This is a genomic window from Paenibacillus sp. FSL M7-1455 (assembly GCF_038004655.1).
Lineage (GTDB): Bacteria > Bacillota > Bacilli > Paenibacillales > Paenibacillaceae > Paenibacillus_AQ > Paenibacillus_AQ cookii.
Genome location: NZ_JBBORO010000001.1, coordinates 258,015 through 315,685 on the forward strand (window position 1 = coordinate 258,015; position 57,671 = coordinate 315,685).

The window sequence follows — 57,671 nt, forward strand, 5'->3', positions numbered from 1 at the left end:
GGTCCGTTTTGTTGTATGTGTGCATATTTCGCCTATTCACGAAGGGCTAGAAAATCCGCATCCTATACGTCGATGTTTTTGATCACTCTTGCCGGATTGCCGCCGACGATCGTGTTGTCCGGAACGTCTTTCGTGACCACGGCTTCGGAGGCCACCACGACGTTATTGCCGATCGTGACGCCCGGATTAATGACGGCTCGTCCGCCGATCCATACGTTGTTGCCGATCGTGACCGGTTTGCCGTACTCGGGCCCTTTTTCCTTTTCTTGTCGTATAATATTTGATGTTTTTTTCCGTATGTTATGTGAACTCATTTCACAGAAGCAGGATATGAAGAAATAATAGTTTTACCGTCTTTGTATTCTAAAAAGTAGGCAACTTTTAAATTTGAATTATAGCTAATAAATTTACTTCCCATCGCCCACTTCTGATTTTTCAGTATTGACTCTCCAGTTGATGAATACAATGACCATGTTTGTTTGGCCAGATCACCTACAAAAAGTTGACTATTGTTAAAAACAGTTACCCAACCCGATTCTTTATCTTTATCCTCATTAAAGAATGATTGCAATGATTTAATCTTATTATTTGTACTAACATTGATGATCCTATAGAATACTTGAGAATCTGTTGGTTTTGGTCGATTAGCACTAGCCAAGACTGATTGATATGTGTAAGAATTGAAAATTGAAAGTTTGTTACCCAAAAATTTGAATTGGAAATCTGTATTGAAATCTTTGAAAAAAGATTCCTTCTTTGTATATAGATTTATAGTCTTAAGAAAATAATCATCGATACCGATACCTTGTCCAACATATTTAATAGCTAAATTTGGGTATTTTTCAAAATCCCAATCCATGACACTCACACTTTCATATCCCTTATCTACAACTTGGGCATTATAGGTGACAGTTGGCTTTTTCCAAGGGTATTCATACAAATTAAAAACATTTTTGGTTTGCACCATAATTCTCTCATTCACTTTTCCTGTTGGAGCAACCCATTTTAATTTATCACCCGTATCTTTCATGGGGATTTCAGTTTTTGAAAGTAAATTTCCCTTAAAGGAGAACACACTTTTTGTGATCTTTGTAGGACTAATTTTTTTTAAAAGAATAAATTTTTCCGGGTTTTTAATAACTCCTAAATCCAAAATGGGATTTGAGTCACTTGATAAATTGATCGAATTATTTGTTTTAACGTCTACTAGATCGACTTTATTAGAAACGCGGTCCAACAAAACTACTGTACTCTCGTTGAGTACAAAAATATCAGTCGTATCAATTTGTGGCAACATGACATTTGAGTTAGCGAAAGATTGATTCGAAAATAAAACAATTCCTAATATCATAGAAATTAAAATAGCCATTTTTTTTGTGAACATCATGAACATTTAGTATCCTCCACTTCTTATAAGTTGTTTTATACTATAAACACAAAAACAATGACAATAGTTGCTGATTATTAAAAAAAATTCCGCAACTATTGTCATGAATTAGTAATTGAGTGTTTTGCATAATTCCGTTTCAGAGAAGAAGCGATAGCATATTCACTGTCGTTAAGGGGGAATTTTCGAAAATGGTATTATATGGATGAAGAAAAGGGCAGACTTGCAGAATTTTAGAACAGCTCGTTTTTTAAGCGGCAGCCCGTTTTGAATGATGAGAAACGGCGAGCGCAGATGCAAGCAGAACAATGGCATTCAAATACTGGTGAGTTGTGACTTTCTGAATGCCCCGGACATGTGCGGCGTCTGCCGTCAAATAGGTTTTCAATCGGGAGTTGCAGCGTTCTACGCTGGTTCGTTCATTGTAAAGTTCCTTCCAACGCTTTGTATCCCGATGAGGGATGCTGTATCGCCGGAGATCATCCTTCGCATTTACTTTGACGACCATTCCATAGTTTGAAGACGAGCAGGCAGCCATGCCAAGCGGACAGTCGACTTTACCCGTGGCATGCGGGCAGCGAAATTTATGCATATCGCCGTCAACTCCCCAGTATGTCATCGCATAACCCATGGAACAGCACGGTGTTCCGTTCGAGGTCATGCCAGCAGGCGGTTCCTTCTCCCCCCGAAGATTAAGGGGAATGATGGCTTGTGCCTTGACGTTGCGGGCGGCCTCATAAACTTTCATTTGGTCGTAGCCCGCATCGAGTATGAAAAATCGTGTGCTCGTCCTGGACGCTGTTTTCTCGATCAGGCCCGGCGCCATTTCTCCATCATTGACATGCGCCGGCGTTACTTCCAAGGCGATCGGCAATTCACTTTTCGTATCGACCGCCAGATGAATTTTGTAACCAAACCATGTGATTTTATTGCCGAAGGAATCAATTTTTGCGCCCCAGTTCGCATTACCCGTTTGCTCGCTTTTGCGTTTGGGCTGCTTTTTCTCGTAAGCGCGGAGAGCGGCGCTGTCTATGGCGACGTTACTGCCTTCTATGATACCTTCCTGCTGACAGCGTGTGACCAAATCCTCAAAAAGCCGTTTTGCCAAGTCCTTTCTCGTCAGTTCTGAGAAAACTCGGCTTAATGTGGATATGGAAGGAGCTTCTCGATCCAGCGGAAGACCACACTGATAACGAAACCGGAGATCCGTATCCAAACGCTTATGCAACCCTGAAAAGGTACTTATTCCTTCAAGCGGCGCAGCCAAGAGTGCTCGTAGAATACCTTGTCTGCAGTATCCCTCAGCGCCTCGGGGTGAACGGCTTCTCAGTTCCTTGGCATACGGTCTCAGATCGAGAGAGCTGAAGAAGATCGGCAATCTCTCCTTGGGTTGAATTTTTAAAAGTTCTTCGAAGGAAAACAGACATTCTTGGAGAATATACAAAGTGACTTCCTCCATCCTTGAGGTTTTTGGGTTTGGTCACTTGAAAACTTCTCCAAGTTGGGGTGAAGTCCCTTTTTTATGTCCGAAAATCCTTACGGCTCAAGGCCTCAGATTACTGCAAAACGCTCAATTAATATATTTTATATTGTTCATCCCTATCTGTAGAGCTAATAACATTTTTTATATAGTCTATTGATCCGCCATGACTCCAAGTATTTTCAATCAAGCCACTAACATTTCCTGGATATACTGTTGAAGCACCATTTTGAGTAAGAAAACGGTAATTACCCCAATTCGCGTATGATGTAAAAGGGTTTTTGAACTTTCCTGAGGTTCCCTTTGGCATTGCTATTGCAGTAACGCGCTTTACTGATTTATTTGAAGCCTTGTAATCAGGGAACTGAATAACGTATAAGGTACTATAGCCAATCTGATATGTTATAGTCAAAATAGGGTCAGGATCTTCATCTTTCTCTGCTAATTTGTAGAAGACCTTATAACCATTTATTGTTTTATTTCCACTACCGTAATTCTTTGTATAATCCTGAATTTCGAAAGTAACATCGTCTGAAAAACAAGAAAAGGGCTCCAATTCTTTGGTAGAATGGTGTTTGTCCAGAACATCACCTACAAAGAAAGGAGCACCTTTTAGATGAAGTCTACCACACCCGTCAGCAAAATCAAGACCGAATTTACCTTGCAAAACGCCTCAAATGTTGGAGGAAGCAAAATCTTTCTGGAATATCTCGAAAAAATCAAGCTCGGTAAGGCTTTGCAGAATTTAAATTGTACCAAGCAAGGCAATTCCCTGTTCCCTGTTTTCCGCATCCTGCTCTATCTCATTGTCGGCTGGATACTCGGATGCGAACGCCTCTTTCATTTCCGCAGGCTGCAACATGACGCGCTCATCCGGCGGTTTCTCGGCGGGCGCTGTCCGCATCACACCCTGCTGTATAAGGAACTGGATCGACTCAGCAAGACCCGCCCAACCTTAACGCTGGATTTGCGAAAGCTGAATCAGCAGATTATTGCACCCTGTCTGCCTTCTGAACTCATCGTGGACCTAGACTCCACGGTAGAAACGGTATACGGTCACCAAGAGGGGGCGGCAGTCGGCACGAATCCCCACAAACCCGGACGTAAAAGTTACCATCCGCTGATGGCGTTTGAGGGCCAGTCGCGCCTGTGCCTGAATGCAGTACTGCGTGCTGGGAATACGCACGCTTCCACCGATGCAGCCGCCTTCCTCCGTCAGATCTTTGAGTTGCTTGGTGACCGTCCGGTAAAGTACGCCCGGTTTGACAAGGGATTTGGCGGCGAAGACTTCTACAGCCTATGGGAAGCCAAGCGAATCGGGTATGTCGGGAAATTGAAATGGACGCAGCGACTTCAGGCCGAAGTAGGGCGATGCCGCTACTGGAAGCGGTTTGTCGATGAGGATTGGGTCATCGAGGGGATCACCCTGATCTACCAAGCCACCTCATGGAAGAAACCGCGCCGCGTTGTGGTGATTCGTAAAGCGCAGGTGTTTGACGGCGATCAAGCTCGGCTTCTCCTCGATACGGACTGGCATTACGAAGCGATCGTCACCAATCTCGAGTGGGAGCCGATCGACCTTTGGCGCTTTTACAACCAGCGTTGCTGCATGGAGAACTATATCAAAGAAGCCAAACGCGGCTTTTCCATCGATCGAATCGCTACCGGTGACTTTACCGCTAATGAAATCGACCTGCTCATCAAGCTGCTCGCCTACAATCTCTACGAGAGATTCAAGCGAGACTGTTGCGAACCGGTCCATCAAGGGTATACGATTGCCCGGTTCCGTCTAGAGTTTTTCCACTGTGCAGCTACGATGATTCAGCATAGCCGACAAGTCGTTCTGAAACTGGCTAAAGATTTCGCGAACCGCTGCGCCTGGCAACGTATCGCCGCCAAAGTCGCTGCCTTAGAATGACGTTTACCACAAATTAACATGGAAACCGTTTAGCCCTGTCTTATGGGGAGGGGGAAAGACTACCCTCTTTTCAGAATCGTCGCGTAATCCACTGGGTATTTCCCTGTTTATTACAGTTGTTGCCTACTAATCCTGCTACAAACTGGCCACCATTATGGGCTTTCGAAATTCAGGATAATCAAAATAATACTCTTCACTGTCTTTTTCGTTTCCAGGTTGGGTTATAACTTTGTGAGATGCTCTTGCATGAAATAGGGGGAACCAGCCTTTTCCTTTTGAACCATTATATGTACCAAAGCCAACTTCTGCAATTCCTGTCTCTCCATTATCTATACCAGTGTATAAATACGCTGATTCTCCATCAGTATTTGCAAAGTTATAGCCTGGCAAAGTCACATCATCGGCAACACCGCCTGTAAAATTTAAACTTCTTGTACTTGTAGGAGTTTTTAATCGATGAAAGGCTCCAGTATCCGCACCAGCAGGTGTCGGAATGGTATCTTTCAAAACTGACTGAATCGAAACATCTGATTTAGTTGCCATTGAAGGAGAAGCAATTTCATTTGAAACAGTAAAAATATACTCGACGTCTCGTGTTTCTTTTACAAAATTATTAATTACATTACCTTTTTCAGAACTTTCAGCAGTGGATAATTGCCCCGAATCATCAAACTTCATAAATACAATTTCTGCGTTTTTCAAATCCTCAACATTATTTCTTGTCTCCTCGTCAAGTGCGTGTGTGATTCCAAAGGATTGCAAATTAGAATAGCCTCGTAGAAGAAGTTCTTGGTTGATTGCTTCAATTCGGTACTGTTCAAAGTCAATTTTTGATTCGTCTGCATAAACATTTATTGGTGAGATAGAAACCAACAATGTTGCCGCCAAAGAAAGTTTAATAAATTTCCCTTTCAAAATAAAATCCCCCTTATATGTTATAAATTACATTTATCATAATAGTATATATTTGTAAAATATTCAATATGTTTCTGTTTATTTTCCTAAAAGTCAATATGGAAGATTTATAGTGTCGACTTTGGTGTGTTATAAACGGCACTTTATTATAAATTAGGAATATGATTCACTAGTTCATGCCACTTCAATGGACTTATTAGATCTGCATTTACTAATGAGCCGTGAGGAAGACGAGGTGCGGACGAAGGCCGATTTGCGGCCCGTCCTTTCCTTAAGGTCGGTTGTGACTCAAGTGAAAGAGGTAAAAGCCGGCGATCCGGTGGGATACGGACGGAACTTTATTCCTTCCTGCGACCTTCGGATCGCGACCGTGTCCATCGGTTATGCCGACGGGATTCCGAGGTCGCTTTCCGAACATGGCGGGTACGTGCTCATTCGCGGGCAGCGGGCACGCATCGTCGGCAGCATCTGCATGGATCAGCTGACCGTCAACGTGACCTCCATCGCCGGCGTCCGGCAGGGTGATCCGGTCACGCTCATCGGACAAGACGGGGCGGAGACGATCACGGCCGGACAAATCGCCGCGCGGTGCGGCACCGTGGCGAACGAGATTCTAAGCCGCTTGGGCAGCCGGTTGGAGCGGGTCTATCGATACGATTAAGAGGGCTGATAAGTTTCCTTTTAGGGTTCGATATGAAAACAAAAACGGATCTTTCCTTGTCGCATCCGGCAGGGGAAAGGTCCGTTTTGTTGTATGTGTGCATATTTCGCCTATTCACGAAGGGCTAGAAAATCCGCATCCTATACGTCGATGTTTTTGATCGCTCTTGCCATGGAACCTTTTTGTCTACCTTTAATTCCATGAAGTTCGGCCTAAACGTTGCCCTATGAAAGGAGACGAAAGATCGGTTAGAGGTTTTGCTGAATGAAAGATCGAAGTAATTAGCAATCGCTTGAATGCAAGGGGTCATATAAATCGGTTTTTTGGAATGAAATGATTAGTGGTTTAATCGACCTAAAGAAAGGAGAGGGCTTAAGATTTTTAAGATCGGTACATTTTCTAAACTAAGCCGGGTATCTGTCAAAACATTGCGTTATTACGATCAGCGGGGATTGTTGCAGCCGGACACGATCGATCCGTCTTCCGGTTATCGATATTATTCAGCGGAACAACTGTTAGTCGTGCAACGAATCATCGATTTAAAGAACCGGGGGTTTACGCTGGAAGAGATCAAGTCCCTATTGGCTGAAGATGTCTCTCCGGCGGAAGTGAAAAAATCTTTGACGGCCAAGCAGCTGGAACTGCAGCAATTCATCGAGGAGGCACAAAGCCGGTTGAAGGAGATCAGCTCGGGGCTGGAGCGTATTCGGGATTTAGACGACCCTTCACCGGCCGCCCCGATCGTCATTCGAAACGTAAAATCCCAGCTTGTCGCATCCATTCGCGATACGATCCCGCGCTCGCACTTATGTCTCCTTTTGGATGAAATTAAACAATATGTGCGTGAGCATCAGGAGGATGACAACCGCTCTTTAAACGTTCAATGGCATAACAACGACGACGAAGAGGATTTGATCGATGTAGAAGTCGCTTTGCCCGTTGCAAAGCCTATTCCGGGCAGTGACAGGGTGAACGTTCACTTTTGGCCGGAATTAAAGCAAGCTGCCTCGCTGGTTCATTGGTGCGACCCGTATCATTCCTCCTGTTCGGCATTGGCTGAGCTTGCGACATGGATATCGTCCAACGGATATCGGCCAAGCGATGCCAAACCGATCCGGGAAATTTATTTGACGGCAGATCAAGATCTGTATGGGAAACTCCGGAGGGCTGAATTGCTCATTCCGATTGAAAAAATATAAAAAGCCGAATCTTTCATTGTTCCGTGCAAAAGGAATGATGAAAGATTTTTTTTTGGACGTGTTGACTCTCCCCTATGGTGGAGGGTGTAGAGTGTCATTAATCAAACAATAAGGAGTGGTACAAATGAAACGTTTGGAAGGAAAAGCAGCATTAGTAACCGGGGGAAGCCGGGGCATTGGCCGGGGCATCGCGCTGCGGCTGGCAGAAGAAGGGGCTCTGGTTGCGGTCCATTACGGCAATCGTTTTGCTGCAGCGGAGGAAGTGGTTAGTACCATCGAAGCAAACGGGGGGCAAGCATTTGCTGTGGGCGCAAACCTGAACTCCGTTGCGGGTGTTGAAGCATTGCTTCAATCGCTAGATGGGCAGCTTGTAGAGCGAACAGGCAGTCATCATTTTGATATTTTGGTCAACAATGCCGGCATCGGTACTTCAAAAAATCTTGAAGAAACAACGGAAGAATCTTTTGACGAAGTATTTGCCGTTAACGTCAAAGCCCCGTTTTTTCTCGTACAGAAATCGTTGTCTCGTCTGCGTGATCAAGGACGGATCATTAACATATCCTCTGGAGTGACTAAAATTGCTATGCCGGAATTGATGGCTTATAACCTTACCAAAGGAGCGATCAATACGTTCACCTTTCAACTGGCAAAGCAGCTTGGACCACGAGGCATCACAGTCAATGCGGTTCTTCCCGGTATCGTCGATACGGATGTGAACGCATCCTGGCTGTATACTCCGGAAGGGCAACGGTATGCAACGGAAATATCTGCACTGGGGCGCATTGGGGAGCCCTCGGACATTGCCGACATCGTTGCGTTCCTTGCATCCGTCGACGGGCGATGGGTTACGGGCCAGATGATCGATGCTACGGGCGGATCCCATTTATGATCCATCCCTTTGTCTGGAGTCATAATCCCTACTAAATAATACAAAAATCCGATTCCTTCGTTGCGTCTAAGCGGAATCGGATTTTGCCTTTTTCGCCGTGAAGGCTCCACTATATGGGTTCCATACCTCAGGCAGCATGTTCCGTTCAGTCCGCAATGACCAGGTTCGTCCCCGTTTTTTTGAATTTGGACAGGTAGCTGCGATCCAGATGCGCATCCGTCACGATCGTGTCGATCCGCTCCAGGGGCGCGATGGCAACCGTGACGTCTTTGCCGAATTTGGTGCTGTCGGCCGCGACGATGACCTCTTTGGACAGCTCGATCATTTTTTTGCGCGTGACGGCCTCCTCCAGATTATAATCCGAAATGCCCCTTTCGATCGTGATCCCGCTGCAGCAGATAAAAGCTTTCCGCACGTTAAGCTCGTGAAAATTGAAAATATAATCGAATGCGACGACGGACTGCTCTTCCTTCCGGATTTTGCCCCCGATGATGATCAGCTCGGCATCGGTGTCCATCAGCTCCTGGATGACCGGTATGGAGCAGGTAATGACCGTCAGGTTCTTTTTATCCTTGATGTATTTGGCAATTTGATAGGTCGTCGACCCGCTGTCGATATAAATGCAGTCGCCGTCCTGAATCCACTCGCTGCATTTGCGGGCGATGTGCTCTTTTTCTTCCAAATGGTTGACCATCCGCTCGTCCATCGACGATTCCCCGAACCGGTCCGCAAGTTTGATGCCCCCGTAGATTTTTTCGATTTTCCCCCGGCCGGCAAGCAGGTTGATATCCCTTCGGAGCGTATCGACGGAAATGCCCAGCTCCTCGGTCAGCTCCGTTATTTTAAGCACTTTTTTGACGGTTAATAGGTCGAGAATTTTCTTTTGCCTCTCCAATGGCAGCATCGCTTTCACCCGCTCATCTATGACGTTGGCGTTTCGAACCGAAACAATTCCAGTGTACGTTCAGCCTCCCTGGGATTCAATAGATTTTACATAGATCACCATGTTTTATCGTTAGAGTAGGGATAGAGTTAGTCAAGAGTTATGAAATAGTTATGCATAATTTACGCAAAATTTACAAGCTCGCGCATCTCGGTTGACATACGGTTTTTATACTGGGGTTGTGTTTAAGGAGGTGGGCGGCTTGCTGAAGCTGCAGCATATTGGCAAACAATTCGACGGTAAAACCGTTTTGGACGACATCAGCTTCGAGATCGGCACGGGGGAAATCATGTCGCTCCTCGGCCCGAGCGGAAGCGGGAAAACGACGCTGCTTCACCTGATTCTAGGCCTGACCGGGGCGGACCGCGGCAGCATTCGTTTCGGCGACGAGGACTTGACCCGCGTCCCGATGAAAAAGCGCGGCTTCAACATCGTGTTTCAGGATTACGCCCTGTTTCCGAACCTGAATGCCTACGACAACATCCTATACGGATTGCGCAATAAAAAAGGACGCGTGAACGCTGCGGAGGTTCAGGAATATATCGATTTTTTGGAGCTGGCCCCGCATTTGAACAAAAACATCGGCGAGCTGTCCGGCGGGCAAAAACAGCGGGTGGCGCTGGCGAGAACGCTTGTCACGAAACCGAGGCTGCTGCTGCTCGACGAGCCGCTGAGCGCGCTGGACGGGGTGATCAAGGAATCGATCAAGCAGCGGATCCAATCGATCGCGAGGGAGTTCCGGCTGACGACGGTAATCGTGACCCATGATCCTGAGGAAGCCTTAACGATGTCCGACAAGATCCTGATCATCAACCAGGGCCGAATCGCCCAGTTCGGCACGCCCCAGGACATCATCGACCGGCCGGCCGACGACTTCGTCGAGCAGTTCATCATTAAGCAGCTGAGCATCAAACGGCAAAACATTTTGAACCTGTTCGGTGAGATGTATGCATAAAGTCAAACCGGAAATGCGCGTCGTTTTTACGCTGCTTATGCTCTTTTTCGCCGGGTTTTTGTTCCTGCCGCTGCTCGTTTTGCTGATTCGTTCCCTGGAAACGGGCGAAGGGTTTTCGTTTGCGAACTACGCGGCGGTCTGGGAAGGGAGGGGTCTGATCGAGGCGGTCTCGAACAGCGTCAAGGTGTCGGCGGCTGCGGCCGTCATCGCCACGGTGCTCGGATTCGTTTTGGCGTACTCCATTCATTGCACCCGGATCTTTCGCCCGGTCAAAGGCGTTCTGAAAACGGCGGTCCTCGTGCCGATGCTGCTGCCGACGATCACCTACGGGTTCGCCATTATGTATTCGTTGGGCAACCAAGGGCTGATCACGAAGCTGATCGGGCGCAATCTGTTTGAAATATACGGCTTTAACGGCCTGCTGACGGGATATGTCATCTACACGCTGCCGCCGGCTTTTCTGCTGATCCATAACGCTTTCGGTTATATCGACAAAAAGTTCATCATCGTGTCCAAGCTGATGGGCGACGGGACGGCAAGAAGCTTTTTTCATGCGGTGCTGCGGCCGCTCGCGGGCGCGCTGGGCGGGGCGTTCGTGCTCGCTTTTATCCTCAGCTTCACGGATTTCGGCATTCCTGCTTCGGTGGGCGGAACGTATCCGGTCATCGCGGCGCAGCTGTACCAGGTGATGCTCGGCTCCATCCCGGATTTCAACCAGGGGGCGGTCATCGCCGTCGTGATGCTGGTTCCGGCCGCGTTCGGGATCTGGCTGCTGCGGTATCTGGACAAGCTCAATTTCCATTACGACAAAATCTCGGCCGTCGAGCTGCCGAAGCACCGGGTCCGGGATACGGGACTGGGCGTTCTGTCGTCCGTGATCGTGACCGGCATGCTTTCCGTTTTTGCGGTCATGTTCGCGGCGCCGTTCATGAACGGCTTTCCTTACGATACGGCTTTTACGCTTAAGCATGTCACCGGCGTATTCGCGTCCGGCGATTTGACGGGCGTGTACAAAAATTCGCTTTGGGTCGCGCTGCTGACGTCGCCGCTGGGGACGCTGGCCGCATACGGAGCCGCGCTGCTGAACGTGCGCACCAAGCTTAAGGCGAAAGGCGCGACCGATGTCGTGTCGATGATCACCAATACGGTGCCGGGAATGGTGCTGGGGATCGCGTACCTGCTTTTGTTTAACGGGAGCAGCCTGAAGGGGACGTTCGCCATCCTCGTGCTGTGCAACATCGTGCATCTGTTCACGACGCCGTATTTAATGGCCAAAAACGCCCTTTCCAAAATGAATCCGTCCTGGGAAACGACGGGCGAGCTGCTCGGGGACAGCTGGTTCAAGACGGTGTACCGGGTGGTGCTGCCGAATTCGGCGTCCGCGATCATCGAAATGTTCGCTTATTATTTCGTCAATTCGATGGTGACGATCAGCGGGATCATCTTCCTGGTGTCGGCGCAAACCTCGGTTGTGGCGAGCAAAATCAAGGAGCTGCAGCATTTCGCCAAGTTCAACGAGATTTTCGTGCTGTCGCTGCTGATCTTTTTCACCAACCTGTTGATCAAAGCGGCGTGCGATTGGATGCAGCGGAGGAGGGCGGTGCGCTAGTACATTTCAGCACCATATACTCACCATTAAAAATAAAAAGCGAGGGATTTACGACATGTCCAAAACATTCAAAAGTTTGCTGCTTACGTTATTCGCCATCGGCTTCGTGCTTGCCATGACGGGCTGCGGCAGCGGCAAAGCGGAGGAAGCGAATAAGGTCGTCATTTACACGAACGCGGACGAAGAGGCCGTCGCCTCCATGGAAACCGCGCTGAAAAACGCCGGGTATGACGGCAAATACGTGCTGCAATCGCTCGGCACCTCGGAGCTCGGCGGCAAACTGATGGCCGAAGGCGGCAAGATCGAAGCTGATCTCATCACGATGAGCTCTTATTTTATCGAAAGCTCGCAAAGCCAGTATGCCATGTACAAGGATCTGTCGTTTACGACGGATGCGCTGGAATCATACCCGTCCTATTATACGCCGATATTGGCCAACACCGGTTCGATTTTCGTCAATACCGAAGTGCTGAAGCAAAAAGGTTTGCCGATGCCGGCGTCGATCAAAGACCTGACGAAGCCCGAATTCAAAGGCCTTGTCTCGATCCCGAACATTATGGACTCCTCGACCGGCTGGCTGCTCGTTCAAGCGGTCATTAGCCAATACGGCCAGGAAGAAGGCAAAACCGTGCTCCATGACCTGATCGCAAATGTTGGCCCGCACCTGGAAAGCTCCGGCTCCGGTCCGATCAAAAAGGTGCAGGCGGGAGAGGTCGCTGCAGGCTTCGGCTTGCGCCACCAGGCCGTCAAAGCGAAAGCGTCCGGCGCGCCGATCGACTACTTGGACCCTGCTGAGGGCAACTTTTCGCTCACCGAATCCGTGGCGGTCGTGGACAAGAAAAATGCCGTGACGGACCTGGCGATGAAAATGGCGGAAACGATCATCAAAGACGCCCGGAAGGATCTGATCACCAATTATCCGGTGGCGCTGTACAAAGGCGAGACGGTGGAAAACGCCAATCAGCCTGCGCATCCGATGAAATTCGTCGAACCGCTGACCGTCGAGCTGCTCAAGAAACATCAGCAATTTTTTGAGGCAGCCCAATAGGCTGCAACCGATGCCTGAAATTCAAACCGAACAAGGGAGCCAAGCAAAATGAACAATTACAAGCTGTTAACCCCGGGACCGCTCACCACGACCGCCGCGGTGAAGGAAGAGATGCTGTTTGACCGCTGCACGTGGGACGACGACTATAAATCGATTACGCAAAAAATCCGGTCGCAGCTGCTGTCGCTTGCGGGAGCAGGCCCGGACGAATATACCGCCGTGCTGATGCAGGGCAGCGGCACGTTTGCGGTAGAGTCCGTGATGACCTCGGCCGTGTCCGACGACGACAAGGTGCTGATCGTGGCCAACGGGGCGTATGGCGAGCGGATCGTCCAGATGGCCGAATATATCGGCCTGAACTACACGCCGTACCGGGTCCGTTATGATGCGCAGCCGGAGGAAGCGGAGCTTCGGGCGGTGCTGGCGGCGGATCCGGACATCACGCATATCGCGATGGTCCACTGCGAGACGACGACGGGCATTTTGAACCCGCTGGAGACGGTGGCGAAGCTGTCCAAGGAATACGGAAAAACCCTCATCATCGACGCGATGAGCAGCTTCGGCGGCATCGGCATCGACGTGGCGGGGCTGGGCATCGACTATCTGATCAGCAGCGCCAACAAATGCATTCAAGGCGTGCCGGGCTTCGGATTCGTCATCGCCAAGCTGAATAAATTGAAAGGCTGCCAAGGCGTCGCGAGGAGTTTGTCCCTGGATTTATACGATCAATGGAAAGGAATGGACAAGGACGGTAAGTGGCGGTTTACGTCGCCTACCCATGTCGTGGCGGCTTTTTCGAAAGCGCTGGATGAGCTCATGGAAGAAGGCGGGGTATCGGCAAGGCATGCGCGGTATCTGCAAAATAACCGTTTGCTGCGCCAAAAGCTTGCGGAAATCGGCATTCCGGCCTATATTTCGGAAGAGAAGCAGTCGCCGATCATCACGACCTTTTTATTCCCGGACGAACGTTTTCGCTTTGGAGACTTTTATGCTTACGTGAAGGAACGGGGATACGTGATTTATCCCGGCAAGCTAACGGACGCCGATACGTTCCGGATCGGCAATATCGGCGAGATTTATCCGGATGACATCGAGCGGTTATGCGGCATTATTAGCGATTACATGGGAGGAACGGGACGATGAACAAGATCGAAGGCGTTATTTTGGACTGGGCCGGAACGGCGGTGGATTTTGGTTGTTTCGCGCCGGTGAACGTATTTGTGGACATATTCAAAAAGGCGGGCATCGAAGTGACGATGGAAGAAGCGCGCGGCCCGATGGGAATGCTGAAAATAGATCATATCCGCGCCATGCTGTCCATGCCGAGGGTGTCGGCGCTGTGGGAAGAGGCTTACGGCAGGGCTTTTAACGAAGAAGACGTCAACCGGCTGTACGCCGAATTCGAACCTGCATTGATGGTGTCCTTATCCGAGTATACGAATCCGATTCCGGGCGTCATTGACACGGTGGACGTACTGCGCGCCCAAGGGCTGAAGATCGGTTCGACGACCGGCTACACGAGTTCCATGATGGAGGTGGTCGTCACGGGCGCCCGCGAAAAAGGATACGGGCCGGATCACGTCGTGACGCCGGACGATACCGGGTCGTACGGAAGGCCGTACCCTTACATGATCTACCGCAATATGGAGCATCTCAAATTGTCTGCGGCTTGGAAGGTCGTCAAGGTAGGCGACACCACTTCCGATATCAAGGAAGGCGTGCAGGCCGGCGTATGGTCGGTCGGGGTGGCCGTCGGCAGCTCCGAAATGGGACTGGGCGAAGAGGCGTACCACGGCTTGGCGGACTCGGAAAAAGAAGCGGCGATCGAAAAAACGCAAAAGGTATTCATGCGGCATGGGGCGGATTTTACGATCCGTACGTTGGCTGAGCTGCCGGCATTGATTGAACGCATCAATGGTCTGCTCGCGGAAGGGAAAAGACCGGGCTGCATGATACCATAAATAACGGCAAAGCCCTGGCCTCCTAATGACGGTCAGGGCTTTGTCCTTTATTTTTTCAGAACGCATTCATTTATCAAACTTCTCCTTATACTTATTGTTCTTATAATAGAGCGCATCATTTTTTGATTGCATTCATTTAAGGAGCTGAACACGAAATGAATGATAAAGGGAAGAACCGGATTCACGAAGGTCAGGCAACGGGGGATCCTGTATTTGCTCATCAAGCAGCGGAAGAGACGAGATACGTTGACGATCCATTGCTGCCCATGCAGCGGATCGAAGGCGGGGGCGGGCCGAAAAGGGTGCATTTCGACAGCATGCCTGCGCCCGTAAGGTATTTGGGGTACTTTTTCGTTTTTATCGTGCCTGTTTTATTCGTCATCCTGATTATCATCAGTTTTATCAAGTAGGATCCTTCCGAGGCTCGCAGCCCCGCGAAAATACAGTGAACAACCCGCCGTACGCCGGTGCCCGGCGCGGCGGGTTGTGGTTTGTCCCGTTTCATCTATTCGAGGATTAGAACGTGTAAGCCGGAAAATATAGATCGATCATGCCGTCCCATTGGTTATCGCGAATTGGGTTTCGTATACAGCCCGATATGTTTTCCGTAATTGTTTTTCGCTTTCTTGTTCAGGCCGAGATTGGAGTATAAGGCTTCCATCGCCTGCGTTAAATCCTCTTTGTTCCAATACACGAACGGGCTTTTCCAGTCGCCTTCCACGTTTAGCATACGGGTCGTGTCGGGTTTCATTTGTTTGAAATTGAAGAGCCACCGCTTCAGCTTTTCCTCCGGAATATCCGTTTTGACGTTATCGCCGATAATATCCAACATGTCTCCCCACTGGCCGATGCCGTTCAGGGAAGTCAGTTTGTCCAGCATTTGGTTCAGGACCTGCTGCTGGCGTCTGTTGCGGTCAAAATCGGAAGAAGGCCCGGTGCCGTCATTGGATTTGCGGTATCGGACGAAGTCGAGCGTTTGCTGTCCGTCGAGATGCTGCAGCCCTTTGGTCAGGTTGATATGCGTCCCGTCCGCGTTATCGATATACCGCATATCCATGTCGACGTCGATCTCGAGTCCGCCAACGGCGTCCACCGCCTGACGGAACCCGTCAAAATTGATGAGCACCATATAATCGATCGGGATCTGCAGCAGCTCCCCGAATAATTGCTTGGTTTCGGCCATCGCGGTCGTTTTGTCCTGGATGTAGTGGTGGGCGTAAAAGTAGTTTGCTTTATGGCTTGTTTGTCCGGCAGGCGTGATTTTTAAGTCGCGCGGGATCGAGAGCAGGCTGGCCGATTTGGTCTTCGGGTTCAGCGTCGCGATCATCATGACGTCGGTGTTCATCGTTCCGCCGCTGCCCTCGCGGTTGTCGACGCCCGCAAGCAGAAACGTCACCGGCTTCATGTCTTCTTCGCCGATGCTTTCGATTTCGGCGTCCGCTTTGGGTACCTGATGCGCAACTTCCTGCTGCTGCGGAGCCTGGTATTCGGCGGCGGAAATTTTATGTAAGGCTGACATGGCTTTATGGTGCAATACCCCCGCATAAGCTCCGGCGATCACAATCAACAGTCCGATAACGCTGATACAGCTAAGTATGACAGTGCGATAAATGCTTCTTTTTTTCTTGGAACGGGTCATAAATCCTCCAGAATATAGTTGTGGCATGAACGCCCCATCGCCTCCATGGCAGCGCGTAATTCACTCCTTTCGAAAAATGTTCGCTTGTCATATGTATACTACAAAATATACAATCGATCAAATTTAGGACCGAATCTCCAGCCAATGTATATTACCACGAAGGATAACGCCCCTAAATCAAGCAGCCGCCTTCCAGGGGAAGACGGCCATCGTCAAGTGTTCTGCTCAGTCCCACTTCAGCTTCGTCTGCACGGCAGAACTGCGGGTTCCGTCCGGGCCGACGGCGACCAGTTCGATCGTCGTTTCCGCTTCGCTGCCGATCCTCTCCAGCGATTTGACGTAATAAACTTCGTCCATGATCCGCCCGATCGCTTCCTTATTGCCGTCCGGCTTGATCCGGTAAAGATCGTAATACGCCGCATGGTCCGGATTCCATGTCCAGGATACAAACAGCTCCGCCTGATTGCCTTTCACGTAAGCCTCATCGATCTTCAAGTCTGCAGGAGCGGCAGGCTGTTCGGAAGCGCCTTTCGTTACGGCCATCCGTCCGATATTCATGCGGTAGTCGACCGTTCCGGCAGACGCGAAATGCAGCCCGATCGTCGCCAGGGTACGCCCGCTGTAAGCTCCGAGGCTTAATGTTTTGGTATTCCAACCTGCCGTATCGCTGCTGCCGATATCGATATATTCGAACCGGTCCGGCTGATCCTCGAACAGGAGCGCGGCCTTCATATGCGTCGGCGTGCCGGCGGCATCCGACTTATACATGATGGACAGGTTCACGTCATTCGAGATCGCAAGCTTTGTTTTGAACAAACGGAGATCGGTCGGGTTGGCGGCACCCAGGTTACCGGACACCTTAAGCGACGAACCGCCGTCGTAGGCCGTACCGTAATCGAAGGATGCAGCCAGCGGCGCGCCGGTCCCGGCGCTTTTCGCCCACCACTGCCAGCTCGGCAAAATGTCCTGGATGCCGGCGTTGTTCCATTCCTTCGCGCTGGATATTTCCCCATCCAGGAAAAAGGCGGTGCCGTGCCCCGTATTGAAGGAACTCAGGAACGGATAGGAGCCGATCACCGACCGCTCCGGGATAAAATGCGCCACCCCGTCCCAGCAGCGGTATTCCGTCGGGTTGTTCGGAACCCCCTGGTCCGGGTATGGGCTGCAGCCCGTCGTCAGCGTGCGGCCCGTGCGGGTAGGGTCCTGATTCGGCCCCGACCAGTAGACCCGTTCCCGCCGGAATACCTCCTCCTGCACATTCGGGTCGAATTTGTTCGGGGCTTTGTTCCATACCATATCGGTTCCGAACAACGCCCATCCGCTTTTTGGCGCCTTGCCTGCCGGAAAAATCCACCGGGGGTCGTACGGCGGATTGTAGCCGTATTTATCGTTTTCCGTACCTGCAAACAGCACCTTGTACGGGTCCAAGCCCAGGCTTTGCGCATAAGCATGCGCATTCGCCAACCTCGTTTCGTTCCAGGCATAGTTCATGAAGATGCTGTTGTTGACCGGCACCCCGTTATCCACGATCCAAGGCGCGTTGCTGCTGCTGAAGCCGTTCACGTAGCTGACCCTGCCGTCCACCGACAAGGAATCGTACCACTGCAGATGGAAACCTTCCGGCGCTTTCGCGCGCAAATATTTGATCATCTCCATCAGCTTCTGGGCGTTTTCTTTGGAAATGCTTGCTTCCTGATTGATAAAATAGCCGTCAAATCCGAAATACTGCGCCATCTCGATCATTTTATCCGCTACCGGGAACGATCCGTCCGGCTTTTTCTCGACCCAGTCGGAGAAGTTTTGCCCCGCTCTGGGCCAGAACCATCCGCCCAAACTGAGCACGCCGTTTCGGTGCGCGGCATCCGTATACGCCGGATTCGGCAGGTTGATCACGCCAAACTCGGGATTCGTCACCGAAGAGCCGTCTACCGGGAGCCCGTGCCATGACCCGTAAAGGTCGGTGTACTGCCAAAAGTTCAGCAAATTCCGGGAGAAGGAGTCATTGTAGCGGTACGCCTCGAAAAAAGCCTCCTTATCGTAATCCGCGGATAAGTTCATGACTTGCGGTTCGGCGCTTAATGCCGGGTTGGCCTGGGTCGGGGCAAAGGCGGGAATGCGCTCGGCCAGCGGGACGCGGGACCTGAAATATTTGGCGAAGCGGTCGGTTTCCGGGCTCCAGCTTTTGATCTGGTCGACGTTGTACCCGTGCATGTAAGGCTGGTGATCGGCTTTTGGCGTTTCGGCCGCAGCGGCCGCGGTCTGAAGGGCCATGGCTGCGACCCCGGCCGCAAGTAGGGCTGCTAACATTTTGGGGAGACGGCCTCCTTTTTTTCGAAAATGAAACAACAGAACACCTCGTTTCTTTCGAATGAGTATGTTTGTGGATCGCATTTACGGCGAATGCGAATGTAGCTGCACTCTTTATTCATAAGCCTGCCGGAGCAAAGTATGACCTCAAGATCGAAGATGGCTTGGCAAAATAAAAAAACAGTTGCAATATACAGTCTGACTATATATAGTGTAACTATACAGTTTGACGATATACAGCGGAGCTGAATAAAGGGGGTATCATCTTGAGCCGGGACAGACATTTGCCGCTGACGGAAACGGTTTATTATATATTGCTTGCTTTGCGGGAACCCGCCCATGGATATTTGATCATGCAAAAGGTGGAGGAGATGAGCGCCGGCCAGGTAAAGATGGCTGCCGGGACGCTTTACGGGGCCGTGGAAAACCTGCTGAAGCAGAAATGGATCCAGCCGGTCCAAAGCGAGGACAGCCGCCGCAAGGTATACGTCATAACCGACCAGGGGCTTGCCATATTGCGCCAGGACTTTGAACGAATGAAACATATGATTGAAGTGACAACAGCGATCATGGGATCGTAAGAAAGGAGGAATCGCCATGAAAAAGATGAAATTTTTCACGAATTTCGACCGTGAGGAACAGTGGTTAAACGAGATGGCCCGTCAGGGATACCAATTGATCAACAAATCGGTGGCTTATGAATTTGCGCCTGCAAAACCGGAAGAGGCCAATTACCGCATCGATTACCGGTTCTTTAAAACCCGCCAGGACTTCGAGGACTACAAGGCATTGTTCGAGGACTGCGGCTGGACCCACGTCGCGGGGACAAAAAGCTCCGGAGCCCAATATTTTAAGCAAACGGGCGACTGGGGAGACGACGACATTTTTTCCGACGTCAATTCGAAGGCGGCCCGGTACAAACGCATCTCGGATATGTGGCTGTCGCTGGCTTGCAGCTTCATTCCGCTTTTTGCGGTTTTGATTTCGACGGGCGCGATTCAAGTGACGGCTTTTGTGAAGCCCAAGCTGCTCTACTATACACCGGGATTATGGGAGATGAGCGGATCGCAATTTTGGAGATCCTTCCTGTTTGAAACGCCGTTCGCCGTTATGAGAGGGTTTAGCTGGGCGGTCATTCCGATCATGATTCTCGTGTATGCCGCTTTTGCGTATAAAGCGAAAAAGGAGTATATGAAATCGCAGCAAGGGTAGAAAGAATGGGGTTACCTATAGATCAAAAGCTTCCAGAAAGTCGGCGGCGGCCGGTTCTTTTCGGAAGCTTTTTTTGATCTTAAACGAAAGCAGAGGGCCCAGCGGATAACTCAACAGGATCGCAACGTAAGTGTAGACAAACCCGTTGTGGGCCGCGGCGGGGTCATCGAACGAAAAGGCGACGATGATCAGCATGAAGGGGTAAAGCTCCCCGAAAATACCAATTGCCCCAAAGATGCAAAATAGGATGGTAAAATGCCGGAAGAAAAAACTTGGCGCCGATTGACGGGTAAGCGTTTTCATAATAAGATGAAATCAGTTTTGATTTCAAGCATCAGGGTTTGACATACAAAAACAATAAAGGAGGTTTATTTGCGTTTGTGCAAACGTTTGCCCAGTGAATGAACCAGGTTTTGATCATCACTTTTATCAAGGAGGCCTTATATGAGCTATCGCAGAAAAAAACCAATCCGCGTGTTGTCTTTGCTATTGGCGGTCATGATGACAATCGAACTGATGGCCGGCGTTTTCCGCCCGGTTTTGGCTGAGGCGGCGGAGGCCGGGCCGAAAAGCACGTACGCGGAGGAAGGCAAGATTTATTTCCGGCTGCCGCAAACGCTGATTCAGGTCACGGCTTCAGGCGCATCCGCAGGATGGAATGAGACGGCGGAACTCACCGATCCGGACAACGACGGTACATACACGGCTGAAGTCCCCGGGCTGCAAGCCGGAGAGGAATATGCCTATGCTATTGCCGTCAACGGCGTGCAGCAAAGCGGGTCGCCCCTGACGGCTTCCGCCGATGATCAAGGCGTTTTGCGCCTGTCCTATACCCCTGTGTTCAAGGTGACGGGAAGCTTTGACGCTTCCGGGGGAGCGGACCAACACCCGCTTGCGCTCGAAAGCGGCACGTATCAATACGCGACGGAGACGCTTCCGGCCGGGGAGTATACGTATGCGTTTGTCGCTTCCTCCGAAGGGACGGGAGACATCCGCTTTTCCGACCCGGGCAACCTTCCGGCGGACGGCCCCGACAGCAAAATCACGGTGGAGGCCGCAGCCTCGGAACAGCCGCCTGCAGAACCTGCGGCGAAGGCCGGACTCTCCGGGCTGGCGCCCGACCCGCTGGTTGATCAGCCGGGAGGCGCGTCCAAATGGGTGGTCGCCGGCAGCTTCCAGGGCTGGAACAACAGCTCCGAAGAGACGCGAATGAAGCATCTGACGGGAGATTTTTATCAATATTCCGCGGTGCTGGATGCGGGCCATCATGAGTTCAAAATCGTTAAAAGCGGCACCTGGGACGGGTTTTCGAACAACGGCAACAATTTTGCGTTCGATTTGGATGCCCCCGCAAAGGTGAATATTTACGTCAACGAAAAGCTTGGCGAGGCGCGCATCAATCTGCCGAACGTGCAGGGCCTGCCGCAATATGCGCCCAAGCTGACCGAAGCCGAATGGCCGAGGCTGGTAGGCAATATCCAAAAGCTGTTCGGCGAAAACGAGTGGGCTCCGGGCGAAGCGAAGCAGATGTTCGTCGATACCCGGTTTGACGGTTCGGTGTATGAGCTGCAGCGCCCGGTGCCTGCAGGCAAATACGAGATGAAGGTGGTGCTGGGGGACCGGTGGGATGGAACCCCGAATTACGGGGACGAAAACGGCAATAATTTTCTTTTGAACGTTCTGGATCCGTCCGACGTCATATTTTCCATTGATCTCAGCCAGCCGAAACCGGTGCTGACGACCAACTACATGCCTTCCGACGCCGCTTACGACGGCAGAATCAACAAGGGAAAGCTGTATTTCGATTCGCGTCAGATGACTTATAAAAAGCCTTTCGGAGCCGTCAAGGAGCAAACGGAAGACGTCACGCTGCGGATCGCGGCCGAGGCGGGGGACGTCCAGGTCGCGCGCGTGGAGCTGACGAATCCCGAGGGGATGTCTTCCGCTTACGATATGCATGTGGCGACTTCCTTTGGAGGGCTGGACTATTGGGAGGCCACGATTCCGAAAACGGCTTTTCAAGGCATCGGCGTATGGAATTATAAATTCATTCTCGTCGACGGGATGTCCAAGGTGGAGTACGGGGACGACAACAACCGCGGCGGAACAGGCACCACGGCTGACGACGGGGTGCTCCCGTACGAGCTGACCGTGTACAAGAAGGATTTTAAAACGCCGGACTGGATGAAAAACGCGGTCGTGTATCAGATTTTCCCGGACCGGTTCCTCGACGGCAACCCGGACAACAACCGGGCGAAAATCGTGGACGGTTACCGCGGCGGCGCCATGCCGGGCGAAACGATGACGTCGAAAAACGGGCATAAGCTCCAATTTTTCGATGGCGGCGTCCCGGGCGACCCCGTGCCGGAGGATGTTGCAGGCTCGTGGAGCGACGTGCCGGAAAACCCGGACCGCGTGCTCCCGCAAAACAAGCCTTATTTCCCGGATGCCAAGTCCGACGGCGTGTGGACGAACGAATTCTACGGCGGGGATATCCAAGGCGTGGCGAAAAAGCTGGATTATTTAAAATCGCTTGGCGTTACCGTCATTTATTTCAACCCGGTCGCTTGGGCGGCTTCCAACCATAAGTACGACGCCACCGACTATAAGCATCTGGATCCGATGTTCGGCGAGCCGGTGTATAACAAGCCGGGCGACCCGACCTCGGGTTTGAACTACGAAGCGACAAGAACCGCATCCGACCGCGTCTTTGCCGAGTTTGCCAAACAGGCGCGCGCCAAAGGCATCCGGCTGATCGTGGACGGCGTGTTTAACCATGTCGGCGACGACTCCATTTATTTTGACCGTTATGAGAAATATCCGGAGATCGGGGCTTACGAATTTTGGTCGAAGGTTTACGACAAAATGAATGCGGATTCAAGCCTGACGTTGGAGAAGGCCAAGCAGCAGGTGGTTGATTCGTTTACGTCCCAAATCAATCCGGCGACGGGCAAGCATTATGCTTACCCTGAAGACTTTGACTTTACGACATGGTTCAAGGTATCGAACGAAAAGGTCGACGGCCATTACAAATACGAAGGCTGGTGGGGGTTCGACTCCCTGCCCGTCATTGATGCGCCCGAACCGGCCGCCGGCGATGCGGATGGTCTGTCCGGCAACCACGAATGGAACGTTCAAGGATACCGGGATCAGGTGATCGGCCATGACTTGACGGGCCTATCGGATGACCAGGCGGCACAGCGGATGCAGGAGGCCAACTCCCAGCGCTGGGAATGGCTCGGCGCCCGGGGCTGGCGGCTGGATGTTGCGCCTGACGTGTCCTCGGGCACGTGGGAGCAGTTCCGCAAAGCCGTCAAATCGACGGAGGGACGGACCGACGCCAACGGCGAGCCCATCGACGACCCGATCATTTTGGGCGAAGAGTGGGGCGTGGCGACCAGGTTTTTGCTTGGCGACCAGTTCGATTCGGTGATGAACTACCGCTTCCGCAGCGCTTTGCAAACGTTTGTCCTGAACGGGAACGCCGCCCAGTTCCATGAATCGCTGGAATCGATCCGCGAGGATTATCCGCAAGAGGCGTGGGAAGTCATGCTGAATTTGGTGGATTCGCACGATACCATCCGCTCGATCACCAAATACGACAAACCGTCCTGGGAAGAAGAGCATTTGCAGATCGCTCCAAGCCCGTCGGACCGGGCGCTTGGCATGCAGGCGCTGACGGCCATTTTCCAGATGGGCTACCCGGGAGCGCCCACGATCTACTATGGGGATGAAGTAGGCTTGGAAGGCACAAAAGATCCGGACTCCCGCCGGACATTCCCGTGGGAACGGGTAAGCGAAACCGGGGGAGGTTATGCGGGAACGGGGAAATACGCGAATCTGCTGGTCACCTACCAAAAGGCGGCTGAAATCCGAAACGACAACGAGGTATTCCGTACGGGCGATCTAAAGGTGGCCTATGACGAAGGCGACGTCATCGCTTATGCGCGCAAAACCGATGCCCAGGCGGGTCTCGTCATCGTCAACCGCGGCGGCAGCGACGCGACGATCAGCCTCGACACCGCCGGTTTTCTGCCATCCGATATCAGCCTCACCGACCGGCTGGGAAGCGGAACGACGGTTCAATTCAAGGACGGAAAGGCCAGTTTGACGGTCAAGGCGATGAGCGGCATGATGATGACTTCGGATGCGAGCCTGAAGGCCGTGCCTAAAGTGAGCGAACTGCAGGCCATCGGAGGCAACGGCTCCGTCGCGCTGTCGTGGAAGGCCGTTCCGGAAGCGGCGTCTTACCGCATTTACCGCGCACCGATCGAAGGCGGGACGCTCGAGCAAGCCGCAACGGTGAACGGAACGGACTGGACGGATACGAACGTACAGAACGGAACGAAATATTATTATGCCGTGACGGCGGTCACGCCGGATGGGGAGAGCGGTTTGAGCGATTACGCATCCGCTACGCCTTTTTATCCGGTGCAATCGGTGGAAATCACAGGCACCTCGACGCCCGTGACCTTGGGGGCGGGGCATAAGACTTCGCCAATCCAAGTCACGATCCACATCCCGGGATTATCGGATCATCCTGCTTACGCCGGAAAAGAAATGCCGGGGGTTGCCGCGAAGCTGGCTTTTTACAAGGAAGGCGATAACAAGGAGGATGCGGGCGAAACCAAGCTGCGTTATTCGGAAGATACGCCGGACGGGCGGAAGGTGTACTGGGCTGCGTTTGAACCGACGGAAGCCGGGACCTTCCATTATTTCGCCAAGGTGTCCACCGACAACGGACAGACATATACGGAATCTGCATCCGCAAATGTCGATGTCTATGCCGACCCGGTGAATACGACGCCGCCGGAAGCACCGGTCCTGGCTTCGATCGGCACCGAATCGAGCCGCGCCCAGTTGGCGTGGACCCACGCGGGCGGCGCGTTCAAATTCGAGGTCTACCGCAAGCAGGACGGGGGGAATTTCAAAAAGCTGGCCGTTCTCGATGCTTCGGCGCAGGGCTACACGGATTTTACGGTAACCAACGACACGACGTACACGTACCGGGTCGCAGCGATCGATGCGTTTTATAATCGGGCTTTCTCGGATGAGCAGACGGTGACGCCGAAGCTCGTCATGGTCGACGTCAAGCTCCGCTTGCATTTGCCGAGCTACACGCCGGTAGAGGACGATATTTACATCGCGGGGACGATCAACGGCTGGAACCAGGCCGGAGGGAAGCTGAACGTGCCAAGCGGGGCGACCACCCGGGACATCGTGGAATACGATTTCAAAATGATGGCCGGAAAACAGATCGAATACAAATATACGCGGGGAACCTGGGATACCGAAGCGCTGACCTCCCATTCCCGCGTGGCCGACGATCCTTCAGACATGAGCAACTATGCGTATTCCTCCGAAAATACGAACATGAAGCTGACCGTCAAAAACGAGGGCGGCAACAAGATGACCGTCAACGATTACGTTCTGCGCTGGGTGGATATGCCGATGATCGTTATGCTTCCGCGGACTTCCTACGGTGAGGCGATCGCCTACGAAACGACCGAGGACCGCTTTACGTTAAAAGCCAACGTTCCATACGGTTCGGCCGTGACCATCAACGGGCAGCCGATTCCGGCGGATGCGCTGGATGCCAAAGGGAACGTGGAGGTCCGGGACATTCCGTTGCTTCCGGGCATGAACCGCTTCTCCGTCCATACCGAGCCAAGCGCGGAGACGTTAAACTTGCCGTGGTATGAGGATAAGGGGCGGGCCGCCAAGGCAACCAAAACGATTGAGCTCGCCATTACGCGCAAGGACAAGGAAGGCGAACCGAATCCCGTTCGCGTCACCGGCGTGACGCTTGCTCCGAACGAGCTGCATTTGACGGAAGGCGGCTCTGTCGGAACGTTGACCGCCCGCGTTCAACCGGAGGATGCAGCCGACAAGGCGGTGTCGTTCGCTTCGAGCGACGAAACTGTCGCGAAAGTCGATGCCAACGGCACCGTAACGCCGCTGAAAGCAGGTACCGCAACGATAACCGTCACGACCCACGACGGCGGTTATCAGGCACAAAGCACCGTCACCGTGTCCCATAAAGGCGGGGACGGCGGCAATGGCGGCCAAGAAGGCGGAGGTTCGGGCGGAGCAGGCGGCAGTGCGCCGGGCAGCTCTTCCGGCACCCCGTCAAGCCCGGGCGGCAGCCCTAGCGAAAAGGATGCCAAAACCGCCGTGTTCACCGTCGAACAGATCACAACGGCAGTGAACCATCGCGGCAACGGCAGCACTGCCGAAATTGATGCGGGAAGCGCCGACCGCGTGCTGCTTCCGGTTCAAACGGGAAGCCTGCTGCAAGGCGCGGCGCTCCAAGTGAAGCGCGGTGCCGATACGGTAACCGTTCCGGCCGCCGTTTTGGAGCAGCTGAAGGCCGCTGCCGACGGTGCAGCGCCAGGCCGGCAAATTTGCCTGCAGCTTGCAGCCGTCGACGCTTCGGCGGTGCAGCAGCTTCTGTCGAAGGCGGGCGCGAAGTCCGGGGCGCAGCTCGCGAAGCAATCGGAGTGGTACGATCTGAAGCTGCTGCTGATCGATGGAAGCGGAAAAACGATGAAGGAGCTGTCGTCGTTTCATCCGGCTTTGCGTCTGAGCCTCAAAACCCAAGACCAGGCAAAACGGAACTTGACGGCGTTGTATCGGGTATCGGACGACGGCGCCTTGGAATGGATCGGCGACGCCTCGAATGCCGGGGGAACCCTAACGGCAGACATTCGGAAGCCCGGCACGTATGCGGCTTTGGAATGGCGGAAGGGATTTGCCGATCTGCCTGCAGGCCACTGGGCGTCTGACGCCGTTTCCTACCTCGCTGCGCGCCAAATCGCAACCGGAACAAGCTCAGACCGGTTCGAGCCGCAGCGCAGCGTGACGCGTGCGGAATTCGCCGCCCTGATCGCGCGCGCTATGGGGCTTGAAGCGAAGCAGGCGGCGGCATTTGCCGACGTGCCTGGCGATGCTTGGTATGCGGCGTCCGTAGCCGCCGTGCATGAAGCGGGCATCGTGCAAGGGCGTTCCGAAGCCGTCTTTGAACCAAACGCGGTGATTACCCGCGAGGAAATGGCCGTGATGCTTGTCAGAGCATACCATGCGAAGCATCCGGCAAATTCCGGCGTTTCCGGCGTAGATACCGTATTTACGGACGCCGGCCGGATCAGCCCATGGGCGCGCGATGCCGTGCAAACGGCAGCCAAGCTGGGATTGCTGACGGGCAGCGGAAACGGTCTGCTCCTTCCGCAAGGCCAGACGACCCGCGCGGAAAGCGCCCAGGTCATTTACCGTTTGTTAACAGGAAAATAGGCCTGAGCCCCCTGACTTGTCAGGGGGCTTTTTGGGTTTCGATTCGGGATCAAACCATTCCAGCCTCCCTGAGAAAATGTTTGATTATCCGATTCTGATAAGATTTGCGGACATGAAAAGGAAGGCTCCAGCACGTTTCGACGGTAACGGTTTTGGCATGAATCAGGCGGGCCGCCGCCGTTCGGGACGAGCCCAACAGCGGATGCAGGCGCAGGTGGAATTGATGGGAAGGGGATTGCAGGGCGGAGTTCACCCGTTGGATGACGCGCCGGGCGGCCGGGACGACCGGATTGGCGGCGTCGGTGACGAGCGTCTGCCCAAGCACCTTGGCGTCGTGCTTCGACAGCCCGTTGGCTTCATGGAGATCCAAATACCAGGAAGGTTTGTAGGTTTTCATCAGCTGAACGATCGCTTGGGACATCGGATGGGTGGCAGGACGTTTCGGCCCTTTCGGAAAAGTCCGGTTCAGATCGGGAACGCCGCGGATTCGTTTGCGGTAGGCTTGGGGATTGGCGACGGGCACGATGATCAGCTTGCCCCGGGCAATGCGGAGCCGCCGATTCCGAAGCTGTTCCACCAGCTGGCGCGCGGAATGGATGCTTGCCGTTTCATTGCCGTGGATTCCCGCAACAATCATCATGACGGGACCGCTTCGCCCTCCCGGAACGATGTAATAAGGTGCGGCATGGGAAGTGCCCGCGGCCAACGTATGGTTCTGGACGGTCATGGCCTTCATCTCCCTTCTGGATTAAGGTATGCGTCCAGAAGGCCGAAGGTACAGGCATTTGTCAAATCAACCGTCACTCCAGCGACAATGACATATAAATGAATGCAATATAGGCAGCGACCGGCAGGCTCAGTCCGATGAACAGCGATACGTAAAACCACGGGGAGCGCAGCGTATGCCCGATGCCGGGTTCGCTATCCGCTTCGTTCCGGACCTGCCGGTTGCCGTCGGCTTCAGCTTTTCGTATCTGCTTCGAGAAGCTGTCCAGCAAACGTTCCGCTTGATCCTCCCGGAGCGCCGACAGCGCTTCCCAGAGCTCCGAATGCTTTTTCCGCAGCTCCTCCAGCCGCTTGTTTTCCTTAACTTCCTCCGTCATGAGTCACCCCGTCCTTTCCCCTCTTGGCTCAGGGATTCGTTTATTGTATATAACATAAAATAGGTCTTCAAAGTTACGACCGAAATCAACGGAGCTGCCGCCTGATTCCGATCCGTTTTCGATGGTTTCCTTTTATTCGCAATGATGTATTTGAAACTTTTTTGGTGTTTCCCCAGTCAAACGGGCATAAGCGGCACTCAAAGACCTAGGGCCCGGGATGAGAACCGCGGAGCGAAACGCGCCTTTGAAGCCGTCAGGGGGTGAATAAACTGAACAGTAAAACAAAAATAATGACGGAGCGGCAATTCAGCGAGCGGATCGAAGCCTGCAAGGAAAAGCTCTACCGCTTTGCATACTGCTACGTGAAAAATGAACAGGAGGCTTTGGAAATCGTCTCCGAAGCAACGTACAAAGCATATCTATCCTTCGGGAAATTGAAAAACCCGGAATATTTTGAAACCTGGATCAGCCGGATCGTCATCCACTGCGCGCTCGACCATATGAAAAGAAATAAAAAATATACGTATACGGAAGACGGCGCGGCGGAATTTGCGGCGAAAGAAGACCCGGTTTCTTTGGAGGAGAAATGGGATCTATATGACGCGCTGGATCGGCTGAAGCCGGAAGACAAGGCTTTTATCATATTGAAATATTTTGAGGATAAACGGTTCAAGGATATGGCGGAAGTGCTGTCCCTGCCCGAAAACACCGTAAAAACGAAGCTGTACCGGATTTTGGGCAAACTCAAAAAACATTTGGTCAAGGAAGAGGTGGATGTACAATGACGGGGAAAGAACGCTATGACGACATCGAGATCCCATCCCGCCTTTCCGGGGTCATTCAGGACGCCATGAAAAGGGGACGCGCCCATAAACGAAACATGGCATGGCTCCGCGGCTCGTCCGCTCTCGTGGCGGCCTGCGCCGCTTTCATCATTACGGCGAACGTGCCTGGCGTGGCCATGGCATTGTCGGATGTGCCGGTCATCGGGTCGATCGTCAAAGTGCTGCAGGTGGGAAGCGGGGGCGAGCGCACCGACGGGGTGTCCGTGACCACGACGGCGGAGGAAAATTCGCTGAACATCCATTTCACGATCGACGGCGAACGGACGGAGAGCGCGCCGGCGTATACGGTCGAACGCAAGGAAGCGCCAAACCGCCTGATATTTACCTTTAACGGCGTCCGGAACCTGAATATGGAAAAGCTGAAGCGGGACATTCGCGGGCTCTCCAATGTGAAAGACGTTTACAGCAACGTGATTTTGGACGATTCTGCGGTCCGGTTTGTCGTTGAGCTGGGGGACAACATCGATTATTCCGTATCGGAATACCGGCAGCCGGGCTATATCCAGCTGAAGCTGTTTGGCGCAGCGAAACAGGAAAAAGCGCATGAGGTCTATGTTGTCCGCAGCAAGGAAATGGAGCAGGGAGAAACGCTGGCGATCCTTGAGGAGCAGTATGCCGGGGACGGCAGCAGCGTCATCAAAACCAAAAACGGCAAATTTGTCGTTGTCATGGGCGGTTTTGCTTCCCGCGGCGAGGCTGAGGAGCTGCTGCGCAAATTATCCGCCAGAGAGGACTATTTCGAGCCGCTCCAAGTCGACGGTTGGATGAGCAACGAAAATCCGGAGTGAGGCATGGAACGGGACGGCAACCCGCAGTGGAGGACCTTCTTTCGGATAAGGGCCGTCCCGGACACGAACGGACCTGTTCTCCCGATGACGGCCCGTTCCCGAAATAGCGAAAAGGACAGCTGCGCGCTGTCCTTTTCAAGTTTCGAAGGCTGTCGGCAGGAAGGCCCTTTTTTGCAGAGCTTCCTTTGCCGGCTTTCTTTTATTCATCTATTTCGCTACATTAAGAGTCGTCCCTTTGACGGGCCCGGGCTTCGCCGCCTTTGCGGCCGATTTCCTCATAGAAATCGCGGCCATGGGATTCCGATGTTGCCTCTCCGCCTTTACGGCCGATTTCCTGATAAAATTCACGGTCATGCGTTTTGGCGGTCGTCTCGCCACCCTTGCGTCCAGCTTCTTCGAGTGTCATCTTACGGTCATCCTTATTGTTTGCCATTTCGAATCACTCCTTCTAGGGTATTGAGTTTTGCTTGCGCACTCTTTACTTACCCGTGCATCGGAATCTGAAACATCCGATGATGCTGGAGCAGGGTGAGCGGATTCATGCTATGCCAGCTTCGACCCAAGCGACTCCGCCCTTTCCAGCCAGCGCTTGCGCTTTTCCGGGGACAGCATTTTTAACTTGCCGATCTCGGTAAAGCGTGGCAGTAGCTTTCGGGATCGGGATGGCCGGCGATGACCGTCATATTTTTGTGCATAGTTTGTTCCCCCTGATCGAAACGGCGTCGTGTAAAATAGAATTGAACCCATCATAACGGGAACCAAGTGGCAAGCGACATGAGGAAACGCGCGGGAAGCTTGATCATTTGCGCCGGTCGGGAGGAGGAGGATTGAACACAATGGGTGTACCGGCCACGCTGCTGTGGCCGATCCGCAAATCGATGAACGCAAGGGGGCTCGACTGGGAAACGTTTTGGGGCTTATGCCGGTGTAGATCACGGGCTGCTTGCACACGCGGAACTCGAACGGATCGTGCAATCGGCGGCCGGCAACAAGTTTGGGACCTATTTTATGGCGTTAACGGTTAAAGGGATGAATGAACCGTCGCTGACAGGAAGGGGAATGTTTTTTGCCTTATTTTACGATATTCGCATCCCGAAACGATATCGAGGATATCGGCGGGCTGGTTCATGAGGTTTTTGCGGACGGCTTTAAAGTAACGGGCGGGGCTCCGGGGGAAAAGGAGATGACGGTTCAGCCGAAGGGCTGGTTCAAAAACAACAAAATCACGATTCGCGTGGCCTCGGAGGATACCGATCCGGATTATTTCGCGAACAATATGCCGGGAATGATGGGATTTTACGACCGCATCCCGTTCCAGGACGAGGATTTGAAACGCCGCGTGCTGATCCAAATCTCCGTGATTAACACGATGCTGGCGATCGAAACGGAAAAAGAATACGGCCAAGACGACCTGGACCGCTTCGTCAGGCTTGCCGCCAAGGTGGACGGCATCGGGTTTATCCCCGATGGGACGCTGCTCGACCGGGATGGGCGGGTCATCGTGTATCCCGACGGCAGCTCCGATGCCGCCGATTTCAGTCCGCGGGCATGCACGAGAAAAATCCGGGGCGAGGACCGTACGACGCCGGAGGGCGCTGAGCGGAAGCAAAGAAGTCTGGCGTATCTCACGGAAAAGCAAGTCCCGTTCGTGGAGCATTTGCCTGAATTGCCTCCGCTTAGCGAGCTGAAGGTCAGATCCAGGGAGGAGATCGCCCGCCGGGCCGCGGCGCTGCTGATCGTCATCCAATACGCGTGCGACGTCGCCCAAGAGGGGGACTTGGCCGAGTCGAAGGCTTTCGTGAACCGCCTGCTGGAGCAATTCGGGGTCAAGGATGCATTAACCGAAGCCGAAAAGGATTTGCTGGAGGAGGCGGAGCCCGGGTATCAGGACGCCGTCAATCTGGTCTGGCAGTACGAGGCTTATTGGGCGCTGCTCTGGGCGCTTGGGGTGGTGGATTCGCTTGATTTTCCGGATCATGCTTGCGACTCCCATGCCGCGATTGAGGCGGTATCGAGCTGCGGCGGTTTCGACGAGTTTTTGGAGCGGACGGCGCTTCGGCGCGCGGAAGACATATTGGACGAAGCGGACAAAATCTATCGCTTGCATTGGGCCTGCGTCAATGACCGGATTCATGGCAGGGAGCCTGCGGCCGGCCTGAACGAAAGCGTCGTGATGGAGCGGCGCCGGGCGTTGTTTTGGATGATCGGCTTCCGGGACGAGGCATGGGACGATATCAGCATGGATACATAATGGAAGCCCGGAACGCAAAAGGGATGTCCTCAAGGTGCGAACCTTGGAGACATCCCTTTGTTTTGTTGTGCACAGTCCCGGGGGTCCGGCGGGATAACCCAGCGCTTTCCCGCCTTACTGGCTGCTCATCTTTTTATGATACGCTTCCGTCATTTCATCCGCCACCTGCTTCAAGGTCGGGTCGTTGCGCAGCTGCTCGATGAATTTGTCGTAGTTTTCGATGGTGTCTTTGCCGATGATGACCTTGGTGCGCATGTCGCTCACTTTTTTCGAAATTTCCGGATAGTATTTGTTGTAAGCCTCGGAGTACAGCTCGCTGCCGGGGTTCGGCGTTTTGATTTTTTTGCGTTCATTCACGATTTCGACGTTCCGGTTGTACACATCGTCCGGCATGCCGACCGCGCCGATGGACATATCGTCGCTGATCAGGTGGATCAGGTTGTTCATGTTGCCGTCGCCCAGATGGTCTTTTTCGCTTTGCGGCGTCGGAATTTTCCGGCCGTTCTGCACCGTGTAATGCACGCCTTCGATGCCGTAGGTCGCCAGCTCGTTGCCTTCTTTGCCGTAAGCATAGTCGAAAAACCCGAGAATTTTTTTCACTTTCGCTTCAGGCACCTTTTTCGGAATCAGGTACACCCCATAATACGGCGTGCCGGACGGCGTATATTTGTCCCCGCCGGCGTTTTCCAGGTATGTGATCGGCATATAGTCGGCCGTCGGCACGACTTCGCGGATTTTGGAGCCCGTCACCCACGCATGGTTCATCGATTGGGAAGTGCCCCCTGCATTGCCGCCGCGGATCAGGTCCACCGTCTGGGAATATTTCATGATGGCAAAATCTTTCGGGAACAGACCCGCATCAAAGGCCTTTTTCAGCCACAGCACGGCATCGCGGGAGGCGTCCTCGGTGATGACGGGAACGAGTTTGTCGTCTTTCAGCTTCCATTGCCCTTGCGTTCCGTTGAACACGCCGTACACGAAGCCCATCGTGTCCGGGTTCGCCGCATACGGCACTTCGTCCGCCTGTCCGTTGCCGTTCGGATCCTTTTCCTTGAATGCCTTCAGCACCTCGAACAACTGGTCCATGTTCGTCGGCGTTTGCAGCCCGAGCTTATCCATCCAGTCCTTGCGAAGAATCGGGAAGGCACCCCCGCCATAGCTCGGGTAGTAGCGCGGAATGACGTAGTTTTTGCCGTCCACCTTGGATGCGGTCCACATCTCGGCTAGGTTGGAAGCGCTCAGATTCGGATAATCCTTGATGTAAGGCGTCAAATCCCAGAAGACCCCTTGCTTGATCATTTTCTGCAGCTGCGGGTTGATCAGCGACTCTACGAACGTCACCTCGGGCAGGTCGCCGGAGGCGAGCATGACGTTGATTTTTTCCTCCGACGTGGACGGGGACAGCCAGGTGATGTCGAGCTTGGTGCTGGTGCGCTTCTCGAATTCCTTCCAGATCGGGTTGGTATTGTCGATAAATTCGGTGGCGTAATTCAGCGTCTGCATCTGGATCGGCGTCGGCCCGTCCCCCTCTTTCGATGCCCCTTTGGAGCCGCCGCATGCCGTCAGCAGCACGCTCGCGCCGAGCGCGACCAGCATGGATTTGAGCAGCATCTTTTTCTGTACCTTTGTTCCGGATGGACTCATTTCATAACCTCCTTTGATTTGGCAAACCTGTATGCCTCATTCCTTCACGGAGCCGACCATGGCGCCTGTCGCAAAATGCTTCTGAAGGAACGGATACACGAGCATGATGGGAATGGTGGCGATGACGACCGCGGCCATTTTGAGCGTTTCCGTCGGCAGCTGCCGGTTCATTTGCAGGGACACGTTTTGTTCGCCGCCGCCCATGGTGGTCGGATCGACGAGCATGTTTTGCAGCAGCACCTGCAGCGGCCATTTCGACTGCTGGTTGATGAACATGATGCCGTTAAAATACGTGTTCCAATAGCCGACCGCAAAAAACAGGCCGAAGGCGACGATGGCGGGCAGCGACAGCGGGATGATGATCCGCCAGAAGACGCTGATTTCGGTGCAGCCGTCGATGCGTGCGGCTTCGTCCAGGCTGTCCGGGATGCCGTCGAAAAAACCTTTCATGAGCAGCACGTACCAGCCGCTGGTAAGCGAAGGCAAAATCAGGGACCAGACGCTGTCGATCAGGCCCAGATTCCGCACGATCAAGTAGACCGGGACAAGCCCGGGCGTGAATAAAAAGGTCAGCAGGATCATGAACATCATCGTTTTGCGGAAGCGCAGGCGCCGGCAGGAGATGGCGTAAGCGAGCCCTCCCGTCACAAGCAGGCTGAGAGCGGTGCCGACCGTGGCCAGAAACACGCTGACCATCAACGAATTGACGAACAAGCCGTTGCCAAGCAAATATTTATAGGCATCCAGCGACCATTGATGCGGCCACAGGATCAAGTCCCGGGTGTAATACTCCGTCGAATCGGTAAACGAAAGCACGATGGTGTAATAGATCGGGAAAACCATGGCCAGGCTGAACAAAATCAGGAGTCCGCCGTTAGCGCAGGCAAACAGCCGGTCTTTCCAGGATGAATTGACTTCCATGATCATCGGCTATACTCTCCTTTCGGTGGGGGCTATTGCGTTAATACAGGCTTTCCTGGCCGAAACGTTTGGCGGCCCTGTTCGCGCCGACGACCAAGATGACGCCCACGATCGATTTGAAGAGGCCGATGGCGGTGCTGTAGCTGAATTCCCCTTGCCGGATGCCGACGCGGTATACGTACGTATCGAATACTTCGGCGACCTCTGTGACGGCGGCGTTCATCATCAGGTAGACCTGCTCGAAGCCCGTGTCCATGATCGTTCCGAGCCGTAAAATAAGCAGAATCATGATGACGTTCCGCATCGCGGGCAGCGTAATATGCCACATCCGCCGGAAACGCCCGGCTCCGTCGATGACGGCCGCTTCATATTGTTGCGGATCGACGCCGGCAATGGCGGCGAGGAAAATGATCGTGCCCCAGCCGACCTCTTTCCAGATGGACTGCGCCGTCAGCATGCCCCAAAACAGCTTCGGATTCGATAAAATATCGACCGTATCTTTGTCCAGCGCCGTCAGCAGCTTGTTGAACAGCCCTTCGGACTGGGAGAACATCAGATAGGTCAGGCCGTAAATCAGCACCCACGACAGAAAGTGCGGGATATAGATGAGCGACTGCACGGTCCGTTTCATCAGCTGATGGCGAACCTCGTTCAGCATCAGGGCGAGGATGATCGGCGCCGGGAAAAAGAAGACCAGATTCATCAAGCTGATCCCGAGCGTGTTGCGCAGCAGCATCCAGAAGTCCGGGTTCGAGAAAAACCGGGTAAAATGCTCGAATCCGACCCATGGACTTCCGGCGATCCCCAGGTAAGGGGAGTAGTCCTGAAAACCGATGACCAGGTTGGTGATCGGAATATATTTGAAAATAACGAAAAACAAAATGCCCGGCAGAGCCAGCACGTACAAATACCGGTCCCGTTTCAGGTCGGGCCATAACGGCCGCTTGGGTTCCCGCAGCTTGGCTTCGGGCTTGGATGATCGCTTCCGCATCTGCTTACCTCGCTTTCTTTTGTCTGTGGAAATTTGGTCCGATCGGGCTTGGAAATCGCGCATGCCATAAGCACAATGTAGAGGCTCGCGGCATTTCCGGCAATTTGATTTTATTTTCGGCGGTACACGGCATATCTTTTTTGCCCTGAAAATTTGGCGTTTGAGCCACTGCTTTGAGCCTGCAAACGTGGCGCCGCCAATAACCTTGTGCTAGGTGGCCGCTGCGGTTACGGATCGTTCTTCCGATCGCTGTTGTCTCCAAATTTCTTTTATTTTGTTTTCCAAAAAGGAAGAAATTCGGAGCCAAAGGCGAACGCTTCGCTTCTTCAGATCGATTCCGTCCCCTCCGCTGCTGTTGCTTGTAGTCCAATACTAATTATCATCTTGGGTCAGTTTGGAGTAGCCATTCCTCACGATGGCCGAAAAGGGAAAATCCGCTTTGTTTTGGCGGGGCTATTCCTGATGCTTATTTCATGGCATTGCACTTTTTTTACTCAAAGGGATTTGCGGCCGTTTCCCAATAAAATGGCATGATTTTTCGCGTTGTAAGCCTTTTCATGTGAGCCTCGTTTCGTTATGATGGATGATACAACACGCCGTTCGCGAGTTATGGCTTATTTCGAACAGTACCGTCAGGAGTGAGGGATTTGGGGAAGGAATGGACAAGGAAATTGGCTTCAAAAGGAATCATGTATTGGAAAACCATTGCGCTGGCCATCATGCTCACCTGCGTTCCCATTTCGATCGTAAGTTTTATCAACTGGCATGTCGGCAACCAGTACCTGATCCGGCAGCACCAACAGAACAACGAGCAGCTGCTGAAGGATACGGCGCGGCAAATCGATGAGCAATTTTCCCAGCTTGTCCAATATGCCGTACACATGATGTCGAACCCTATACTGAAACCGTCCCTGGCCGACACGAACTTCGTGGACCAGTTCGAAAAAACGCAGGAGCTCAGCGATACGCTTTATTTTATCGAAAACGGCGATCCGCTGGTTGACCAAGCTTATCTGTATGTGGCCAAGCAGAACAAGATCATGCAGCCTATGCTTGGTTTGCGCCCTTTGGATGATCCGGCGGATGCGGCCGCCTGGAAAAGGATCATGTCGTCCGACCAAAGCATTTTTTGGACGAATGCGCTGCCCCGCCCGTACAATAAAGGGAAACCGACGCATGCCATCGTCATGAAGCTGCCCTTCAACAGCCAGCAATCCTACGGGGCGCTTGTGTTGTACGTCAACCCGGCCAAAGTGCACCTGAACGCCAATTCCGAGCAGGTCGCTTTTGTCCTCGACGGGGAGGATACGCTGGTCGGGCAATCCGACGCAAGCAAACAGTATCCGGAGGTCATGCCGCGCATTCTGGAGAAGTTGCGCACCGTCAAACGTACCTACGACACGCAGATGCATTTTCAGCTCCCGGTAAAAAACGACAAGCTGCTTGTGAGCGTGTTATCCTTTGAAAAAATGGGCGGCATTTGGACCTTCGTCTCGGGTACGCCGTCGTCGGCCGTTACGGCGCCTACGGGACCGTACCGGCATGTCGTGGTCGTGTATTGGATCGGCTCCCTGTTCGTGGCGCTGGCCCTCAGCTGGTTCGCCTCCAACCGGATCTACAGGCCCATCCGCAAAATCGTCGATTTGTTCAAGGAAGGCAAGCCGGAGCCGGCTTTGGCGAACGACGAGCTGAAATACATCGAGGAAAAATGGAAGCAGTACCGGTCCGTCAACGAGACGCTGCAGAGCAACCTGAACCAGTCCATTCCGAAGGTGCGGGAAGCGCTCATCAACCAGTTTGTGACGGGCCAGGCGGCCCATCTGACGGAAGCCGAAATCATCGAAAAGCTGCAGGCGCTGCAGCTGGATCTGACGGAACATCGCTTTTTTATCGTGGTATGCCGCCTTCATTCCCTGACGCTGGGACGCGGCCAGCTAACGGGGAAGGACGTGCAGCTGCTGACTTACGCCGCCATCAACCTGCTGCATGAAATGTCCGAGCGGACCGGCTCGTACGTGCATACCCTGGATTTTATGGACGGCTCGTTTGCGGTCATTTCATGCGTGCCGGCCGCCGGGCCGGGGAATGATCTGAAGCCGACGCTGATGCAGCTCGGCAGCGACATGCTGGATACCCTTCGGGACGTGCTGAGCATGCCGGCCACGATCGTCGTGAACGGGCCTGCGGCGGCCTGGCGCGACGTGCCCTATTTGCTGGAACAGGCCAGAAGGGCGCTGAGCTACCGCACCTTTACGTCCGACAGCCAGCTGCTTGAAGCCGGGGCGGTGCTGGAGAAAGCCAACGTGGAGGTCGAATTTCCTTTCGAGCTGGAGCAGGAGTTTACGCATACGCTGAACCTGGGACTGGAAAAAGAGGCGGAGGATATTTTGATCCGGTTCGTCGAAGCGCTGCAGAAGGACGGGGCGCCGGAATGGGTCGTGCATCAAGGCCTGATGCGGCTGAAAAACAGCCTGTTCCGTTCGATGCTGCAATCGAACCATAACCCTTACGCCATCTGTGACGGGATCAAACTGCAGGAGGAGCTGGAGGCGCTCCGGGACGCCAATGCGTGCATCCAGTGGTTCCGGGAAAACATGATCCGGCCCTACATCGAGGTGTTGAACCGGAGTTATCATCCGTTCATGAAGGGCATCGTGGACCAAATCATCGCGACGATCCATGAAAATTACATGGCCGAGCTTTCGCTGGAAACGTTCGCCATGGAGGCGGGGGTCAGCGTGTCCCAGCTCAGCAAGGCATTCCGGCAAATGACGGGATCGAACTACATCGACTATTTGACTTCCCTCAAAATGAACCACTGCAAAAAGCTGCTCGTTTCGACCGACATGAAAATCAGCGATATCGCCCGGGCGGTCGGCTACCAGCCGCCTTACTTCAACCGGATGTTCAAGAAGCTGGAGGGAATGACGCCGGGACAATACCGGGACCAGTTCAATCCTGCGATGCAGGAAAAGAAGGAAGCGTGAAAAATGGACGGCCCCGCGGTTTTTCATGGGCGGACGGTTGACGGGGAGAAAAAACTGAAGCTGAGGGATGCCTCAGGGATGAATGGAGGGAACCGGCCATCTGGCCGGTACTTTTTGATTTAGAGGCGTTTTTTCCCTTTTGGTGGTTATGATGTTGATTTTAATGATATAATAATGTCAGAATAATGTCATTTGGAGAAGGGAAGTGCAAAATGAACATTAAACCCTCAACCACAATCCGGCAGGATTATAATGGTTTCTCAAAATATTGTCATGAACTCGATGAACCGGTTATTTTAACACGAAATGGCGAAGCTGATCTTGTTGTTATGAGCCATGAGGCTTATCGCCGGATGGAAGCACGGATTAAATTACAATCAAAGCTTTTGATTGCTGAGAAACAGGTAACCGAAGGGGAAGCATTACTCGATCACGACCAGGTTATTTCAAGAATCCGGAGGAAGATCGATGCAGCAAAGGAATAGGGTGCAATATGCTCCGGCTGCGGTTGATGATATGGATGAAATTTTTTCATTCATATCTCAGGACAATGTTTCAGCTGCAGAAAATTTGTTGCAAAAACTAGACGATCAAATTTTAAATCTTGCGGAGTTCCCTTATATGGGGTCCATCTTGTCGGAAGATGATTTTCCCTTACTGCAACGAGGTTACCGGTTCATTGTCGTGCACCCTTATTTAGTGTTTTATCGGGTAATTGAAGATACGGTGATTATTCATCGGCTTTTACATGGGCGACGGGATTATCTTCGTGAGTTATTTGGTCCTTCATTAAAATAAAGCAACCCAAAGAAGCCATGGGCAGGATATGCGCCCATTCGGCTTCTTTTTATGTTGGTTCGGTTCTTGAATTCGGAAGACTGGGATTTTGGTTTTAATTATAGAAAAAGAGAGCGCTGCATTAACTTGAAAAAAGTGGAGGTAAATATGGCGGGAGAACAGAGAAAGGAACGAAGCGATAAGAAAAAAGCGATTGCTCCATACATAAGTGTTACCCGGCATTTTATCCGTTTATAGACAACGTATATCGTTATATCAAGTTCGGCCAACCCGATGCGGATTTGCCTCTGATCGAAGATGGGCACCGGAATCAAACCGCGCTGGATCGAATCTTAGGTTCGTAACCCGATCCGGTTTATCCCTTTGCGTTCCTTTGTTATAATAAAATAAATAAAAAATGCAAACAGTCGTTGCTAGCGGGGGGAGTTATACGTTGAAAAGGGTTACGATGCAGCAGATTGCCGACCATCTGGGCGTTTCGAAGTTTGTCGTCTCCAAGGCGCTTTCGGGAAAAGGCGGCGTCAATGAACATACGAAATCGCGGGTCATTCAAGCCGCTTCCCAGCTCGGATATTTTGCCCAGAAAAATGCCTACATGAAAAATAAAGAAGGGGAACCCAACGTCATTTCGGCATCCGGCAAGCAGTCTGTCATCGTTTTGATGCCTAACATTCGCTTTCAGACCAAGGATTCCCTATATTGGGGAAAAATTATGGAGGGCATTTCGCGGGAGTTGGAACGGAAGGGCCTCGGCATGGTTATCGTCACGGAGTCCCGGGTCGACTCGTTCGTCCATGTGCTGAATCCAAGCGGGATTTTCGGCATGATCGGGGTCGGCAAAATCGATTCCGAGCTGCTGCTGGAGACGCACCGCCTTGGCATTCCCATGGTCCTCGTCGATCATGAAGACGACCTGATTCCGACGGATACGGTTTTCGTCAACAATACGGACGCGATCGCCCGGCTTTGCAACCATTTGATCGGCCTTGGCCATACGCGTTTGCAATTTGTCGGGGACGTTCGCTTTTCCCGCAGCTTTCAGGACCGATGGATCGGATATCGCAAAGTGCTCGAACAGAACGACCTGGAGGCGCCCAAACCCATTGATCCGATGCTGACGCTGGATGGGGTGGACAGCGGCGAGTTCGCCGGGGAATTCGAGAAATGGCTGACCAAAATGAAAGAAAAGGGGCAGCTGCCGACGGCATTGGTTTGCGCCAACGATTCGATCGCGTTCGGGGTGATATCCGCATTGCGGAAACACGGCATCCGGGTACCGGAGGATATTTCCGTCACCGGCTTTGACAACATCGATGCCGCCGACCGGTCCCAGCCTGCACTGACGACCGTGCATGTGCCGAAGGAGGCCATGGGCGAACGGGCGGTCAAAAAGCTGCTTGAAAGGATCCGGTATCCGGAACTTCCCGTCGAGAAAATCCTGGTATCCGCGGACATCGTGCACCGGGACTCCACGTCGGAGCCTAAGGAGCCGTAAAAAGGCGCGGCGGCAAAAAACGCATCGGGGAAACGGCCGCGCCCGGCCTCGGATCGCTGCGGCTCCGCCGGCCGTCCCGAAAAAGCACCGTCATCAAAAAGGGGATCCATCAGCCGATAAACGGCAGAGGATCCCCTTTTTGATATTTCAGGATTTTGCAAACCCCGATTCCGGCCGCTCCCTGGTCCCATATATAGGTGAACGAAACCGTTCCGCTCTATAAATTGCTGATTGAAAGCGGCTCTCCGGATTTTTGCCGAATCTTTATTTAAATGCGGGCCTTGAGCAATTCCAGATTACGGTCGATCAGTTGGATGCGTTGTTCCACGCATGCATAGGAGCGCAAGGCGTCCTCCGGCGTGCGCAGCACGTAATCCAGCAGCTGGTCTACCGTGGTGGTGGCCACATGTACCCGGGTATCGGAGGAAGCGTAATAAATGTATACGTTTCCGTCGTCGGTGGCGATCACTCCGTTGCAGAAGACGACATTGGAAACGTCGCCCACCCGTTCTTCGCCTTCCGGCGCGATGAAATGCCCGCCAGGGCGGTGCGTCACCTGGTAAGGACGGTCCAAATCGGAAAGGAAAGCGTATAGAACGTATCTGAGGCCGGCAGCCGTATTGCGGACCCCGTGCGCGATATGGAGCCAGCCGCGGTCGGTTTTGATCGGCGCGGGTCCCTGCCCGTTTTTGACTTCCTTGATGGTGTGGTATTGGCGTTCGTCGATGACGATCTCCTGGTCGATGACGGCATGTTCGATGGAATCGGATAATCCCCAGCCGATCCCTCCGCCGGAACCGGCATCGATGAACCCGTCCTGCGGCCGGGTGTAGAAGGCATATTTCCCGTCGACGAATTCGGGATGCAGCACGACGTTCCGCTGCTGCGGCGATCCCGTCTTCAGATCGTCCAGGCGCTCCCATGTGACGAGGTCTTTCGTGCGGGCGATTCCGCACTGGGCGATCGCGCTCGACAAATCGCCCCGGGGAGCGTCCGGATCTTTCCTCTCGGTGCAGAACAAGCCGTAAATCCAGCCGTCTTCGTGCTGCACCAGCCGCATGTCATAAACGTTCGTATCCGGAACGTCGGTTTCGGGCATGACGATCGGATGATCCCAGAAGCGGAAGCCGTCGATCCCGTTATCGCTTTCGGCGACCGCGAAAAAAGACTTGCGGTCCACGCCTTCGACGCGGGCGACCAAATAAAATTTGCCGTTCAAATGAATGGCTCCGGGATTAAAAACGCCGTTCACGCCAAGCCGTTCCGAAAAATAAGGATTCGTTTCGGGATTAAAATCGTATCTCCAGATCAGGGGCGCATGGTTTGCCGTGAGCACCGGGTAGCGGTAGCGGTCGTAAACGCCGTTGCCCGGCGGCATTTTTTCGTTTTTCCGGTTGATTAACGTTTCATAGTTTTCGGTCAACTGCCGTTTTCTTTGCTCGAACAAGCTCATCATATCCCCTCCGATAATCGTGAATCGGCTTCCCGGCCGTTCGTTTCTTTTTGAAGGCGGGACAGCATTTCAAGGCAGGCCCTGCCGTTATGGTACGGGCATTTCCATGCGCTGATTTTCGGGCCGCCAGGCAGCGGCACGCCGTTCGGGTCGACGCCCCAATGCCATTCCCCGTGTTCGCGGTCAACGATGTATTGCTGAATGAATTTCCAGGAGTCCAAGGCTGCAGCCCTGAATTTGGGATCCCCCGTCAATTCATAGGCATTGTAGAAGCCGACCATGGCTTCGGCTTGCGGCCACCAATCTTTGTCGGCATCGGTCACTCCGTCAGGGTCGGCTTCGTTCCAGATCCCGCCGTCCCGGTCGACGCCGTTTGCGATGACGGCTTCCGCCATCCGGACGGCAACGGCTCTTACGCGTTCGAGCAGCGGCTGATCCTGAAGAACATCGGCGGCTTCCAGCAGCAGCCAGCTGCCTTCGATATCGTGGCCGTAGGAAATATGCGAGCCTTTTGCGTTCCATTCCTCGTCAAAAAACAGCCGGAAATGCCCCGTGGCAGGGTCAACGATCTTTTCAATCGTCACCTCGATTAACCGCGCCAGGCTTGAAGCCAGCGTCGGCGATTTCCATGCCCGGTACAGGTTCGTATAAGCCTCCAGGACGTGGAGATGGGTGTTCATCGATTTTTTCTCATTCAGGTCCTTGTTGCTGAGGCTGAAGCTGCTCGTATGGGTCCAGTCTCGTCCCAAAGCTTCGATGTAACCTTGATGGATCGGGTCGTGGCTGTGCCGCTCAATCAGCTCATACAGCTCGATGGAGGCATCCAAAGCCTCCTGGTGTCCATCGGCGAGATAGAATTCGGATAATGCGTAAATCGCAAAGGATTGCCCGTAGATCTGCTTCTTATCCTGGGACGGATGGCCGTCGGCATCCACCATCCAATACAACCCTCCGAAGCTCCGATCCAAAAAATGCTCGATCAAGTAATGATAAGCTCTGCTTGCGATCTTCAGGTATTGCTCGTCTTTGTAGCGGCGGTAAGCGGCCGAAAACGTCCATAAGATGCGGGCGTTCAGCACCAGCCCTTTGTCGGCCCGTTCATTCACGCGGAGCTGCCGGTCGATTTCGCCGTAAAAGCCGCCGCGCGCGCCGTCCACGCTTTTGTCCATCCAAAACCGCAAAATATTGTTTTTCAGCTCGTTCTCAAGCTCCTGCATCCACGGCAAGGCGTCCATCATGTCAGCATCCTCCTTGGGCATGCGCCCCGTCTTTCAGACGAAGGGCGTAATGTTCCCTAATGACGGCTTCGGCCTCTTTGCCATATACGCAATATCCGTCATCCGCGGACGCTTCATCCCGGCGGTACAGCTCGGCCGGCCAATCCCACAACATAAATCCTTGCACCCAATCCCGCCCGCTGCACTTGCCGAACATGGTGCGGTAAAAATCGGCCTGCTCGGTTTCGTTCACCGCGCCTTGAAACGTCCAGTCGTTGGGAATCGAAGCCGAACCGGTTCTGCTCGGGCATCCGGCCTCCATAAAAATGAACGGCTTGTTGAACTTCCGGACGACGGCTTCAATCCGGTCCAATTGGTTGTCCCAATCCTGAATCGGATAATATCCGCTAGAGCTGATCACGTCGAGGTCGTCCCACCAAACAACGTTATCCTCCTGATATTTATCGCAATTATACGTGAGGATTCCGCTGTAAACGTCCCTGACTTTAGATATCAGCTCGCGCCATTCCCGTTCCCGGCGGTCCGTTTGCACCATTTCGCAGCCGATGCACAGCATCTCGCACCCGGTTTCCTCGGCGATCTTCGCAAAATGAAGGATATAGCGGTCATAGGAAGCAAACCAATCGCTCCACTTTGGTTCGCAGGGCACGTCCTTGTCGAAAAAGTTGATGTGGGCCCGCCACGTCCCGTCGGCGCAGTTGACGATCGGCTTCAGGCACACCTTGAGCCCCAACGATTTGGCTTTGGCAACGGCCCATTTGACCTCGTCATCCGTCACGGTCGGCTCTTCCCAGTAAGGGATCTCCGTGGAGAAGGGAGTCGCTTGGTAAGCCGAAAAGGCAATGGCGGTCCAATTGACGCCGGTCGTTTCGGACATCGCTTCCATGGAAGCGGAGGCTTTTTCGGTAGCCCACGTTCCCCTGACTCCCATGAATCCCCATGTCATGCCCGCGATAAATGGTTCTGTTAGTTTCAATTCGTTCACCTCGTGTCGTTTAAATAACAGGCTTATTCGTTAGAACCAAACAACTTGTTATGATTTGTTATCATAAATAATAACAAAATAAATACCATATGCTAAATATATACCGGAACCTCGGACGATATCAATACCTAAAAAGCAAATGAGTGCTAACGGAGGCATAAAAAATGGAAGCGGTTATGATGAAAAACAAAAAGCCGCTTGGGTAAGCGGCATTCGTGTCAATCTTTATCGTCGATCGATGTTTGGCGATGAAACGGGACAGGCGATCACAATCTTTTTTTATATTCGTTCGGCGTTACGCCGACCATTTTTTTAAACAATTTATTGAAATAGGCGGGGTCCGGATAACCCACTTCGGCGCCGATTTGGTGTACTTTCATGCCCGGTTCGGTCCGAAGGAGGCGTTTGGCGTTTTTCATCCTGACCTCGGCAATGTACTCCGTTACCGTGAGACCCGTTTCGTGTTTGAAGAGCTTGCTCAAATAACTTGGGGTCAGGAAGACGAGATTGGCCAGCGTATTCAGCTCGACATGCCCGCTGTAGTTTTCGGCGATCCAGCGTTTGACCGTCTCGACGGCCTTGCTGCCCATTTCCTTGCGGGCTTCCTGCACTTCCGCCAACGCGCCCATGAAAAAGGACAAAAACAGCTGCTTCATTTCCGCAAAGGACAGGGAGGCAAGCAGCTGCTCCTTCCACCCGGCATGGGCCGGCGACTCGAAAACGTCCTTCAGCTCCCGGATTTCCGCAGCCGCCGTTTCTTCAATCTGGCAGCACGTCTCCAGGATGGCTTTGGGAGAGGCCGATGCCGACCTGAGATGCTCGAACCGCCGCTGAATCCACTCCTGCAGGGATGCCGCGTGAAGGAGATGGAGCTGTTCGGTAAAAAACTCCCACTCCGCGGCGGTTATCTCCTGCACCTGCGGCGGCGTTTGGCGGCCGCGGGCGGCGCCACAGGGGACGTAATAGCGGGGGGCGTGCGCATAAATTCCCGTATCGCAGGCAAGCTTGGCCTCCAGGTAGGACGCCTTGAGCATTTTGACATCATTGTAGACATGGCTGGAGCCGGCATGGACCCGGCCGTCGGCCCCGCCATGGAACGCGTCGCCCGTCAGGAACCTGCCGATCCGGTTGACGTCTTCCGCTCCGGGAACTTCGGCGAAATAATAAATATAGGCTGTCAGCCGGCATCGAAGGGCGAACCGATCGAATAACCATTCGGGATCAAGCCCCTCCGAACCCCGGCAGCATTCCTGCGCTTGCTCCGGTTCCCCGAAGCCCGCTTTTTGGACGAACGCCACGAAATAAGGCCGGGGAAGCGCCAGCTCCTCCCAAACAAAGTCGGCCACGGCCTCGCTGTGAAGGCAGGTGTGGATCAGCCTTTGGCGGTGGACCGCCTCTTTTTCCCTGGCGGACTCGCGTTCGTCGTTTAACCGGTAAAGCAGCTCAAACAGCTGTTCCTTGTTGATCGGCTTGAGCAGGTAATCGACGGCGGATGCCCGGATGGCTTCCCTGGCATATTCGAATTCCGTAAATCCGCTCATGAGGATGGAACGGATATGGGGGTGGGTCGCCCTTAAGCTTTTGATCAGCTCAAGGCCGTCGATGACAGGCATCCGGATGTCCGTAATGACCACGTCGACTTCGAGTCCCGGAAGATGCCGAAGCACATCCTCCCCGTCCGGAAATTGGCCGACGACCTGGAAGCAAGGACTTTCCTTGCCGATGATCTTCGCCAGTCCTTCGCGAATCAGCATTTCATCGTCCACGATGATGATTTTAAGCAAGCGGCTTCGCCCTCCTTTCTTCTCGAAACGCCGGAGTCATTCCCCGTCATCGGGCAGTTTTTCCTTGATTTTGATCAAAACGCTCGTCCCGGCCCCCGGTTCGCTGTGAACCTGCAGGCCGCATCCGTGGCCGTAATGCAGACGGATCCGTTCGTTGACGTTGTGGATGCCGATGCCGAACGATTCGCCGGCATCCGTCTCTCTCAAGCTGGCGTTCAGCGCAAGCAATTTTTGCCCGTCCATTCCGACGCCGTCGTCTTGAACCCGGAAAATGACGTGCTCGCGTTCCTTCCAGGCGGCAATCGAAACCGTGCCCGTGCCCGGCTTGCGCTCCAGCCCGTGAAACACGGCGTTTTCGACGATGGGCTGGAAAATCAGCTTCAATACCGGAAGCCCGCGAAACGCCTCGGGGACATCGATCGTCAGCTTGAATTTTCCCGGGAACCGGATGGACAGAAGATCGAAATAATGTTGGACGTGCTCAAGCTCTTGGGCTATGGTCACCGTTTCTTCGCCACGGACGATGCTGTACCGCAGCTGGGTCCCGAGCAGGTAAGTCAGCTTGGCCACCTGCGGATCATCGTTGATTTCCGCCAGCATGCGGATCGACTCCAGGGTATTGTAGATGAAATGAGGATTGATCTGGCTTTGCAGCGCCCGCATGTCGGCCAATTGCTTCCGCTTTTCCGTGGCCTTGATTTCGTTCAGCAGTTCTTTGACCCGCAAAATCATCCGGTTAAAATGGCTTCCGAGCATGCCGATTTCGTCCTCGTACCGGGTGGTGATCCAAACGTTCAGGTTCCCGTGCTGCACCTGCCTCATATAACGCACCATCGACTTCAGCGGCTTGGTCAGCGCATGGGAGAAGAAGGTGGCGGCAATCAGCGCAATGCTGAGCAGCAGCAGCGTCGTAACGATCAGCGTGGTGCTGTTTTGCTTGACCTTATACAAAATTTTGGCGAGCGGAATCGAAACCGACGTGGTCCAGCCCGTCTGCTCCGACACCACATAAACGGTCAAATAGCTTTTTCCGTCGATTTCCGATTCGAAATAGCCGGTTTGCCGGCTTTGCCTCATCGACATCAGTTCCGACTGCCGCGCGCTGACGGTCCCGGGATCCCCGCTGGCATAGACCAGCTTGCCCTGTTCATCCAGGATTAAGGAGGAGCCTTGGGTGACCCGGTCCATCGGCTCCGCGATGTCCTGGAACAGCCCGATGTCGATGTCGAATACGATAATCCCGATATCCTGAAGGGTGCTCGCCGATTTCACCGTGCGCAGCACGCTGAAAACGGCCTTTTCCTTGTTGCCGTTCACCCGGATCGAATGCCTTCCCATCAGAATGGGGTGCGCCCCGGACTGCTGGTTAACGAGCCTTTTCCAGGTGCCCAGCTGATCTTTCGTGGACAGCTCCGTAATATCCGGCCTTTTGTCGAAAAAGATATGCTCGTAACGGTCGACCAGATAAACGGCGGCGATCTCTTTTTTGGTGTGGCTCAAATAGCTGAGGAACATCCCCATGGCAACGTTTTTCCCCCAGTCGGTCGTCTCCTGCTCCAAATAATATTGGACGTCGGAATTGTAAAGGGGAAGGGCGGTCGAACGCTTCAGGTCGGCAACGTACCTGTCGGTCGTGTTCGACGCGTTGACGGCCATTTGGATCGCATTGTTCGTGGCGTTTTGCAAAACCGAATCGAAGGTGGAGCGCGCCGAAAGATAGCTGACGTAGGTGATGGGCAGCGACAGCAGAAAAACGAAAATAAGAATCAGCTTTTTCTCCAGTGAAAGGTTGGCAAGAAACACCCATCCCTTGCGTATCATCCGGCCGATCCGACGAATCATGCGAGTTCTCCCCCTGATGCTTTGATTTATTTCACCGCTCCGCTGGTGACTCCTTCAAAGATATACCGCTGAAGGAAAATGTACAATATGACCGTCGGCAGCAAAATAAGCAAAATGGCGGCGCAGATCAAATTCCAGTCGGCCGTGTTGACACCCTGGAACCGCATGAGGACCGTCGTGACGACGCCCAGGCTTTGCTTCGGCATGTAGAGGTACGGAATGTACATGTCGTTATAGATGCTGATGGTCTTCAAGATGACCAGCGTGGCGGTTGCCGGCGTCAGGAGCGGAAAAATGATGGACCGGTAAATTTTGAACAAGGAGGCTCCTTCCACCATGGCGCTTTCGTCCAAGTCGTACGGGATGTTTCGGATGAACTGCAGATACAGGATGATTTGAATCACGTCCGCCCCGATGTACAGCACAATGGGCGCGGCCAGCGTGTTGTACAGTCCCATGCCTTTGATGATGCCGAAGGTGGCGACCTGGGTCGTAATGCTCGGAATGATGGTGGCGATCAGGTACGCGCCGAACACGACGGGCTTCAGCTTGAAGGAGAAGCGGCCGAGGGCGTAGGCGACCATGGTGCCGAACAAAATATTCAGGGCCAGGGAAACGACGATGATGACGAGGATGTTGCCGAAGCCGCTGAGCAGGCCGCCGCGTTCAAACACGATGTTGAAATTTTCGAAATTGAAAAAGCTGTGCGGCAGCGAAATGGAGCTGCTGGCGTTGAACTCGTCCTTCGATTTGAATGCGTTGACGATGACGACGTAGGGCGGAAAAAAAACGACAAAAACGCCGATCAGAAGCGTGATGTATTTAATCAGGTCCTGCACGCGAAAACGGGATGGTTTCATCACTTATTGCCTCCTCTGCTGAGAACGAACTGTTGTACGGCAAGCACGATCACCACAAACCCGAGCAGGACGACGCTCATGGCCGATGCAAGCCCGTAATTGTTGTAGGCGAAGGCCGTATCGACGACCCGCTGCACGTAGGTTTCGCTGGCGCCTGCCGGGCCGCCTTTGGTCAGCACGAACGGCAGATCGAACACTTCCAGCGCCCCCGTGACGGTGAGGAACAAATTCAGCTGGATCACGGGTTTCATGTTCGGGAGCGTGATTTTCCATAACGTCTGCCACGAATTAGCCCCGTCGATTTTCGCCGCCTCGTACAGATCCCGCGGGATCGCCTGCAGCGAAGCGATATAGATGACCATGTTATATCCCATAAAACGCCATAATCCCGTCGAAGCCAGCGAATAGTTGACCAGCCCATCGGTACCGAGCCAGCTCGTCTCCCCGAGAGAGGTCAATCCGAGGCTGTTCAGGAACAGGTTCAGCGAACCGTTGGTCGTGTCGAACACGTAACCGAACATAAAGGCAACCGCAACGCCGTTCATGATGTAAGGCAGGAACAGGAGGATCCGAAACAGGTTGCGGCCGCGAAGCTTGCTGTTCAAGACCACGGCAAAATAAATGGCGATGATGTTTTGAATGATCCCCATGACAAAATAAGCGAAGTTATGCTCAAAAACCTTGAAAATGTCCGGATTGGAAAACACCTCTTTATAATTGTCCAGTCCGACCCAAGGTTTTTCCGGGCTGTACCCGTCCCAATTGGTGAAGCTGTAATAAATGAGCTTGACTGCCGGATAATACGTGAACGTCGCCAGAAGGATCAACGGAATCAACAGGAAAGAGACGATCACGATCGTTTTTTGTTTGTTGTACGAAAGCGATGAAAACATCTTGCATACCTTCTTTCTGCCAAAAGCTTTTGCTGTCCGGCCGCGCCGAAAAGACGGGAAACAAAATGGATTATCGCCGTGACGGATAATCCATTTTGCTTCGAACCGTTATTTAAAGCGGGCAGGGTTGATATTGGCGAATGCTTATTTGCCGAGGTCCTTTTTGGCTTTGACCCAGGCTTTGTTCCATTTGTCGAGCACGCTTTGCGGATCTTTGGCAAGCACGAATTCCTGGGCGAGGGCCGGCAAATCGAGTTGGGCTTTGTTGGAAATGTTGGCGACGTCCATGTTGTCCGGAGTGCCTTCCTGAAGCTCGACGCCGGTGGCCTTGAATTCTTTCAATTGGGCCAGCGTGGATTCCTTATCCTTCAGCGGCGGAATGAATCCGGCGAAATCCGCGTATCCGGAGTCTTCCAGCATCCATTTTACGAAGGCTTTGGCCGCTTCCGGGGACTTGCTGTTTTTCGAGACCGCGTAGAAGAAATCCGGGCTCAGGGCCGCTCTCACCGTTCCGGAATTATCGTAAGGGAGAGGGAAAAATCCGACGTTGTCGGCCGTCGTTCCGGCTCCGATCACCTGGTTGATGACCCAGTTTCCGAGGAAATACATGGCGAACTTGCCTGAAGCGACGTCCTTTTTGGACTGCTCCCAGTTGGTGGAGTTGATGTCTTTTTCGAGATATCCTTTTTCATTCAGCTCGCGGATCAGGCTGAGCGCCTTGCCGTAACCGTTATCCATCGTAAACGGCGTATCGGTGTTCAGCTTGGCGTTCGGGAAATCCGGATTGTTTTCGATGACCCGGGGCAGGTCGTAGACCCAGTTGTTAAGCGGCCATTTGTCTTTGAAGTTCGAAGCGAGCGGCACGATGCCTTTTTGCTTCAGCTTCTCGCAAGCGGCAAGGAATTCGTCCCAGGTTTTTGGGATTTCGGTGATTCCCGCATCGGCAAAAGCTTTTTTGTTGTATACGATGCCCGAAGTGGAGTTGCCGCTGGAGAGGCCGTACACCTTTCCGTCGAAGGCTTTGAAGTCTTTGAACGTCATGTTGTCGTTCAAGCCCAAATCGTCGAGCGGCAAAAAGTATTTCGGAAGATCGGAATTCGGAATGGTAGGGATAAACATCACGTCGGGCAGTTCGTCGCCGGCCATGCGGACTTTCGCCTGCTGGTTGTAGTCCGTCTGGGAAGCTTCGAATTCGACTTTGATGTTCGGATATTTTTCGTTGAAGCGTTTCAAGTATTCGTCATACTCTTTGCCGATCATGTCGGTACGGTTGGTCAGAAACGTTATCTTTCCGCTGATATCGGTTCCGTCCCCGGTTTTCGCTTCGCCTCCGGTTTGGTTTCCCTCTGTCGGGGTGGAGGATCCGTTGCCGGTTTCGGAGGTTTTGCCATCGCCGCTGGAACCGCAGGCGGATAGGATCGTAGATAGGATAATAACAAAAGCTAACAAATAATATGATCTTTTTTTCATCCTTGTTCTCCCCATTTCTTTGTTTGATAGCGTTTACAGGCTTATTTTAACGTTTGTTCGCTGGATTTGAAATGTACTGGTTTGTTATTTATTGTCTATTTTTGTGCAAATTGAAATCGTTGACAAGCAACATAAACTAACAAAATAATAACAGAGTACGATAAAAAGCGGATCATAACCATAAAGAGGATCATTCAACCATGATATGTTGTGCTGGACTAGCCTGACAAGGGGGAGCGCCGGCGCCGTCCGCAAGCCGCAAACGGCAAACAGCCCCCGGCACGCCTGAAGCGCACGGGGGCTGTCGTAAGTTCGCCGGTTCGGGGGATCTTGTTGAAGTATGTTCTTAATAATCGGACCAGTCCCGGTCGCCCGACAGGAATTTTTCCGTCAGGATCGACAGGAGTTGGATTCCGACCTCGTTTTGCCCGCCTTCGGGGATGATCAGGTCGGCGTATTTTTTGGAAGGTTCGATAAAGGCTTCGTGCATCGGCTTCACCGTCGTCAAATACTGCTGGTGCACCGACTGGATGGAGCGGCCGCGCTCCTCGATGTCGCGCACGACGCGGCGCAAAATGCGGACGTCCGGATCGGTGTCGACGAACACCTTGATGTCCAGCATTTCTCGAAGCTTTTCGTCGGACAATACATGAAGGCCTTCGATGATGACGATGTTGTTCGGCTTAAGCTCAACCGTTTCCGTCTCCGAACGGGCATGGACGGTAAAGTCGTATACCGGAGCATACGCCGGTTGGCCGTCGCGGAGAAGGGCAAGATGCTCTATCAAAAGCTCGTTGTCGAAAGCGAACGGATGGTCATAGTTGATATGCGCCCGTTCCTCGAGCGTGAGATGCTTGTGGTCTTTATAATAATTATCCTGGGATATGAACGTCACTTTGCCCGTACCTAGACGGTCGATGACGGAGCGGGCTACCGTCGTTTTGCCGGACCCTGTTCCGCCGGCGATACCTATAATGAGCATGGCTTGAATATAAACCTCCCTGATCGATTTGCCGTCCAGTATTGTAGCATAGCCCGGCCCTTTTTTCACCCCGAAATCGCATTTGCGGCGCCTTGGACCGAAAATCGCGACATCAATTCGACGAATGCATTAAACGCGCTGGTGCGGAACAAATCGCGCCGGAACACGAAGCTGACCACGGAGCGCCGGTATTTTTCCGGAATGGGGAGGACGCTGATTTTGCCTGCCTCTTCCCAGGTTTTAACGGAGGAACGGGTGACCAGCGATACGCCCAGACCGGCCGACACGCCACCCAAAATTGCCTCCAGCGTCCCGAACTCCATGCTGTTCAGCGACTGCTGATGCTCTTCCTGCAGCCATCGTTCCAATGTTTTGCGGTGATAACAGCCTTTACCGAAAAACAGCTGCGGTTTGGCAAGCGCCGATTGCAGCGATGTTTCGCCGGGTTCCGCGATCAGGACCATCTCTTCCTCGAACGCATACAGCTCCTCCAGATCGGGATGATGTTGCGGCCCGTTGACGAAAGCGGCGTCAAGCTCATACTCCAGCACGCTTTTGACCAGGTCCGAGGTATGCCCGGTGGACAGCGATAACTGGACGTCGGGGTAACTCCGGTGATACTCCAGCATCATCACGGGAAGCTGGACCGCGGCGGTCGTTTCAAGCGATCCGATGCGCAGCGTGCCGCTCGGCGTCTCCGAGTTCCGGGTGGACTTGACCGCCTCATCCAGCAAATACACGATTTTGTCGGCATATTTCAGCAAATTTTCGCCGGCCGGCGTGAGCGATACGCCGCGGCTTTGCCGGTGCAGCAGCGAGGTGTTCAGCTCCGCCTCGAGATGCCTGATGCGGGCCGTGACGTTGGACTGCACGTATCCGAGCCGGGCCGCCGCTTTCGTGATGCTGCCTTCCCTTGCTACGGCTTGGAATATTTTCAAATCGGCGCTTTCCATGCGTTAGCCACCTTCCTTCCACAGTGTCAACATTCAAAGCAGGGTTGTTTATCTTATCATCATTTCCAGTGATGAAATGCATCGGTTTTAATCATTTTACATGATAACATGCCCTGAAATACACTGTACATAATCCTTAAAGAAAAGAAGGTGGCGTACGAATGCGAAACTTGCGCATCATGCTGTTGACCGTGTTTGCGATGCTGGTTTCCGGCCTCAATTTTCCCGTCGGCAAAATGGCTTTGGCTTTCGGTTCCCCGTTCGTGCTGCTGGCGATCCGGTTCATTGCCGCGGGCCTGCTGATGCTGCCGTTTATTGCGAAGCGCCCGCATCCCCGGCGGGCGGCCGACTGGCTTAAAATTGCCGTCATCGGCCTTCTGCAGTCCGCGCTGGTGATGGCGGGCATCTATTTGAGCATGAAGACGATCTCTTCGGGAAGCTCCTCGATTTTATCTTCCACGAATCCGATCTGGTTTATTATTTTCAGCTTCTTGTTGTACCGTGTTCGTTACCGGGCCGTGCAATGGGCGGGCGTGCTCATCGGTTTCGCCGGCGTTGCCGTCGCGCAGGGTTTTACCGTGCAGCTGGAAAGCGGCTTCTGGTATGCGATCGGGGCGGGCATGGCTTGGGGGCTGGCAACGCTCCTTACTTCCCGCTGGGGCAAGGCATACGACACGTGGGTGATGGCCGCGTATCAAATGCTGATCGGGGGAGTGCTTTTGCTGGCTGTCGGTCCGTTATTGGAGCAGCCGCATTTTACCTGGGATCCGGATCATCTCGGCAAAGAGCTGTTCGTTCTTGGGTGGATGATTCTGATGAGCTCCATCGCCCAATTCGTGGCCTGGTATGATGTCCTGATGAACAGCGACCCGGGGAAAGCGAACGTGTATCTGTTCCTGATTCCGCTGTTTGGCTTATGTACCGGATGGCTCTTGCTCGGCGAACCCCTTCATGCGTACGTGCTGGCCGGAGCCGTTTGCACGGGGATCGGCATTTTTCTCGTCAACAAGCCAAGGCCCGCAAAAGCGGTTCAAGCTGCGGTAGAAGGCAGCGGAGCGGGGGCGGAAAAGCGGCAATGCCCTGCCGGGTAAAACCGCCTTTTCCGTGCCGTTCCCATGGAAGTTGCTCTTTTCATGCCCGTAGGCTATCGTTGGAATAGGAAATGATTTCAAGTACCGAAGGGATGGACTTTGGATGAAAAATAAAGTGATTTTTCTGACGACCGACAGCCTGGGCAACGGGGAACGCGAGCTGGGATCGCAAATTTTGGAGACATTCTTCACGCTTCTGAAGCAGCGGGAGCAGCTGCCTGCGGCCGTTTTTTGCGCCAACCGGGGCGTGCTGGCCTTAACCGAGCGATCGCTGGCCTCCGTTCATTTGAAGGAGCTTGCGGATCGGGGGGTTCCGGTGCTGGCCTGCGCCACCTGCGTCGACTATTACGGCGTGCGTGAACAGCTTATGGCCGGGGAGATTTCCAGCATGGGGCATTTTATGGAACTGGCGGAAGCCTACGAAGTGATGACCCTGGCTTAAGCAAACGAAAAGCTCTGTGCCGGCGTTGGCGCAGAGCTTTTTTTCACCGCGTAGGTTCGGTTTATATCGTTAATTTGCGCTTGTTCGATGTTGTAACCGCTGTCAAATCCGCTGCAAGAAACATGCCGATCGCTACAACCACTTTTCGGCCCATTTCTCTACCGCCTGCAGCGCCCTCCCCAGTTCGGTTCCTTTTCTCGTCAAGGAATACTCAATCCGCACGGGCCGGTCCGAAATGACGTTGCGAATGACGATCCCGTTATCCTCCAGTTCCTTGATCCGTTCGTTAAGCATGCGTTTGCTGAGGTCCGGAATATAGGCGTGAATTTCGCTGAAACGCTTGGGCTCTTCCATTAACGTATGAACAATAAGATTAACCCACTTTTTCCCCGTGATTTGGTGCGCCATTTCGATTTTTTGGCATAAAGTTTCGTATTTTTCATCGCTCATCCTCCGCTCACTCCTTCGCCCCATAGATCCAACCATGGTTACTAAATATTATCAGGTTACACATTTTGCAGGGATATGACAAACATCACAGCGTGCTGCAAATACGATGGCGACTTGACAATTAACACAATGATATCACGGAAAGCGCTATCATTAAAGGGGTAAGGGTGCCGTTCATAATTTCGACAAAAAAAGTTTGACAGTTCGACAAAATAGGTTTAATATGGGCGATGTTAAAGTAAACGGGTTATTAAAAGTAACCATACTGTACTATGCACGGAGAAAAAAGAGAGAGCTGCTGGTAGCAAAGTATTTGGGTGGAATGGAGGAATCGAATAATGGACAATATGACATTTGTCTTGTTTGGCGGGACGGGAGATTTAGCGAAGCGTAAAATCTATCCGGCCTTATTTAATTTGTATATAGATAAAAAAATGCCAGAATCGTTTTCGATCATCGCGTTGGGCAGAAAAGAGACGACCCATGCCGAGTTTCAACAAGTCGTGGCGAAATCGCTGGAGACTTTTTCGAGAAGAGCGGCAAGCGACGAGGCGCAGTTGAAGGCTTTTCTTGAAACCGTCCGTTATGCGGCGCTGGATGCCGGCAACCTGGAGGATTTCAACAAGCTGCGTACCCTCGTGGAACAACGCGAACAAGAATTGAACATTCCGGACAACCGGTTGTTCTATCTGTCGGTAGCGCCCGAGTTTTTCGAAACGATCGCCTTTAACATCAAGGACAGCGGTCTGGGCTCCACCACCGGCTGGAAGCGACTGGTCATCGAAAAACCGTTCGGACGGGATCTGCAATCGGCGCGTCATCTGAACGCGCAGCTCAGCAAAGCTTTCGACGAAAGCGAAATTTACCGCATCGACCACTACCTCGGCAAACCGATGGTCCAAAATCTCGAAATCCTCGAATCTTCGAACCCGATTCTCAAGGCGCTTTGGTCCAATCACCATATCGCCAACGTCCAAATTACGGCCAGCGAAACCGTCGGCGTTGAAGAAAGAGCAGGGTATTACGATCATTCCGGAGCGATCCGCGACATGGTGCAAAACCATATGCTTCAGCTGCTGATGATGATTAGCATGCGCCTTCCGCGCAAAGGAGATGCAAGCGAAGTCCGCATGAAGAAAAGAAACGTCATGGAATCGCTGCGTCCGCTTAATAAGGAAACCATCGCCCAAAACGTCGTTCGCGGCCAGTATGCGGCTGGGGAGATCAACGGCAAACCCGTTCCGGCCTACATCGACGAACCCGGCGTTCCGGCCGGATCGAAAAACGATACCTTCATCGCGCTCCGCTTGTGGATCGACAACTATTTCTGGAGCGAAGTCCCATTCTACATCCGTACGGGCAAACGCATGAAGGAAAAATCTACGCGCATCGTCATTGAATTTAAAGAGCCGCTAAAAGGACAGAATACCAACAATGACCCTAATCTGCTGGTAATCGAAATTAATCCGAACGAAGGCATCTTTATTCAATTGAACAAAAAAGATCCGCTGGACAACGAAAAGCTGGAACCGATGCGGATCAACTTCTACGAATGCGGCAACGATTTGCCGGAAGCTTACGAAAACTTGATCCACGATGCGGTTCGCGGGGATTCCACGTTCTTTGCGCATTGGGACGAGGTGGAGCTGTCCTGGCAGTACGTGCAGCCGATTTTGGACGCGTTCGAACAAGACCTGATTCCTCTGTCTTATTATCCTGCGGGCTCCAACGGACCGGAAGCATCCGATCAGTTGGTTGCGGCGGACGGATTCAAATGGTGGCTGGATAAACCCGTCGAAGGCGAAAAAGCCGAAGAAAAAGAACTGGCGGTTCAGCGCTGATTTTTTAGGAATCATACTGTACAAGATTCAAACAAACAAAACATGGGCTCAAGACCGGTTCCTGAAACGATGCAAGATTAGTCAAAAGGACGGAATCGGTCGAGTCCAATAAATAGAAAATATGGTGTGGAGGGAAAACAAATGAAAGTCG

General features: G+C 53.0%; 49 protein-coding genes and 1 pseudogene (1 of these 50 only partly in view). 24 read left to right on the top strand and 26 right to left on the bottom strand.

Translation table 11 applies throughout. The features are described from left to right. Nucleotides 1–62: 62 nt before the first annotated feature. The 4 genes and pseudogenes from NYE48_RS01200 to NYE48_RS01215 all read right to left on the bottom strand — a co-directional run. Nucleotides 63–257, bottom strand: a pseudogene (locus NYE48_RS01200) (DapH/DapD/GlmU-related protein); the annotation flags it as partial. 53 nt (nt 258–310) lie between these two features. Next, nucleotides 311–1,393 (bottom strand): hypothetical protein, encoded by a 1,083-nt coding sequence (locus NYE48_RS01205; RefSeq protein ID WP_036711143.1) that lies wholly within the window; start codon nt 1,391–1,393, stop codon nt 311–313. A gap of 244 nt (nt 1,394–1,637) precedes the next feature. Then, nucleotides 1,638–2,831, bottom strand: a complete 1,194-nt coding sequence (locus tag NYE48_RS01210) for a transposase (RefSeq protein WP_016311143.1) — start codon at nt 2,829–2,831, stop codon at nt 1,638–1,640. Between the two features lie 130 nt (nt 2,832–2,961). Further along, complete coding sequence (locus NYE48_RS01215; RefSeq protein WP_340996363.1) at nt 2,962–3,534, bottom strand: hypothetical protein; 573 nt, start codon at nt 3,532–3,534, stop codon at nt 2,962–2,964. On the opposite strand from NYE48_RS01215, the gene NYE48_RS01220 reads away from it, so the two are divergent. Next, nucleotides 3,484–4,785 (top strand): IS1380 family transposase, encoded by a 1,302-nt coding sequence (locus NYE48_RS01220; RefSeq protein WP_120463466.1) that lies wholly within the window; start codon nt 3,484–3,486, stop codon nt 4,783–4,785. The two genes, NYE48_RS01215 and NYE48_RS01220, sit on opposite strands and share 51 nt — an antisense overlap. A 135-nt stretch (nt 4,786–4,920) precedes the next feature. Here the strand turns inward: NYE48_RS01220 and NYE48_RS01225 are convergent, their stop codons facing one another. Continuing rightward, entirely contained in the window at nt 4,921–5,700 is a 780-nt protein-coding gene (locus NYE48_RS01225) for a hypothetical protein (RefSeq protein WP_340996366.1), read from the bottom strand. Between the two features lie 214 nt (nt 5,701–5,914). On the opposite strand from NYE48_RS01225, the gene NYE48_RS01230 reads away from it, so the two are divergent. The 3 genes from NYE48_RS01230 to NYE48_RS01240 all read left to right on the top strand — a co-directional run bounded on the left by NYE48_RS01230 (nt 5,915) and on the right by NYE48_RS01240 (nt 8,449). Beyond that, nucleotides 5,915–6,361 (top strand): alanine racemase, encoded by a 447-nt coding sequence (locus tag NYE48_RS01230; protein ID WP_340996368.1) that lies wholly within the window; start codon nt 5,915–5,917, stop codon nt 6,359–6,361. A 386-nt stretch (nt 6,362–6,747) separates the two neighbouring features. Continuing rightward, nucleotides 6,748–7,560, top strand: coding sequence for a MerR family transcriptional regulator (locus NYE48_RS01235; RefSeq protein WP_341000583.1), 813 nt, complete (start codon nt 6,748–6,750; stop codon nt 7,558–7,560). A 124-nt stretch (nt 7,561–7,684) separates the two neighbouring features. Then, the gene (locus NYE48_RS01240) at nt 7,685–8,449 is read left to right on the top strand and encodes an SDR family oxidoreductase (protein ID WP_340996369.1); all 765 of its coding nucleotides are present in this window, start codon (nt 7,685–7,687) and stop codon (nt 8,447–8,449) included. A 145-nt stretch (nt 8,450–8,594) separates the two neighbouring features. Here NYE48_RS01240 and NYE48_RS01245 read toward each other — a convergent pair whose 3' ends face one another. Next, nucleotides 8,595–9,353, bottom strand: a complete 759-nt coding sequence (locus NYE48_RS01245) for a DeoR/GlpR family DNA-binding transcription regulator (RefSeq protein ID WP_340996371.1) — start codon at nt 9,351–9,353, stop codon at nt 8,595–8,597. Nucleotides 9,354–9,594: 241 nt separating this feature from the next. Here NYE48_RS01245 and NYE48_RS01250 point away from each other — a divergent pair, with 241 nt between their 5' ends. The 6 genes from NYE48_RS01250 (at nt 9,595) to NYE48_RS01275 (ending at nt 15,375) form a co-directional block, all read left to right on the top strand. Beyond that, nucleotides 9,595–10,347 carry an ABC transporter ATP-binding protein gene (locus NYE48_RS01250; RefSeq protein WP_340996374.1) on the top strand — a complete coding sequence of 251 codons (753 nt, stop codon included), beginning with the start codon at nt 9,595–9,597 and terminating at the stop codon, nt 10,345–10,347. After that, nucleotides 10,340–11,956: an ABC transporter permease subunit gene (locus NYE48_RS01255; protein ID WP_340996376.1), complete on the top strand. Its 1,617-nt coding sequence runs from the start codon at nt 10,340–10,342 to the stop codon at nt 11,954–11,956. The genes NYE48_RS01250 and NYE48_RS01255 overlap by 8 nt, the downstream gene beginning before the upstream one ends. Before the next feature lie 55 nt (nt 11,957–12,011). Then, complete coding sequence (locus tag NYE48_RS01260) at nt 12,012–13,004, top strand: extracellular solute-binding protein (RefSeq protein WP_340996377.1); 993 nt, start codon at nt 12,012–12,014, stop codon at nt 13,002–13,004. A gap of 48 nt (nt 13,005–13,052) precedes the next feature. After that, the gene (gene phnW / locus NYE48_RS01265) at nt 13,053–14,147 is read left to right on the top strand and encodes a 2-aminoethylphosphonate--pyruvate transaminase (RefSeq protein ID WP_340996379.1); all 1,095 of its coding nucleotides are present in this window, start codon (nt 13,053–13,055) and stop codon (nt 14,145–14,147) included. Further along, nucleotides 14,144–14,965 (top strand): phosphonoacetaldehyde hydrolase, encoded by an 822-nt coding sequence (gene phnX / locus NYE48_RS01270; RefSeq protein ID WP_340996381.1) that lies wholly within the window; start codon nt 14,144–14,146, stop codon nt 14,963–14,965. The genes phnW and phnX overlap by 4 nt, the downstream gene beginning before the upstream one ends. Nucleotides 14,966–15,120: 155 nt before the next feature. After that, nucleotides 15,121–15,375 (top strand): hypothetical protein, encoded by a 255-nt coding sequence (locus tag NYE48_RS01275; RefSeq protein ID WP_212949354.1) that lies wholly within the window; start codon nt 15,121–15,123, stop codon nt 15,373–15,375. A 155-nt stretch (nt 15,376–15,530) separates the two neighbouring features. On the opposite strand, the gene NYE48_RS01280 is transcribed toward NYE48_RS01275, so the two are convergent. Beyond that, a complete protein-coding gene (locus tag NYE48_RS01280) occupies nt 15,531–16,604 on the bottom strand; it encodes an LCP family protein (protein ID WP_340996384.1) in 1,074 nt (357 codons plus the stop codon). Between the two features lie 225 nt (nt 16,605–16,829). After that, nucleotides 16,830–18,911 (bottom strand): endo-beta-N-acetylglucosaminidase, encoded by a 2,082-nt coding sequence (locus NYE48_RS01285; RefSeq protein WP_340996386.1) that lies wholly within the window; start codon nt 18,909–18,911, stop codon nt 16,830–16,832. 266 nt (nt 18,912–19,177) lie between these two features. Here NYE48_RS01285 and NYE48_RS01290 point away from each other — a divergent pair, with 266 nt between their 5' ends. Next, nucleotides 19,178–19,492 (top strand): PadR family transcriptional regulator, encoded by a 315-nt coding sequence (locus NYE48_RS01290; RefSeq protein ID WP_036715499.1) that lies wholly within the window; start codon nt 19,178–19,180, stop codon nt 19,490–19,492. A gap of 16 nt (nt 19,493–19,508) precedes the next feature. After that, nucleotides 19,509–20,123: a DUF2812 domain-containing protein gene (locus tag NYE48_RS01295; RefSeq protein ID WP_340996389.1), complete on the top strand. Its 615-nt coding sequence runs from the start codon at nt 19,509–19,511 to the stop codon at nt 20,121–20,123. A 15-nt stretch (nt 20,124–20,138) separates the two neighbouring features. Here NYE48_RS01295 and NYE48_RS01300 read toward each other — a convergent pair whose 3' ends face one another. Next, the gene (locus NYE48_RS01300) at nt 20,139–20,318 is read right to left on the bottom strand and encodes a hypothetical protein (RefSeq protein ID WP_340996391.1); all 180 of its coding nucleotides are present in this window, start codon (nt 20,316–20,318) and stop codon (nt 20,139–20,141) included. Between the two features lie 249 nt (nt 20,319–20,567). On the opposite strand from NYE48_RS01300, the gene NYE48_RS01305 reads away from it, so the two are divergent. Continuing rightward, on the top strand, nt 20,568–27,413 hold the full coding sequence (locus NYE48_RS01305) for an alpha-amylase family glycosyl hydrolase (RefSeq protein WP_340996392.1): 6,846 nt from the start codon (nt 20,568–20,570) through the stop codon (nt 27,411–27,413). A 49-nt stretch (nt 27,414–27,462) separates the two neighbouring features. Here NYE48_RS01305 and NYE48_RS01310 read toward each other — a convergent pair whose 3' ends face one another. Further along, on the bottom strand, nt 27,463–28,149 hold the full coding sequence (locus NYE48_RS01310) for a succinylglutamate desuccinylase/aspartoacylase family protein (RefSeq protein ID WP_281422500.1): 687 nt from the start codon (nt 28,147–28,149) through the stop codon (nt 27,463–27,465). A gap of 64 nt (nt 28,150–28,213) precedes the next feature. Next, nucleotides 28,214–28,516, bottom strand: a complete 303-nt coding sequence (locus tag NYE48_RS01315; protein WP_340996397.1) for a hypothetical protein — start codon at nt 28,514–28,516, stop codon at nt 28,214–28,216. A 260-nt stretch (nt 28,517–28,776) separates the two neighbouring features. Here NYE48_RS01315 and NYE48_RS01320 point away from each other — a divergent pair, with 260 nt between their 5' ends. Together NYE48_RS01320 and NYE48_RS01325 are read left to right on the top strand one after the other, a co-directional pair. Then, the gene (locus tag NYE48_RS01320) at nt 28,777–29,301 is read left to right on the top strand and encodes a sigma-70 family RNA polymerase sigma factor (protein WP_340996398.1); all 525 of its coding nucleotides are present in this window, start codon (nt 28,777–28,779) and stop codon (nt 29,299–29,301) included. After that, entirely contained in the window at nt 29,298–30,149 is an 852-nt protein-coding gene (locus NYE48_RS01325; RefSeq protein WP_340996400.1) for an SPOR domain-containing protein, read from the top strand. The genes NYE48_RS01320 and NYE48_RS01325 overlap by 4 nt, the downstream gene beginning before the upstream one ends. Nucleotides 30,150–30,369: 220 nt before the next feature. On the opposite strand, the gene NYE48_RS01330 is transcribed toward NYE48_RS01325, so the two are convergent. Next, on the bottom strand, nt 30,370–30,582 hold the full coding sequence (locus NYE48_RS01330; RefSeq protein ID WP_340996401.1) for a general stress protein: 213 nt from the start codon (nt 30,580–30,582) through the stop codon (nt 30,370–30,372). Nucleotides 30,583–31,215: 633 nt separating this feature from the next. On the opposite strand from NYE48_RS01330, the gene NYE48_RS01335 reads away from it, so the two are divergent. Further along, entirely contained in the window at nt 31,216–32,400 is a 1,185-nt protein-coding gene (locus NYE48_RS01335; protein ID WP_340996402.1) for a DUF4272 domain-containing protein, read from the top strand. 114 nt (nt 32,401–32,514) lie between these two features. On the opposite strand, the gene NYE48_RS01340 is transcribed toward NYE48_RS01335, so the two are convergent. From NYE48_RS01340 to NYE48_RS01350, 3 genes are read right to left on the bottom strand one after another with little or no spacing between them, the layout of a single operon-like run. Then, nucleotides 32,515–34,044: an extracellular solute-binding protein gene (locus NYE48_RS01340; protein WP_340996404.1), complete on the bottom strand. Its 1,530-nt coding sequence runs from the start codon at nt 34,042–34,044 to the stop codon at nt 32,515–32,517. A gap of 36 nt (nt 34,045–34,080) precedes the next feature. Beyond that, a complete protein-coding gene (locus NYE48_RS01345; RefSeq protein ID WP_373316222.1) occupies nt 34,081–34,971 on the bottom strand; it encodes a carbohydrate ABC transporter permease in 891 nt (296 codons plus the stop codon). A gap of 34 nt (nt 34,972–35,005) precedes the next feature. Then, nucleotides 35,006–35,956 carry an ABC transporter permease gene (locus NYE48_RS01350; protein WP_212949376.1) on the bottom strand — a complete coding sequence of 317 codons (951 nt, stop codon included), beginning with the start codon at nt 35,954–35,956 and terminating at the stop codon, nt 35,006–35,008. A 647-nt stretch (nt 35,957–36,603) separates the two neighbouring features. On the opposite strand from NYE48_RS01350, the gene NYE48_RS01355 reads away from it, so the two are divergent. The 4 genes from NYE48_RS01355 to NYE48_RS01370 all read left to right on the top strand — a co-directional run bounded on the left by NYE48_RS01355 (nt 36,604) and on the right by NYE48_RS01370 (nt 41,236). Then, nucleotides 36,604–38,943: an AraC family transcriptional regulator gene (locus tag NYE48_RS01355; RefSeq protein ID WP_340996406.1), complete on the top strand. Its 2,340-nt coding sequence runs from the start codon at nt 36,604–36,606 to the stop codon at nt 38,941–38,943. 212 nt (nt 38,944–39,155) lie between these two features. Beyond that, complete coding sequence (locus NYE48_RS01360) at nt 39,156–39,428, top strand: type II toxin-antitoxin system Phd/YefM family antitoxin (RefSeq protein ID WP_036713353.1); 273 nt, start codon at nt 39,156–39,158, stop codon at nt 39,426–39,428. Then, nucleotides 39,412–39,741: a type II toxin-antitoxin system RelE/ParE family toxin gene (locus tag NYE48_RS01365; RefSeq protein ID WP_340996408.1), complete on the top strand. Its 330-nt coding sequence runs from the start codon at nt 39,412–39,414 to the stop codon at nt 39,739–39,741. Before NYE48_RS01360 ends, NYE48_RS01365 begins: the two co-directional genes overlap by 17 nt. 433 nt (nt 39,742–40,174) lie before the next feature. Continuing rightward, complete coding sequence (locus tag NYE48_RS01370; protein ID WP_246536826.1) at nt 40,175–41,236, top strand: LacI family DNA-binding transcriptional regulator; 1,062 nt, start codon at nt 40,175–40,177, stop codon at nt 41,234–41,236. A 268-nt stretch (nt 41,237–41,504) separates the two neighbouring features. On the opposite strand, the gene NYE48_RS01375 is transcribed toward NYE48_RS01370, so the two are convergent. The 10 genes from NYE48_RS01375 to NYE48_RS01420 form a co-directional block, all read right to left on the bottom strand. Beyond that, nucleotides 41,505–42,692, bottom strand: a complete 1,188-nt coding sequence (locus NYE48_RS01375; protein ID WP_281422501.1) for a glycoside hydrolase family 130 protein — start codon at nt 42,690–42,692, stop codon at nt 41,505–41,507. After that, on the bottom strand, nt 42,689–43,924 hold the full coding sequence (locus tag NYE48_RS01380; protein ID WP_341000584.1) for an AGE family epimerase/isomerase: 1,236 nt from the start codon (nt 43,922–43,924) through the stop codon (nt 42,689–42,691). Before NYE48_RS01380 ends, NYE48_RS01375 begins: the two co-directional genes overlap by 4 nt. Nucleotides 43,925–43,928: 4 nt before the next feature. Further along, on the bottom strand, nt 43,929–44,873 hold the full coding sequence (locus NYE48_RS01385; RefSeq protein WP_052147209.1) for a glycoside hydrolase family 113: 945 nt from the start codon (nt 44,871–44,873) through the stop codon (nt 43,929–43,931). A gap of 305 nt (nt 44,874–45,178) precedes the next feature. Further along, nucleotides 45,179–46,696 carry a response regulator gene (locus NYE48_RS01390; protein ID WP_340996413.1) on the bottom strand — a complete coding sequence of 506 codons (1,518 nt, stop codon included), beginning with the start codon at nt 46,694–46,696 and terminating at the stop codon, nt 45,179–45,181. A gap of 36 nt (nt 46,697–46,732) precedes the next feature. Next, a complete protein-coding gene (locus NYE48_RS01395; protein ID WP_340996414.1) occupies nt 46,733–48,538 on the bottom strand; it encodes a cache domain-containing sensor histidine kinase in 1,806 nt (601 codons plus the stop codon). A 26-nt stretch (nt 48,539–48,564) separates the two neighbouring features. Then, a complete protein-coding gene (locus NYE48_RS01400; protein ID WP_052147203.1) occupies nt 48,565–49,398 on the bottom strand; it encodes a carbohydrate ABC transporter permease in 834 nt (277 codons plus the stop codon). Continuing rightward, complete coding sequence (locus tag NYE48_RS01405; protein WP_212949387.1) at nt 49,398–50,291, bottom strand: carbohydrate ABC transporter permease; 894 nt, start codon at nt 50,289–50,291, stop codon at nt 49,398–49,400. Before NYE48_RS01405 ends, NYE48_RS01400 begins: the two co-directional genes overlap by 1 nt. Before the next feature lie 144 nt (nt 50,292–50,435). After that, complete coding sequence (locus tag NYE48_RS01410; RefSeq protein WP_340996420.1) at nt 50,436–51,761, bottom strand: ABC transporter substrate-binding protein; 1,326 nt, start codon at nt 51,759–51,761, stop codon at nt 50,436–50,438. A 346-nt stretch (nt 51,762–52,107) separates the two neighbouring features. Next, the gene (gene udk / locus NYE48_RS01415; RefSeq protein WP_212949391.1) at nt 52,108–52,743 is read right to left on the bottom strand and encodes a uridine kinase; all 636 of its coding nucleotides are present in this window, start codon (nt 52,741–52,743) and stop codon (nt 52,108–52,110) included. A gap of 65 nt (nt 52,744–52,808) precedes the next feature. Continuing rightward, on the bottom strand, nt 52,809–53,696 hold the full coding sequence (locus tag NYE48_RS01420; RefSeq protein WP_340996422.1) for a LysR family transcriptional regulator: 888 nt from the start codon (nt 53,694–53,696) through the stop codon (nt 52,809–52,811). A 161-nt stretch (nt 53,697–53,857) separates the two neighbouring features. On the opposite strand from NYE48_RS01420, the gene NYE48_RS01425 reads away from it, so the two are divergent. Together NYE48_RS01425 and NYE48_RS01430 are read left to right on the top strand one after the other, a co-directional pair. Then, nucleotides 53,858–54,787 (top strand): DMT family transporter, encoded by a 930-nt coding sequence (locus NYE48_RS01425; protein WP_340996424.1) that lies wholly within the window; start codon nt 53,858–53,860, stop codon nt 54,785–54,787. Nucleotides 54,788–54,890: 103 nt separating this feature from the next. Continuing rightward, nucleotides 54,891–55,229, top strand: a complete 339-nt coding sequence (locus tag NYE48_RS01430) for a DsrE family protein (RefSeq protein WP_340996425.1) — start codon at nt 54,891–54,893, stop codon at nt 55,227–55,229. 132 nt (nt 55,230–55,361) lie between these two features. On the opposite strand, the gene NYE48_RS01435 is transcribed toward NYE48_RS01430, so the two are convergent. Further along, the gene (locus NYE48_RS01435; protein ID WP_340996426.1) at nt 55,362–55,679 is read right to left on the bottom strand and encodes a winged helix-turn-helix transcriptional regulator; all 318 of its coding nucleotides are present in this window, start codon (nt 55,677–55,679) and stop codon (nt 55,362–55,364) included. Nucleotides 55,680–56,017: 338 nt separating this feature from the next. Here NYE48_RS01435 and zwf point away from each other — a divergent pair, with 338 nt between their 5' ends. Together zwf and gnd are read left to right on the top strand one after the other, a co-directional pair. After that, on the top strand, nt 56,018–57,520 hold the full coding sequence (zwf, locus tag NYE48_RS01440; RefSeq protein WP_340996428.1) for a glucose-6-phosphate dehydrogenase: 1,503 nt from the start codon (nt 56,018–56,020) through the stop codon (nt 57,518–57,520). A 141-nt stretch (nt 57,521–57,661) separates the two neighbouring features. Continuing rightward, a protein-coding gene (gene gnd, locus NYE48_RS01445) for a phosphogluconate dehydrogenase (NAD(+)-dependent, decarboxylating) (protein ID WP_212949401.1) crosses the window boundary here: on the top strand, nt 57,662–57,671 show its 5' portion. The gene runs 884 nt beyond the window's last position; only the first 10 of its 894 coding nucleotides appear in the window; it begins with the start codon at nt 57,662–57,664; its stop codon lies off the right edge, out of view.

Bases quoted from the DNA above. Each gene is read 5' to 3' on its own strand.
- NYE48_RS01205 (WP_036711143.1), bottom strand. From the start codon at position 1,393: ATGTTCATGATGTTCACAAAAAAAATGGCTATTTTAATTTCTATGATA.
- NYE48_RS01220 (WP_120463466.1), top strand. From the start codon at position 3,484: ATGAAGTCTACCACACCCGTCAGCAAAATCAAGACCGAATTTACCTTG.
- NYE48_RS01230 (WP_340996368.1), top strand. From the start codon at position 5,915: ATGAGCCGTGAGGAAGACGAGGTGCGGACGAAGGCCGATTTGCGGCCC.
- NYE48_RS01240 (WP_340996369.1), top strand. From the start codon at position 7,685: ATGAAACGTTTGGAAGGAAAAGCAGCATTAGTAACCGGGGGAAGCCGG.
- NYE48_RS01245 (WP_340996371.1), bottom strand. From the start codon at position 9,353: ATGCTGCCATTGGAGAGGCAAAAGAAAATTCTCGACCTATTAACCGTC.
- NYE48_RS01255 (WP_340996376.1), top strand. From the start codon at position 10,340: ATGCATAAAGTCAAACCGGAAATGCGCGTCGTTTTTACGCTGCTTATG.
- NYE48_RS01260 (WP_340996377.1), top strand. From the start codon at position 12,012: ATGTCCAAAACATTCAAAAGTTTGCTGCTTACGTTATTCGCCATCGGC.
- phnW (WP_340996379.1), top strand. From the start codon at position 13,053: ATGAACAATTACAAGCTGTTAACCCCGGGACCGCTCACCACGACCGCC.
- phnX (WP_340996381.1), top strand. From the start codon at position 14,144: ATGAACAAGATCGAAGGCGTTATTTTGGACTGGGCCGGAACGGCGGTG.
- NYE48_RS01275 (WP_212949354.1), top strand. From the start codon at position 15,121: ATGAATGATAAAGGGAAGAACCGGATTCACGAAGGTCAGGCAACGGGG.
- NYE48_RS01280 (WP_340996384.1), bottom strand. From the start codon at position 16,604: ATGACCCGTTCCAAGAAAAAAAGAAGCATTTATCGCACTGTCATACTT.
- NYE48_RS01285 (WP_340996386.1), bottom strand. From the start codon at position 18,911: ATGTTAGCAGCCCTACTTGCGGCCGGGGTCGCAGCCATGGCCCTTCAG.
- NYE48_RS01295 (WP_340996389.1), top strand. From the start codon at position 19,509: ATGAAAAAGATGAAATTTTTCACGAATTTCGACCGTGAGGAACAGTGG.
- NYE48_RS01300 (WP_340996391.1), bottom strand. From the start codon at position 20,318: ATGCTGATCATCGTCGCCTTTTCGTTCGATGACCCCGCCGCGGCCCAC.
- NYE48_RS01305 (WP_340996392.1), top strand. From the start codon at position 20,568: ATGAGCTATCGCAGAAAAAAACCAATCCGCGTGTTGTCTTTGCTATTG.
- NYE48_RS01310 (WP_281422500.1), bottom strand. From the start codon at position 28,149: ATGAAGGCCATGACCGTCCAGAACCATACGTTGGCCGCGGGCACTTCC.
- NYE48_RS01315 (WP_340996397.1), bottom strand. From the start codon at position 28,516: ATGACGGAGGAAGTTAAGGAAAACAAGCGGCTGGAGGAGCTGCGGAAA.
- NYE48_RS01325 (WP_340996400.1), top strand. From the start codon at position 29,298: ATGACGGGGAAAGAACGCTATGACGACATCGAGATCCCATCCCGCCTT.
- NYE48_RS01330 (WP_340996401.1), bottom strand. From the start codon at position 30,582: ATGGCAAACAATAAGGATGACCGTAAGATGACACTCGAAGAAGCTGGA.
- NYE48_RS01340 (WP_340996404.1), bottom strand. From the start codon at position 34,044: ATGAGTCCATCCGGAACAAAGGTACAGAAAAAGATGCTGCTCAAATCC.
- NYE48_RS01345 (WP_373316222.1), bottom strand. From the start codon at position 34,971: ATGATCATGGAAGTCAATTCATCCTGGAAAGACCGGCTGTTTGCCTGC.
- NYE48_RS01350 (WP_212949376.1), bottom strand. From the start codon at position 35,956: ATGCGGAAGCGATCATCCAAGCCCGAAGCCAAGCTGCGGGAACCCAAG.
- NYE48_RS01360 (WP_036713353.1), top strand. From the start codon at position 39,156: ATGAACATTAAACCCTCAACCACAATCCGGCAGGATTATAATGGTTTC.
- NYE48_RS01365 (WP_340996408.1), top strand. From the start codon at position 39,412: ATGCAGCAAAGGAATAGGGTGCAATATGCTCCGGCTGCGGTTGATGAT.
- NYE48_RS01375 (WP_281422501.1), bottom strand. From the start codon at position 42,692: ATGATGAGCTTGTTCGAGCAAAGAAAACGGCAGTTGACCGAAAACTAT.
- NYE48_RS01380 (WP_341000584.1), bottom strand. From the start codon at position 43,924: ATGGACGCCTTGCCGTGGATGCAGGAGCTTGAGAACGAGCTGAAAAAC.
- NYE48_RS01385 (WP_052147209.1), bottom strand. From the start codon at position 44,873: ATGACATGGGGATTCATGGGAGTCAGGGGAACGTGGGCTACCGAAAAA.
- NYE48_RS01395 (WP_340996414.1), bottom strand. From the start codon at position 48,538: ATGATTCGTCGGATCGGCCGGATGATACGCAAGGGATGGGTGTTTCTT.
- NYE48_RS01400 (WP_052147203.1), bottom strand. From the start codon at position 49,398: ATGAAACCATCCCGTTTTCGCGTGCAGGACCTGATTAAATACATCACG.
- NYE48_RS01405 (WP_212949387.1), bottom strand. From the start codon at position 50,291: ATGTTTTCATCGCTTTCGTACAACAAACAAAAAACGATCGTGATCGTC.
- NYE48_RS01410 (WP_340996420.1), bottom strand. From the start codon at position 51,761: ATGAAAAAAAGATCATATTATTTGTTAGCTTTTGTTATTATCCTATCT.
- udk (WP_212949391.1), bottom strand. From the start codon at position 52,743: ATGCTCATTATAGGTATCGCCGGCGGAACAGGGTCCGGCAAAACGACG.
- NYE48_RS01420 (WP_340996422.1), bottom strand. From the start codon at position 53,696: ATGGAAAGCGCCGATTTGAAAATATTCCAAGCCGTAGCAAGGGAAGGC.
- NYE48_RS01425 (WP_340996424.1), top strand. From the start codon at position 53,858: ATGCGAAACTTGCGCATCATGCTGTTGACCGTGTTTGCGATGCTGGTT.
- NYE48_RS01430 (WP_340996425.1), top strand. From the start codon at position 54,891: ATGAAAAATAAAGTGATTTTTCTGACGACCGACAGCCTGGGCAACGGG.
- NYE48_RS01435 (WP_340996426.1), bottom strand. From the start codon at position 55,679: ATGAGCGATGAAAAATACGAAACTTTATGCCAAAAAATCGAAATGGCG.
- zwf (WP_340996428.1), top strand. From the start codon at position 56,018: ATGGACAATATGACATTTGTCTTGTTTGGCGGGACGGGAGATTTAGCG.